Raw genomic sequence first — 57,671 nt, 5'->3', positions numbered from 1 at the left:
ATACTTTAATAACAACTCTGTCTCCAAGTGGTTTAATGTTCATTTATAACCCTCCTTAAACTTTTATTATTCAAAATCAATATGTATCCTTCATTATTAGCACTCACCTAAGATGAGTGCTAATCACAATATAATAATAAATAATGGTTTTACACTTCGCAAATATTTAAATTAGCATTTTTTTGGATTTATTGCTTATTTTCTTATATTAATTCAATTTATCTCTCTATTGCATTGTTTTTCTTTATATATGCTCCAATTCTTTCAAATCTATAAACTAAATAAAAAATATAATTATAAAAAACTTCCTTGATATTTAAAAACATGTAATTAAAGCCTTTCATATTATAGCCAAAAGTTTCTATTAAATTCATGTTTTGGAGAAAAATATTATGAAACGTCACTTATAAACCTTTCATATTAATAAATAAGATCCCTAGTATTGTGTGTTAGTTTTGAATCTCACTCTTTGTCACCTGCTATCGCTCTTTCCAAAAGCTACAATTTAATACTTTTTCAGCTCTTCTCAATATATTAAGTACCTTTGAATAAGACATGCCCATTTCACCGGCAGCTTTATTTAGATAATCTGACTTGTCTACAAGTATTAAAAGCCTATATGATCCTTGTCCGAATACTTTGTCATCTTTATCATTTTTATCTATAGTTGTATTCGGATTTCATGTATCCAACCTCACCATCACATATTTTTCTCTATGGTTCATTATTTCTACGTCACCATATATACTTATGAATATTTTGTCGAGAAATACCACCCATTTCTTTTGTATAAAACTCTGCCATAATCTTTCCATCCTCTAGAAGTAGAATTCTGTCATAGTAGTTCAGTGCATAATTAGGGTCGCGAAGAGTTATAAGGTCTGCATTTCTCTCTTTATTTATCAACTCTTTTATTTCTCATTTTAGTTGTACATTCATCCATGGATACAGTCATATTAGCAATAAGCAATAAAACTAGAAATCTTACGGAAATTTCTTAAAATCATGCCACCCCCCTTTTTAATCGTTATATCTTAATTAGTATAAAGCTTCAGTAACATACCGTGGTCTGTGCAATATTATGCGATTATGGGAAACTAGTACTTACAGCATTTTCTAATTATAGTATATATCACCTTTTGGGAAAATAAACTTTTCTTAATAGTAAAAATTGTTTATTACTTTGTTGAAGTTGATAATATTTTTCTGTATAATGTACATATTAATCATAACTTGGAATAAGGAGGGAGTATTATGTCATTAAAGGAAGCTTTGGCAAAGTCAAAGAAAGAAAAGAAAAGAGCTAAAGCGATTGATACAGCTAAAAAGGTAGGAGTAGGCTTGGGTATAGGTGCTGCTGTAGGTGCAGCGGCAGGCATTCTTTTTGCACCTAAATCCGGAGAAGAAACAAGAAAAGATATTGCAGATACAGCCAAGAAAACTGCTCAGAGCGTTAAAGATAATGCCAGCGAAGTAGGAGAAAAGATATCTAAAATTGTTGAAGAAGGAAAAGAAAGAATCGCTAGCATAAAGAAAAATAGAGAAGAGGTAAAAGAAGAGGTTGCAGCAGAAGAAGACATATGCTGCGATGATGAAGAGTGCTGTGACTGCTGCAGCGGTACCAAAGAGGAGGCCTAGATATGATTTCCTATAAAGACCTGGGTCTTTTAATACTCTTTATAATCGCAGTAGGCTTAGGTGTTTACCTTTTCATTGTACTTAATCATTTATCCGCCATATTAAAAAAGGTGAAAGAACTATTAGACAGACATGGTTCCAATATAGACAAAGCAATGGACAAGCTCCCTTCCATTGCTGCCAATATAGATGAAGCGGCAGTAAATGTGAAACAGGGAGTGGAAAAAGCTGCTGCCACAGTGGATTCGGTAGGAGATACAATATCAGAAACCGTAGTAGCTGTGAGTTCCGGTACTCAAGAAGCAGTAGAATATGTTAAGATAATATGCGAAATAATAAAGGTTCTAGTAAACACCTTTTCAAAAAAATAATACCCAATTTGAGGGTATTATTTTTTTCTTAAATTTTAAGATACTTCTCCATATAATTTATAGCTTCCGAAAGATATTCCTTATGAATCTTTTCTATTTCACCTCTGTCGCTAGCTTTCGCAAGTTCAGGATCTATAGGCATTCTTCCTAAAACCTCTATCCCAAGACCTGCGGCTATATCATCTATATGACTGTCTCCAAACACTCTGATTTCTTCATCGCAATGAGGACATTTTACATAGCTCATGTTTTCTATTATGCCTAAAACAGGCACTCTCATGGTTTTTGCCATATTATACGCCTTTCGAACTATCATATGTACCAGATCCTGAGGAGTTGTAACCACCACTATTCCATCCAAAGGTATGGATTGAAATACAGTTAGTACTACATCACTGGTTCCCGGAGGCATATCAATGAATAGATAATCTACATCTCCCCAAACAACATCATTCCAAAATTGCTTCACTACACTGGAAACAATAGGTCCTCTCCATACCACCGGCGTATCTTCTTCATCCAAAAGAAGATTAATTGACATTATCTTTATATCATTTTTGGTCTTCTCAGGCAAAATACCTTCTTGAGATGCCACCGCCCTATTGCTTATGCCAAACATTTTTGGAATTGAAGGACCTGTTATATCCGCATCTAAGATGCCTACATTGTAACCTCTCCTCATTGTAAGCACTGCCAATGTTGATGTAACTAGTGACTTGCCTACGCCACCTTTTCCGCTTACTATTCCAATTACTTTTTTGGTGAAGTTTTTCGCTTTTACTTCTACGTTAGAATCATTTTCTCCTGCAGCTGCTTCACAGCCTTCTGAACAAAAACCCCTTTTGTCACAGCCCATAGCTTGGCACTTACTCTCATATTGATCCATAAAAGTCATCTCCTAATCTTATTTAATTTATAGCTTATTATTTGAGACTTCTATCAATTTTATTGCGTTGCCTATGGTATTTCTGTTGCAAGTAGTGAGGATATTCCTTCCTGTTCTGGCAAACGGCACATGGCATGCGGTTTTTAGGGTATTCCTCTAAAGTCTTTGTGAGGAACACGGATTAACACGGAGGGGTTTTGAAAACACTAAAAGACACTAAACTTTTACTAAAATACACTAAAGTATAATATAAATTTTTTAGGCTGTAATACAAAGCAGAAAAAATCTTGTCCCTAAAGTAATACCATATCTCTCAGCACCTATGACAAAACAGAACGGTATAGGAATACCTAAAGCTATGCGAGTATACAGTAAAATCTAAGGGACATATAAGAAAGCATTTTTATTAACTTTGCCAGTGACTTTTTGCGAAATCTAAAATAGAGAATTCGTAAGCGCAGCATGGAGGCTGCGATAAGCGCAAATTGGCGAAGCGTAGGGCAAGGATGCCGTTTTGCGCCGTTAGAATTCTCTTTTCGATGAGCGTTAGAGTCACTCAAAGTTAATACCCTATACGATATTATATATCCCTTAGATTGGTTTATGTCGCTACAGTAACTACAATTCACTTTTTGTATATTCTAGTGTTCTCAAAAATAACCCTCAGTGCTAATCCGTGGCAATTCGTGTTCCTAAAAAAAGACCTCAAAGGAATCCCCTAAAACTCATAGTTCAACTACATAAACATCATGATAACAATGGGCAAAAATATACCCGGAAGCATGTTGCCTACCCTTACTTTTTTAATATCCAAAATGGATAAGGCCAGTCCAACAAGCAGAACTCCCCCTACTGCAGTCATTTCGCTGACCACTGCATCACTTAGATAGGGAGCCACTGCCGATGCTGCCAAAGTCAAACCGCCCTGATATATTAAGATAGGCACGGCAGATAAGGCTACTCCAAATCCCATGGCAGCAGCGAAAATAATTGCAGAGATAGAGTCCATAACAGTCTTTGCATATAATACCTCATGGTTTGCCGATAATCCGCTCTGTAAAGATCCCATAATAGCCATAGATCCTACGCAAAAAAGCAAACTTGCCGTTACAAAACCTTCAGAGAATCTTCCTCCTGCTCCCTTAAATCTGGATTGTAGGGAATTACCCATATTTTCCAATCTTTTTTCTATATCAATCAATTCACCTATAATGGTACCCAGCACTAAGCTAAAAATAAGCACCATCATTTCATTTGATTCCGTAAAGAAATCGATTCCCAAGGCCAATGTAAACAGTCCCAAAGCGTACATGATGGTATCTCCGAATCTCTTGGGCAATCCTTTTTTCATAAATGTACCTATTATTCCGCATATAAATACTCCTAACGCGTTTGCAATGGCTCCTGCTAATATCATAGTTATTCCCCCTTGCCAGTCCCTATCTTCATCTCTCTAGCGTAATAGAACAAATACTCTTGAGCAAAGCCTGCTAAATCGCCGAACTTTTCCCTGGCAAATTCATGTATTCTCTTCATGGGCACCTCTTCATGGAGGTAAAAATGCTCTGTGACCCTCTTTATCCAGACATCCACAGGATATGACCCATACTTTTCCATAGAAAAGAGCATGATACAATCTGCCACCTTTACCCCTACACCTGGAACCTTCAACAGCTCCTTACGGGCATCATCCATATCTAGAGTTTTTATATGATCCAGATCTATGACTCCCTCTAAAACCATCTTTATGGCTTGGTGAATATATTTGCATCTAAAGCCTGCTCTGCATTTTTCTATGTCTGAGAGTTCAGCTTCCGCCAACTCTTCAGGTGTAGGAAATGCATAGTATGTCTCTCCATTATAATTTATGGGTTGTCCATACATCTGTGATAAAAGCCCTATACTTCTTGCTATCATAGGTATTCTGTTGTTTGCAGATATAATATATGAAATAAGCATCTCCCATGGCTGTTGCTTCAATATTCTTATGCCTTCACCGTACTTTATTGCTGTTTTAAGAACCGGATCCTCAGAAAGCCTTTTCTTAATCTCTCCATAATCCCTTCCCATGTCGAAATAATCAAACCATATATCCTGAAAATCCTGAATATTGGTGTTCAGCAATTGAACCCTTTTATTTTCTTCATCAGACTTAACATTTATTACCTTTCCAAATGCAACTCCAGTATAGCTTCCATCCGCCTCCTGCTTCCATCTGAAACACTGACCACATTCAAATATATGCTTTGCATTGAAATCGTTGACATTCTCTAATATCAACCCATTATCTATTTCCTTAACATCTATATTGTTCATTTTCATGCCTCTCACCCTCATTTCTTAGGTTTCTCCAATATATATACCTTTATCCAAAAGCACTAGACCTACCGTCCGTATATTTACAGCTAAAACATTCAAACCTGTGGTATATTCCAGTTTTTCCGCCACCACTTTTTGAATATCCCTCATCATCAAATCCAGCCTTTTCATAAGGTTCAAAGATACATCTATGTCTATTATGACTCCTTCAGTTTTGCTGTCTATCCTCACCTTATCGACCTTATGGACACCTTCATATTTCACAGCAGTAATTTCTATCAGCTGAATCAATGCATTTTTTGATATTTCATATTTGCCAAGATAACTAAACGTAGGCCTTATTATGGTCTTCTCAGTCACATCTCCTGTTTTCTCTTTCTTTCTGAATATTTTCAGAGAATCAATAAAATAACCAGAGAAATCTTTCTTTACCTCCACTGTAGGCACAGGTATAACATGCTTGCCTTCATTCCTTCTTGACTTTATTGCAATATTTATTTCTGATTCTGTTGATACTTCATTTATATAGATCACCTCACAGGGTAAAGGTATATCCAGAGACTTTGAAATCTGTTCCACCATCTTGTTGGACGTTCCTAAAATTAATATCTTCTCAGGAGCTAATTCTTTTATTGCAGCCTTAACTGCTTCCCTATGTTTATCTTCCTTGAACAATGCTCTTCGAACAGCGGCCAACTTGGTTTTCTCCTTCTTGGCTGAACTGCCAGTAATGATTCTGGTGCCACAAATCAAAAGTCCATCATCAATTATATACTCGATATCTCTGTCCTTGGCCACCATGAAAGCCTTATAGCTTTTTCCAGTACCGCTATGTCCTATGAGGGCATATACTTTCATCAGATATTGCTCCTTTCAAAAAAATGAGGACATCATAATGCCCTCATTTTTAAGTTAACTATTATTTTATCATATATATTGAATTTTTAAATATGCTAATTATTGATTTTCTGGAAATAATTTTGTCAATACTGTTATTAACATGTAAAATACGGCCATAACAATAAGGATACCTGACATGCCATTAGCCATTACCTTTAAACTTTCATAGAATACTGATAAATTCATGATACAACCTCCTCTATTTTACCAATGCCAATATAAGACCGCCGGCTATTATTGAACCTATCTGTCCTGCAACATTGGCACTTACTGCATGCATCAGTATGAAGTTTGACGGATCTGCCTTTTGAGCTTCCTTTTGTATTACCCTAGCAGACATTGGGAAGGCTGATATACCTGCCGCTCCAACCATAGGATTTATCTTATTCTTGCTGAACAAATTCAGGAACTTGGCAAATAAAACTCCTCCTGCAGTATCAAATATAAAAGCTACCAATCCCATGCCAATTATCTTTAATGTATCTAATTTTAAAAATCCTTCTGCTGTCATTGTTGAGCCAATAGTTATTCCCAATAGTATTGTAACCAAATTGGCCAATTCATTCTGTGCTGATTTTGAAAGTCTTTCAGTTACCCCGCATTCTCTAAGAAGATTGCCAAACATCAGGAAACCTACTAAAGCCGCACTTGTGGGGGCAATTATACCTGCTACCAAAGTAACAGCTATAGGGAATATAATTTTAACCTTCTTTGATATGCTGTTTTCCTCATAGGGCATCCTTATCTTTCTTTCTGATTCTGTAGTCAATGCCCTTATTACAGGAGGTTGGATTATAGGCACCAGAGACATATATGAATAAGCTGCTACAGATATCGGAGCCAACAGATTCATTGCAAACCTATTTGCTACATAAATTGATGTGGGACCGTCGGCAGCGCCTATTATTCCTATGGAAGCCGCTTCTTTCAAATTATATCCAAATAAGGCAGCCATGCTCATGGTAAAGAATATACCGAACTGAGCAGCTCCTCCAAAAAGTAGCATTTTAGGATTTTTAAGCAAGGGTCCAAAATCTATCATTGCGCCTACTCCTATGAAAATCAACAATGGGAATAATTCCGTTATTATTCCTGCATTAAAAAGTATTGTAAGGGGACCGTGTTCTCCAATGGCACCTGAAAATGGAATATTGGCCAATATGGCACCAAATCCAATGGGCAAAAGCAGCATTGGTTCATATTCTTTTTCTATTGCTAGATAGATCAGAAAAAAAGCTACTACGAACATAAAAATGTTCCCTAAGCTCAATGCCTTAAAACCGGTAAGTAAGTCAGTCATTTAATACATCTCCTTTTGCATTAGTATTTATAAAAATTTTGTAACTCTTGTTTTATTTTTTGAATGAAATCCTTCATAATTATATAAATCTGCAAGACATCCTTCTTGACAATATTATCATATTTTTTACTAAAAAGACACTTCGATTTAACTGTTTTTTTCTCTGAAAATCCTTATTTTTATCATTTGCTTCATTTTCTCCTACTTTTCGCATCTTATACCTCCATAGATTTCACTAGTGCATAGTGTAGAGAAATCTTTCTTGAAACCCATTGCAGAAAGTCAATGTTAATGTAGAATTATACTTTCCTAAAATATGCTTGACTTTAATTAGCTGGTCTATGGCTTATAAAAAATAAAACTCTTAACAAAGCGCCTATTCTTTGTTAAGAGTTTGTCAAACTTTTTCTTAAAAAAACTAAAATTTTTTTGATTTTAATACTTCTTCTTTTTCTTTCAATAAATATGATATGGTAAATAAACTTTCACTTAAGTGAACATTTTCAACTATTATATCATCAGATACATTTATATCAGAAGGAGCAAAATTCCAAATAGCTCTGACTCCGCCTCTCACTAAGGATTCAGCAACCTTTTGGCATTGGCTCTTTGGAGTACATATAATACCTATATCAATATTATTCTCTCTTACAAAGTCCTCCAATTCTTCTACGTCATGAACCCTTATGTCGTTTATTTTAAGCCCAATAAGCTTTGGATTCACATCAAACAATGCCTGAGGCACAAAGCCGCTTTTCTCGAAGAAACTATAATTGGCAATGGCCTGACCCAAGTTACCCATTCCTACGATAACAGTCTTGTATATCTTGTTAAGCCCTAAGATATTACTTATGTTTTGATAAAGATCATCTACATTATAGCCATAGCCTTGCTGGCCAAATCCTCCAAAACAGTTCAAATCCTGTCTTATCTGAGATGCGGTAAAACCTGTTATTCTACTTAGTTCCTGAGAAGATACTCTTTTTACATCATTCTTTTTAAGTTCCCCCAGATATCTATAATATTTAGGCAATCTTCTTACTACTGCCATAGATATGCTGCTAAATCTCTCCACGCTATCAACTCCTATTAAAAAGGTATGCGATATAAAGTCATATAATAAACAATACTCAATATCAATTTATATTGTTAATATTTTATTATATGTTTTTTCAAAAGTCAATTATTAGCAAATATTTAATTTGTAGTCAAAGTATTTTAAAATTCTGAAATTCATATATATTCTTTCCATACAACTCTATGATATTTATATAAATTAAGATTTCTGGTAGAATTAAAAGAGATAATGGAACAGCCTTACAGGAGGTAAAGATGATTATTTTATCAGCAAAAGAAATACAAAAATCCTATGGAATAGACATGATCATAAAAGATGCTTCCTTCACATTGCAAGAGAAGGATAAAGTAGGTGTGGTAGGTGTAAACGGAGCCGGAAAGTCCACTTTATTCAAAATAATAGCAGGAATAGAAGAAAAAGATAAAGGTGATTTATATATAGGAAAGAGCATCTCCATAGGGTATATGTCTCAATTCTTGGACTTTGAATCAGATACAACCCTATGGCAGGAGATGTTGAAGGTTTTCTCAGATATTAGAGAAATTGAAAATAGAATGAAACAGCTGGAGAAAGAAATCAGCAGTATAAATCCAGGTACAGAAAATGAAAGACTGGATTCCCTTATGAAAGCCTACTCTTCTCTACAGCAGCAGTATGAAAACAACGAAGGCTTTGCCTATGAAAGCAAAATAAGAGGCGTTTTGAAAGGACTTGGCTTCTCCCCAGAAGATTATGACAAGAGAATAGCCTTATTCAGCGGAGGTCAAAAAACCAGAGTAGCTTTAGGAAAGGTTCTGCTAGAGAAAAGAGATATTCTGCTATTAGATGAGCCTACAAACTACCTTGATATAGAAGCTGTAGAATGGTTGGAAGGTTTTCTCAAAGACTATAAAGGCGCTTTGATGATCATATCCCACGACAGATATTTATTAGACAATGTTACCAACAGAACCTTTGAAGTAGAAAATGGCAAGCTGACAGAATATGAAGGCAATTACACATATTATGTTGCAAAAAAACAAGAACTTAGGGAGCAATTGCAGAAGGAATACGAAAATCAGCAAAAGGAAATAGCCCGACAGGAGGCTATAATAGCCAGATACAGACAATATAACAGGGAAAAAAGCATAAGACAAGCGGAGAGCAGAGAAAAGCTATTGGAAAAAATGGAGAAGATAGATAAACCTGAGACACTGCCACAAAAAGCACATTTCAAATTCGAACCTCAATTTAGAAGCGGTAACGATGTGCTTAAGCTAGAAAATCTATCCAAAGCTTTTAGCAGACCTTTATTCAACAATTTGTCTTTGGAAATCAAGCGTGGAGACAAAATAGCATTGTTAGGCCCCAACGGAATAGGAAAAACCACTCTATTGAAGATAATAGCAGGGAAGATAAGACCTGATGAAGGGACTGTAAGGTTTGGTACATCTGTATTCACCGCATATTATGATCAAGAACAAGAAAGCTTAAATCACAACAAAATGATAATAGATGAAGTTTGGGATGTTTACCCCGGATTGAATGAAACAGCCATAAGAAACGCTCTAGCAGCATTTCTATTCAAGGGTGAAGATGTTTTTAAGGAAATATCCGTACTAAGCGGAGGAGAAAAAAGCAGAATTGCACTTTTAAAACTGATGCTTTCAAAGGCTAATTTTCTTCTACTTGATGAACCTACAAATCACCTGGATATGGAATCCAAAGGTGTATTGGAAGAAGCATTATCAGGTTATACCGGCACAGTGCTCTTCGTATCTCATGACAGATATTTCATCAATAAAGTAGCTAACAAGGTAGTAGAACTCTCTGCCCAGGGCGCTATAGTCTATAATGGAGGATACTCCTATTATTTAATGAAGAGAAACTTATTCAAAGATAATGACAATAAGTCAAAAGAAAATGATGGAAAAATTTCAGATATAAAAAACGACTGGTTAAAGCAAAAAGAAGAGAAAGCCAAAGAACGAAAGCAACAAAAGAGAATTGAAGCCATAGAAAAGGAAATCGGGGAAGCAGAATCCAGAATTGCAGAAATCGACCAGCTTCTGACTCAACCGGATATTTATTCAGATCATGTTAAGTGTAATGAACTCAGCAAAGAAAAAGAAGAGCTTACCAAAAAAATAGATGATTTATTTGAAGAATGGGCCGATTTACAGTAACGGCCCTTTTATCTGCTATCTTTCTCAAGGTTTTTTCTTGAGTTATCCACATGTTCCATTATTCTCTTTTCTGCCAAAACCCCGTCCTTCTGCTTAAGGGCTTCCAATATATCCTTATGCTCTGCTAAAGCAGCCTGTAGACGACCGTGTACCTTTAAGGAAGCATACCTGGCCCATTGAAGATAAACCTGAAAATTGCTCAATATATTTTTTAGATATTTGCAGTTGGCTGATTTGAATATTATTTCATGAAATTGGGTGTTAAGCTTTGCTACTTGATCCACATCTTGCCTTTGTGTATAAAACTCCATGAGATTATATATGTTCTCCAACTCCTTTAGGTCTTCTGAGGTCATTCTGTCTGCCGCCCACAAAGCAGCTAAACCTTCTATCCTTTGCCTTATGGCATAAATTTGCTTTATATCTTCGTTAGTAATACCTAATACAAATACACCTCTGTTTGGGATACTCTCCACTAAACCATCCAGCTCCAGTTGGCGCAATACTTCTCTTATAGGTGTTCGGCTGACTCCGAATTCCTTTGCCAGCTTCATTTCCACCAGACTTTGACCCCTTATATATTTTCCATCAAGTATATCCTGTCTTATTTTTTCATATATCTGGTTTCTTGTGAAGTACTCCATTAGATCACCTATTACATATTATCGATTATTGCCTTTGTCATATCTTTGGTAGAATAATTACCTCCTAAATCTTTAGTCACATATTTCCCTTCCTTTATTGTACGACACACGCTGTTATATATTCTCTCTGCCGTTGCTTTTTCTCCTATATGTCTAAGAAGCATCACAGCACAGAGTATGGCTGCTGTGGGATTGGCAATGCCTTGACCTGCAATATCCGGCGCCGTTCCATGGGTAGGCTCGAAAACAGCTGCCTCAACTCCTATGTTAACTCCCGGTACAATGCCAAGACCTCCTACCAAACCCGCGCCCATCTCCGACAGCAAATCGCCATAGAGATTAGGTACTACCAATATATCGTATTTTTCCGGATTCATAACCATATCCATAAAAAGGCTATCTACTATTACCTCTTCATACTCTATGTCTGGGTATTTGCTTGCCACATTTCTTACGCTTGATAAGAAAAGTCCATCACTGAGCTTCATAACATTAGCTTTATGAGCACAAGTAACTTTTCTTCTTTTTTCCTTTACTGCATAGCTAAATGCCATGGAGGCTATTCTCTCGGATGCTTCCCTGGTTATGATTTTTATGGACTCGGCAGCATCCTTTCCTATCATATGCTCAATACCCATATAGAGATCCTCTGTATTCTCTCTGAATATCACCATGTCTATATCTTTAAACTTGCTGTTTACACCTTCAATGCTCTTGATGGGTCTTATATTGGCATATAGATTCAACCTTTGTCTAAGACTAATATTGGCGCTTCTGAAGCCCTTTGCTATTTCTGTTGTACTGGGACCTTTCAAGGCTATTCTATTTGTCTCTATGGAATTTATGGTATCTTCAGGCAAAGGATTGTTGTATTTTGCCATAGCTGACTGTCCTACCAGTTTCTCATCCCATTTAATATCAACACCTGCTGCCTCTATAACTGAAGTTGCTGCCATTATGACTTCTGGACCTATTCCATCACCGGGTATTAATGTTGCCTTATACATAAAACGACCTCCCACACTTTTGTATTTTTGTATACAATTATACAAATCAGAGAAACATATGTCAATAATCAATATTAATATTTATGCAATTTGCATCAAAAAATGCAATAAAAAATAAAAAGGCTGCAATTCCTTCATCATAATTATTAAAGGGTTACAGCTTTTTATCCCATATTCAGAATATAAATATTTATGTAATTATATGTATATTTATACTACATTCTGCTTCTAAATATTTATAATGCTTTCCTGTGAGATCTCTTCCTTTGCTATCAAACATGATGGCAGGTAATATAACCACATCATAATTCTTCTCTTTTTCTGCCAGCTTCCGCTTTACATCTTCCAATACCAACAAACCACTACATCCAATGTTTCCACCGAAATAATTATTTTCTATCACTTCAATATCAACATTTTCATTTTTTAAACATTCCTTTGTTATGTTATACCCAAATTTAGATACCCCAACCATTATCCTTTTTCCTGAATTTTTAGCTATTACACCCTTTATAGTTTCAACCCTGTCCTTATCAATATCATAGCTAAAAATGAAACCACTTCTTTCACCTGATTTTTTGGATAAAGTCATATTTTCAATAGTTCCACAAGCTGCGTATTCTATAGCAGGATTTTCTGAAGATAATATGCTGTAGTATGCATCTGCTCTTGAAAACACAGATTTTCCCCCAACTTTGATGATTATTTCTCCGCCTTTGAAACCGGCCCTATGGGCTGGAGAACCAAGAATAATTCCTTCTACTTCAGGTGTAAGATTCTTCAATATGGTTGGTTCAAATAGCAATGGAGTTTTAATTTTATATTTCATTTTATCTACTATATCCTTGAGCCTATCATAGATGTCATCCGGCGGATTGGGTATCTTGCTATATCTGGTATAACCAGGCATGAAGATCCTAATAGTCTCAGCTCCCCACTGAGATAAAAACCTTATAGTATCTTCTATATCCTTCTCTCCCACCAGATGTGGCATGGCAACAATGCTGCCGTTAAAAGACAGCCCATGTGACACTATGTTCTTGACAGCCTCAACAGCTTCCATAAGGCTTCTGCCTTTATATAACTTCTCACGCCCTTTCTTGGAACAACTGTTGAGGGATATGTTGAGCTCTATATCACCAATGGATTTTAGTACTTTTAATGCTTCCTCGTCTAAATAGATTCCACTGGTAGTTATTTGTATAGGAGCAGTTTTATACTTTTCTCTCAACAGCTTCAGTATTTCGATGAAATTCTCATGTATGAATGGTTCTCCTTCACATAACCTGGTAGCAGATTCACCTATGATTATCTTCTTGTCGCCATCCAAAAAATCCATAGCTAACTTAGCCTCATCCATCGTGAGATCCGATACAAAAAATGCTTCTACTTCGGGCGGGTTTTGATGATGACTGCAAAACACACAGGAAGTAGCGCAACGACTAGTTAAAGCCAGTATGTTATATCGCATGGCAGCTTCATATATCATATGTATTGGAGCCTTTTGCATATACTGACCTCCTTTCGGTAGTTTGTCTGGTTACGGATTATGAGTTGCAAGTAGTCACGTTATTCCTTTTTTGTTCTGCTGCATGCTACGGATTACATACTGCAAGCCTTTGGGTATACCTTTTGGGTCTTTGTGAAGAACATGGATTTACCACGTCGGTAACCACGGATTATCATGTAGGGATTTTAAACCCACTAAAAGACACTAAAACTCTACTAAAATACACTAAAGGGTAATATAATTTTGCAACCTGTAATACAAAACAAAAAAATCTTTTACCCAAAAAATACCCGAGATCTCGTAGCATGTAGAATGTAACAGGACGGCAAATGAATACCACATACTACGCAGTTCATTAAGACATAGTAAAATCTAAGGGATATATAAGAGAACATTTTTATTAACTTTGCTAGTGCCTCTTTGCGAAATCTAAAATAGAGAGTTCGTAAGTGCGACACGGATGTCCCACTAGGCGCAACCGACGAAACATATGGCACGGATACCCGTTTTGCGCCGTTAGAACTCTCTTATAGATGAGATTAGAGTCACCAAGTTAATAACTCATGCGATATTATATATCCCTTAGATTGGCTATATACCGCTACAGTAACTTTTAGTGGTTTTAATTAAAGATCTCAGAGGTCCAGCCACACGCAGCACGTGACTCGTAGCAAAACGGAATAGGAATTCCCTAGACCACGCAACCAATTTTAAAGCGTCAAATTCGGTACCGCATTCAGGTTCATTTCAGATACCTCTCCCCTAAGCAGCTTGTAGTAGCCCGCACAACCTATCATAGCTGCATTATCGGTGCATAGTATGGGATCCGGATAGAGCACCTTGATACCTTTCTTTGCTCCTTTTTTGCTAAGCTCTTCCCTCAATTTGCTGTTGGCCGCCACTCCCCCTGCCAATACTGCATAGGGTGAGTTTTTTACCTCTGCTGCTGCAATAAGCTTATCAGACAATACATCTACCACTGCCTGTTGGAAACTGGCCGCCACATCGGACACATTAGTCTTCATACCTTTCATAGACAAGCTGTTAAGATAATTCAGTACGGCAGATTTCAAACCACTGAAGCTGAAATCAAAACTTCCTTCTTCCAAATAGGCTCTTGGGAAATCTATGGCTTGAGCATTTCCTTCCTTTGCAATCTTATCAACCAGTGGTCCTCCAGGATATCCTAGGCCCAATGCTCTGGCTATCTTGTCAAAGGCTTCTCCTGCTGCATCATCCCTGGTCATTCCCATGATATCGTACTTGCCATAATCCACAACGTTTACTATATGGCTATGTCCTCCCGAAGCCACAAGACACACAAAAGAAGGTTCCAGTTCTTTATGTTGTATAAAATTCGCATAAATATGCCCTTCTATATGATTAACTCCAATGAGAGGCAACTTTTTCGCATAAGCCAAGGCCTTTGCAGTAGTCAATCCGATTAACAATGCTCCAACTAGACCAGGACCATAAGTAACAGCAACTCCATCTACGTCATCAAGTTTTAATTTGGCCTCAGATAAGGCTGTATCTATTACACCGCTGATATTCTCTATGTGCTTCCTTGATGCCACCTCCGGCACCACACCACCAAATTTCTTATGCACACTTATTTGGCTCGATATGATATTTGACAGCACATCTCTTCCGTTTCTCACCAACGCTGCTGAAGTTTCGTCGCATGAACTCTCGATAGCTAATATGATAGTATCTTTTTTCAACTTTTCATCTCTCCCATATTCATGGCAATTGCAGTTTAATTCGGAGATGTTGACAGCAAATTATGCTTGCGTAGCAGTTATATCTTCGAACATTAATATTTACAAAAGGCAGGATATTATCCTGCCCCGCTGCAACTTTATTTACTATTCTCCAAAATGCTTAATACTCTCTCTATATCAACCTTGCTTGCTTCATTCTCTTCTATTATCTGATTAAAGCCATTTTTTATGTTATCATAATTATTAAACTCATGATAGAACAGCTTTTCACCATTCTGCCCAAGGACCTCAGCTATGAATATTTCATTAACTTCGCTAAGACGAATAATACAACCATCTATTTCAAACTCACGAAGCAGCAACTTTATTCCCCCTATAATACAAAAAATAGTGCAACAACATTAATATATTATATCACAGTATTTTGAACATATAAAGTAAAATTTAATTATTTTTATCATATAACTCTGGCTTTAGGCTTGCCAAACCTTGTATCCAGCACAACTCCCAAACCCACAGAAGCCGCAAATAAATACACAAGCCAACCTACAACAGGTACAAAAGGTAATACAGATATCAGTATTGATCCAACCAAAAGATAAATATAAGGGGCTCCTCTGCCTTCCAGGCTGCCTGTTATTCTTCTCCCTAGAGTAATCTTCAGGGCTGTCATTCCTATAAAAGCTGTTATTAAGAAACCAGCTATAAAGAATGGTATTAAGAAGAGACCAATTATTGTTATGGCTAATACCACAATGGCAGGTATAAACAGAAGGTAGGCAGCAATACCTATACCAAATCTTCTCCAAATTTTAAAGGAAGTACTCTGGCTCATATAACTCATTCTATCAGGCATGATAACCAATAATACTGCAGACAATCCATAAAATATCACGAGACTGATAATTGAAGATACAGCCATTAAAGGTAGGATGTCCGCTCTTCCCACATTAAAAGGTCCTTCAACACTGGCTATCTCCCCTTCAATAATAGAGCCTGGAGACCTTTTTACCTTACCCATTACTGCAGCAGCACTGCCTTTTACAATACCCTGATCTCCAACGGATATATCACCAAATACAGCAACCACATTGCCATCAACGCTCCCTTTTATCACAACATCTCCAAAAATCACCGCCACATCACCATCAACTCTTCCATCTATGACAACATCTCCGAAAAATACATTAATAGAATCATCTATGGTTTCATCTTCCTTGACTCTTAAATCTTCTCCTATGGCAAACGTTCCTGAATTTCCATCATTTGCAGAAAAAGCTGCTGTAATCAGAATTGTCACAATCAACATGGCTATTAAAATATATTTCCTTTTCAATGTGGATTCCTCCTATTCCCGTTGGAGATTTATGATTCTTATAAGGCCCAAATTCAGGACCATAACTACACCTGAAATGAAAATCATTATGTTCATATAATCCTGTAAGAGAATTTTTCTTAATGTAAGCAAATTATTTATAGTAATTGGCAGGTAAACTAATATACCTATAAAATATCTGTCAATAATACCCAAGACAAAAGCTCCATAACCAAGCAGTATTTGCCCAATACCTGCATCCCGCATAAAGGGCAGTATAACAAAGATGATCATATAATATGCAAAGGCAAACATGCCAGCGGCTCCTATGAGCATATTAACCATACTGCTTGCCTCTCTCTCTCTGTTTATCCTATTCATAATTTTTTCTTCCAAATCACAAGGCGGAGAAATCTCAGGCATTTCGTTTATGCATTTTATCATTTCTGTCATCATCTGAAATTCTTCATGGCAACTTTCACATGAAAGTATATGTTTATTCAAAAGCTTCAGTTCAACTTCGCTTATGTCACCGTCAATATACTTCATTATCAAGTTGCTTACTTCACTGCATTCCATAGCCCTTCACCTTCCTTGTCCATATCTTTCAATAAATCTTTCAGCATTTGTCTGGCTCTGTAAAGCCTATTTTTTACTATAGTCAGTGATTCTCCGGTTACCTCCATTATTTCCGAATAGGATAGGCCTCTGTTATGAAAAAGTACAATAAGCTCTTTATATTTTGGAGGCAAGCTGTCCACAGCCTTTTTAACCATCTGCTGCTTCTCATGCCTTACATACTCTTCTTCTGGAGTGAAGCCTTCATCCTTCAGGTCATATTGAGTTTCTATAGGAACTGTTTCTCCTTTTCTCTTTCTTAACAAATCAAGACAATAATTAGTAGTAATCTTAATTGCCCAGGTAGAGAATTTGTATTGGGGATCATATCTTCTAAGGTATCTATACATCTTGATGAAAACTTCCTGAGATGCATCTTCTGCCTCTTCATAACTGCCTAGCATCCTGTAGGATGTATTGAATACAATTCCCTTGTATCTGGATACCAACTCCTCAAAAGCGGAATCATCTCCTTCCAGGCACTTATTTATTATTTCCATATCTGCCCCATACAAAATAACTCCCACCTTTATAATCGCTTCTGAAATATATACGGATTTATCAGGCATATGTCTGATAATTTGAGCTATAAACTAAGATTAGGGTATTCCTCTTAGGTCTTTGTTGAGAAATACGTATTAGCACAACAGGTTCTTTTTTTGAAAGCACCATAAGACACATAAATGCACTAAAATACACTAATTATGTCCTTTGATGGAACTTAGTGCCTTAAAGTGGTTAAATATTATACCTTCCGTGCTAATCTGTGATAACCGCCGTGTAAATCCGTGTTCTTTAAAAAAACCCTAAAGAAATACCCTAATACTGGCGAGCATAGGCTAGTGACTAGCGACTGACCATAAAGAATGCCCTATAGCTCTAACCACATTATTAATGCATCTTCGCCGGTATCTTGGTAATATCCTTTTCTGACTCCTGCTTCCTTGAAACCATATTTCTTATACAAATTTATGGCAGGCCAATTGGACGTTCTGACTTCCAAAGTCATTCTTTTTAAGTCATTTTCTCTTGCCAGACTTATCAAATCTTTCACTAATGCATCACCGATTTTCTTGCTGCGATGGTCGGGATGTACGGCAATATTGGTTATGTGTCCTTCATCCAATATGATCCACATTCCTCCATAGCCTACAACTTCCCCGTTGATTTTTGCCACCAAATACCTTGCCATATTGTTGTATATCTCAGCTTCAAAGGATTCCAATGACCAGGGAGTTGTGAAGCTCTTGCACTCTATATCATGTACTGCTTTTACATCTTCTTTTTTCATAGGCAATATTTCAACTTTTTCCTTTTTATCATATTCTACCTCTGCCTGAGACTTCCTTATATAATATAACTCCAACTCATTATAGTTTATAGTTTTTCCTTCCTTATACAGTTCTTCTGCCAAAACAGCCACAGAAGAAGCTCTAGGATATAATGTGGCAGGAGATGCTTCAACAACATTAGGCAGAACGTCCTTCATCTTCTGTCCAAAAATAGGAACTCCATCTCCCAAAACCACTATTTTTTCCTCGTATTCCATCAATCTGTTTATTAGTTTATCTATATCTATGGCCCTGTAGTCTTCAAGCTTAAGTAATTTATTATCCTCTATCTTGTACAATGATGAATAAACCATTTTTCTCTGGGCATCCAGCATTGGGCATATGAGTCCATTGTAGGGAAATAGGTTAAATGCCAATGCTTCCAAAGTAGGCACCGCAATCAAAGGTTTATTCAAAGCCTGCCCCAGACCTTTCACCGCTGCTGCTCCAAGCCTCAGTCCTGTGAAGGAACCGGGCCCTATTGAACACGCAAAAGCATCTATCTGACTTATGTCCATTCCGCTGTTTTCCAATGCTATGTTTATAATATTCATCATTTTCTCTGAATGCTTCCTGCCGTCATTTATGGTAAATTCACATAACAGCCTTCCATCCTCCATGATGGCAGAAGAAGCAGCTGCAGTAGAAGTGTCAATTGCTAATATCCTCATCCTTCTTCATCTCCTTTAATAACCTCTCATATTCCAAACCCGAAGCTTCCATTATTATTTCCCTTTCTTCTGGATTTTCCGTCTTCCTTATGGTTATCCAAAGCCTGTCGCCGGGTATTACATCATCCACATTATCTGCCCATTCCAAGATGGTTGCTCCATCGCCATAGAAATATTCATCACAACCTAATTCATACATTTCATCAGAGCTTCCCAACCTATAGACATCGAAATGATACAAAGGAATCCTTCCGGAAGTATATTCATTTATAATAGTATATGTGGGGCTTACAACATGCTCAGAAATCCCCAAGCCCCTTCCTATACCCTGCGTAAAAGCTGTCTTACCGGCTCCCAAATCTCCAGTAAGGCAAATTATGCTTCCTGGAAAAAGTAGCTTTCCTAATCTTTCTCCTATTCTATATGTATCTTCCACACTTTTTGAAAACAATTTTAACATAACAACCTCCAGAACAATACAAATACCGGAGCAAAACAATTTGCTCCGGATATCAGATTCATTTAAAAATATTATATTTCATTTTTTGTTAAAAGTATACCTATCTTGCTCTTTTATCTGCCACTTCATTATAAATATCTGCATGCAATATTGGAGACAGGCTCTTGTACAATAACAATGTGATGACAGATAAAATAACACCTTTTATGAGGTTAAAGGGCAATATGGCTGTCAGTATAAGAGGTATATTCTCTGTAGATACAGGACTGTTGGTGAAAACAGGTATAAGTATGAAGAAGTTAAATACGCACATAGCCAGCGCCATAACAATGGTACCTGTAATCAATCCAACTACTGCAGTCTTTTTACTCTTGTTTCTCATGTATATATATCCTGCAGCCAACACATAAGATGAACCTGTAAGGAAATTACCTACCTCCCCTATTCCTCCCGTTGAAGAACGTACGAAAAGATGTATTATGTTTTTTATAAGCTCAATGGCTACTCCAACCCAAGGTCCAAGAGCAAAGGCTCCTATTATGGCAGGTAAATCTCCCAGGTCAATCTTTAAAAAAGAAGGAAATAGTGGTAATGGAAATTCAATTAAGTACAAAAGGAATGCAAATGCAGACAAAATACCAATTTTTGTTGTTAATTGCAGTTTAGAGTTTCTCATTTCTAACCTCCACCATATATGAATATTTTTGAAAAGAAAAGTCCCTGATTATATCAGGGACTTATTTTTAAAATTGCTCATAAAAATAAATCTTCTTCCATCCAGACTTTAACTGTCGGCTCCGGAATCTAACCGGATCTGCCTTTCGGCTCGCGGGCTATACCGCCGGTAGGGAATTGCACCCGTCCCTGAAGATTATAATCAGTCTTTAATTTTCAAGTATATTATATATTAACATTAACAACTTTGCAATACAATTTTTTTACAAAATTGGTGACCTTCAACGGATGTCTCCTCTCCATTGAGTAATTCTTCAATTCTCTCTTTTTCTGTCATTACTCTGTTAAGCTTTTTTGAATAAGCCATGCATTTTCCGTTTACAATCCTTGTCTCCAAAACACCCTTGGCACTTGGATTGCCTCTTAAATGAGGAGCATCTATAATTCCTCTTCTAATAATATCTTCCAAAACTTTTGGGTCACTCCATGGATCTTCACTTTCTTCATATAGATTCTTAATTGTATCCAATAAATATTTTGCTTCTTCCATGAGTTCATGCTTTCTTTCTTGGACTTCCATATCTTTAGTCATATCAACCATACCATCCAGCGTTGAACGAATAACTCCTCTTACAATTTTTGTGCTTTCTATAACTTCTTCAGCTTTAGCAGCATGATCTGCCTCACAATATCCTACTATATGGACAATATGAGGCTTCAAGCTCATAGCCAAGTATGTGGATGCAGCAAGTTGCCCCTTTGCAACATCCAGATCTGAGCTTAAGCTTGCCAATCCAGCCCTAACTTGCCTGTAAGTCTTGAAATTATCATCTTCCAATGATTCAATTAGCTCAACTTTAGCCAACATCTTTGCCAAATCCATTTTATGATGCAATGCAGCAGGCACATTAAACATATATTGGGCAATATAATCCCTTACCCCCATCTTTTTCGCATTGTATGCAGCTAAAAAGGCCATAACAACACCTATGGTATCATGAGCATCTCTCAGGCTCCAATGATGAGCCTCATTGACTTCCACAGGTATATTCCATTCAGCATGCTTTTTCATAAGCATCTGACCTTCTGCTATGGATTCGCCTACAGGCCTTGTACCTCTACCATCAAGTACATTGTACCAGCATAAAGGTACAGCACACCATGCATTATGGATAGTGTCTTTTAGCATCTCTGCGAATCTGAATACATCCGCTGTTCCGCTATAGCATCTGAGAAGAGGATAATTTCCTCTTCTTGAAGCTTTATATAGCTCAATAAAGTCCTCTACTTTTCTTAATGGTACCCCCCCTGCTCCATCCAAATCCTTATTCATCTTATCTTGTGAGAAAAAGAACTGTTGTGTGTTTTGATCAGGTCCGATGGATATTACATCCAAAACCTTAGCTTCCGCTATCTTTTTGATTCCCTCAATGGTATCCTCCAAAGAAGGGAGTCCAAAGTGGTGTCTTAACACAGGGTAAGGATATTTGCTATTTATTCTTTCAACAATATTGTCAGGATAGTATAATTTTACTTCCTTCAGTTGTCTGCCTCTGATATAGTTTATCACGTCATCCACATCTTCCGTTCCATCAAATATTGTAGAGAAGAATGAAAATCTTCTGGCGACATCTGCAACTGGCTTTGTACCTCCAAAAATCCACTCTATATTATCTAGCTTCTTAGATTTGATATGTTCTTCCAATTCTTTGAGCAATGGCTCAACATTTTTGGGAGTAAGCCTGTATCCTATAGCAACCACGTCAGGCTTTATTTCCAATACTTTTTCTACAAGCCTATCTATACTTACTGCCGCACCAAGAAAATATGTTTCATGACCTTCTCTCTCCACAAGGCGGAAAAAGTTCACTATACCGCCTACGTGAACGCAATTTCCTATTGCAGCTCCCAAATACTTTTTCATTAAGCCACTACCTCCTTTGTTATCTGTCCATTTACTACATAGTCCATTATTTCTTCTGCATCCAGTCCTTCGAGTCCCATATCTTCAACTTTTCTGCCAATTTTGTGGTAATCTTTACCATGTATGATAGACGCCATATGAATTATTGAGTTTATGGTGGTAGTTTCTATACCTAAATATCTTCCCATATCCGCAATGGGTACCAGGCTATGTGGAACGTCTTCAAATATATATCTTGTGTTCAAAGTATCCGGTGCCTTTATGCCCATATAACCTTTCACTTTTTGTATTGCCTGACATACTGTTTTCCCATAAGCGTTATAAGTATAACCTAACCATTCCATTAAAGATACAGGCTTGGCGCCAAGAGCTTCTGCTACCTTCATTCTCTCGCAGTCTGCTTCCATCATTATCTTTGCCACTGATGGAGTTATGCCTTCAATATAATGTAGAAAGCCTCCATTTGTGCCTTCAATCCTTCCACAATTTAAAACGGTAGGAATAGGATGAAGTATAGCTCCAACATTATTGAAACTGGTATCCAATACACTATAGGTTTGGACAAATTCAGGTATAACATGATAAATTATATCAATAAATTCTCTTGTTCTTACAGCAGGCAATGCAGCTATCTTAACACAATTCTTCTTGCTATGTATAGCTACTTTGCCTTCCTCAACTATCCTGCAGGCAAACAACAAAGTCTGTGCTTCAACGATGCATGGATTCTTTTCGGGATAATTACACTTGATTATGTTGAAAAATTCCAATGCTCCTCCCGTTCTGCCCGGATTTAAGACAATATATTGATCATCTGAAATATACGGAGCAATAAAGCTGGCAATATGTCTATGAGCATTGGCAGGTACCGTAACCATTATGATGTGAGCACCCTTTATGGCTTTCTCTATGTCATCTGTAACCAGGTTAATATATCCTCTTCCTGATATGGAACCTTCCATATCAATAAAACCTTGTTCAGAAATCTTTTCTACCTTTTCTATTGTGCGATTATATAAATTAACATTATGTCCCAAATAAGCTAAGTAGGCTGCTAAAGCTTGACCTCCATGTCCGCCTCCTATGACAGCAAAATTCATAACTCTCTTTTGCATATAACGACCTCCTTTAACTATTTACTCTTCTAACTTTCCCTATTCTTTTTATAGCCTCTTCCAAAATTTTTATAATCAGTTCATCATATGAAATACCAGCCGCTTCAGCCATCTTTGTTAAATCGCTATATACCGGCTTTAAGCCTGGCAAACTATTTATTTCTAAAATATAGGGCACATCATCTCTCACTCTTACATCTACTCTGGCCAAATCCCTGCAACCTAATGCATCAAAGGCTTTAGAAGCCATTGCTTTTATTTGCTCTTCTAATTTATTGCTTATAGGCGCAGGACAATAATAGTTAGTTTTATGTCCAAAATTTGCTTTAACTTCAAAACTATAGAACTTACCATATTCCTCAGGAATATCCTTAAAATCAATCTCCAATATAGGCAAGACTGTTTTATCTTTTCCATTGCCGATAATACCTACAGTAAACTCTCTTCCTTCTATAAACTCCTCTGCTAAAATCGGCGGTTGATATTGCTTCAAAAGTTTAGAAACTTTCTTACGCACGGCTTCCTCTTCATAAACTACGCTATCTCCATGTATCCCAAAACCAGAACCTTCACAGGCAGGTTTTATTATAAGGGGAAACTTTAATTCAGGATTAAGTTTTTCATTTTCATCATGGAATATCTGGAAGTTTGGCGTAAGCACATCATGATATTTAAAGATCTGCTTTGCTACTGTCTTATCTAAAGCCATGGCATGAGCAAGGATACCGGAACCTACATAGGGTATGCCCAGCATTTCCAATATGGCGGGAATCTGAGATTGTCTACTCTCTCCTCTAACTCCTGTGCTGAGATTAAAAACTATGTCTATATTGCTATTTTTTAAATTCTCTATTATCTTTACATCAGCCACAATATTAACTACTTCATATTTCTTTGAAAGAACTTCATATATTTTATTTGCAGTTATTCTTTTCTGCTCATCGGCAGAACGCGATTCATCAGTACTCATTTCAATCTTAGGCTCATCTAGAACTAAACCAATTTTATAACTCACTAAAACCCCTCCTATAAACCTATTATTTTAATTTTGGTAAATGTTGTTACTTTACATAAAAATAACAAAAACAACGTAAAGTAGACTTCCTATCTGATAGACACGAAGTTACATAAAATATTATCTTCTCTGTAAAATGATTGTTGACTTTGTATTAATAAGTATCAGGAATGAAAAATTTGTCTTATTAAACTTGATAAGATATATGATTTTCTATGGAAGTCAAAATTAATTGTGCAATAATATGATGGCTTACAAATGAATATAATGGAAGGAGCCAATATTTAATCACTTTTTTCTTTATATTAGTTATCTTGTAGAGTGATAACATCAGCTATATGACTTTGACTATCTTTGACTTTTCTTTATATTATAATTAGTTTTCATAAAATTTCAAGTATTTTTTGTTTCATCCTGCTAATTTTGTGATAATATCACAGAAATGCAAAATGCCAAAGGTCAGTTTTCTGACCTTTGGCATATATAATAAATGACTATATTTACTATACCCTATAAGGTGACATTATAAATTATTCAAACTTTTTAGTTATATGAAAAAGTTCATAAACGTAGTTATTACAGCTGCATTGAAGAAATCTATAAACAAACTTCCTACCAGAGGAAGTATGAAGAATGCAACCGGTGCAGGACCGTATTTTTCTGCCATGGTTTCCATGTTGGCAATGGCATTTGGTGTGGCACCCATACCAAAACCGCAATGTCCACTGGTGATAACAGCAGCCTCATAATCTCTTCCCATTACATTGAATGTTATGAAATAAGCAAATATTGCCATCAAAACTGTCTGAGCCAGAAGCATTATCACCAAAGGTCCTGCCAAATCGGCCAATTCCCATAACTTCAAAGTCATCAATGCCATTGACAAGAATATGGATAAGCATGTGTTTCCTATAATATCTATCTCTTCCATACGAACATTTACAAAATCCGTCATATCTGATATGTTTCTCATTATTGCAGCTGCAAACATTGCACCTATATATGAAGGGAATGTCATGCCTGTTTTTTGCAGTATAGCAGAAATTATTGTACCAATACCCATGGCAAGGATTATCTGAACTGTAGCGGACATGAAGTTTTCTGGTATCAGTTTTTTTGCTTCTTCCTGGTTATTAACGGACATGGATTTGCCTGCATTTTTGATCTGGTTTGTTAAGGAGTGTTTCTCAATCAATTTTTTTGCAATTGGTCCGCCTATCATGCTTCCCATAATGAGACCAAAAGTCGCTGAAGCCATTGCCACTGTTGATGCTCCTATAGCTCCTGCTTCTTCAAACAATGGCGCAAAGGCACCGGATGTTCCATGACCTCCTGTCATTGGCACAGAACCAGTGGCAAGTCCAATCAATGGGTTTAAACCAAATACCTTGGCCAAACTTACCCCTAAAACATTCTGAAGAATTACTAATACTGTGGCAATTACTAAGAATATAAATACTTTTATGCCACCTTTTTTCAGAACTTTAAAGCTTGCCGTAAATCCTACTGTTGTGAAGAAAGCGGTCATAAACACATTTTTCAAAGTATCATCCATCTCAAATGTCAAAACCCCGGTTTGTCTCAGTACCAAAGCCAGTATGGCAAAAATCAGTCCTCCAACAACCGGTACAGGAATACAATACTTTTCCAAAAATCCTATTTTCTTCTTGAGGCCTTGACCCACCAATAAAACCACCACTGCCAAAGCTATGGTTTGAATCATGTCAAGTTTTAATACCATTATAATACCTCCAATATCTTATATTATTACATTATTGATTATATGGAGGTATTACACTATACTACAAAGTTCTATAAGATGTGACAAAAAAGATTTTTATTATTCACTCATTGGGATAATATTGCATGATGGGCTTCAATTGTCTAAATATTTAGTTTGCTTATTACTCCTTCAACGAATTTTTTTATATTTATCTTTCCTCTTTCTTCTTTGGGATTTTCCAAATATCGCATTTCCTGCTTAACCTGTTTGAAATCAAACAGTATGGTGCTGTATTCCACAAACTTGCTACTGTAAAAATCATCATATCCTAAAGCTGCAATATTTTGTAGGGCTTTTAGTATAATCCTTCTTATGCGCTGCTCTATTGCCTTTGCCCCAACAGAATCATCTTTTATACCAAGTTCTTCAGCAATCATGCGATATAAATCCTAAAGCTGATACTGCTGGTTTCCATATTGCTTTTTGAATTCTATAACTTTTTTTATGAGGCTTGTTAAATCCTTCACTCCTGACTCGCTGATTATGCCTATATCAGCAAAGATTCTGTTTATCTCATCATTTACGCTGGGTTTATCCTTGATTACAACAGCACTGCCACCTAATCCCACTACAGCGCTTTTTATCAACTCAACAGACTTTTCCAACTCAATACTGTGGCAAACCCCTTTGATAACATTTACAGCTTCCACTAAATTTATGGGCTTCCCAATAAAAAATACTATACCATTTTCATATGCCTTGGAAATCATGCGCTCATCTTCAACCTGGGATATCATAATAAATTTGCCCTTATAACCCTCATCCTTGGCTTTTTGGATTATCTCTATGCCATCTTTCACAGGCAAAAGCAAATCAATCAGCACCACATCAGGATTATAAAATAGTATTTCCCTCTCTGCATCCAAGCCACTATCCAACTCAGCCACAACTCTCCCCAGATCATTTTTTAAAATAATATGAGCAAGCATCTTCCTTATATTAATATCATCATCTATTATGAGAAAAGTGTTTTGCATAAAACATCACCCTAACAATGAATTTTTTGGCAAAACTACAGTAAATAATGTGCCCTGACCAGGTTTTGAGTCTACCACAATACTTCCACCTAGTTCCTCTACAATATTCTTAACATGAGAAAGTCCTATACCTGTAGAAGCCTTGCCTGTATCAGGGTAGTATTTTGTAGTAAAACCAGGATTGAATATATATGGAAGTATTTCTTCTTCTATTCCAATGCCATTGTCCTCCACATGGAAATATATATTGTCTTTATCGCTGATTTCCAAAACTTTTACTTTTCCCTTTGAACCACAGGCATCCAATGCGTTAACAATAAGATTATTTAAGATTGTAAACAGACTATAATATTTGCTTAACGAAAATTTATCTTTAAAATCAAACTCTATATGTATATTATTTATAAGTCCCTTTGAATCTAAGTATCTATTAGTATTCTCTTCTATTATGTCTTTAATGTCTATTATAGTCATTAAGTCATTGGTTTCAAATTTTTTAAGGAAACTTTCAAATCCTCCCAATACTCTATTGTAATCCTTTTTAATCTCATGAACTTCCCGTGCTATATCTAAAGTGTCTTCCTGCAATTCCTTATCTTCTTTATATTTTTCATATAATTTATAACTTTTACTCATGACTTTTTCTATGTCAGCCATGGATTTCTTGAGATAAAACATTTCAGCCTGAATATCGGAAACTAAAAGATTAAGCTGGCTGTATCTCTTTTGATGCTCTCTCTTTTGTATAAAAAGTTCTTGATTCTTGTACATAATGTATATTATATATGCTGTTATGCTTCTAGCCAAGCCTACCAGTATGATTATCTGCACCATATTGAAACTTAAAAGCCTATCTCGGATCAAAGCTTCAATAATATTGCTTAGAGAGTCTACAATTGAAAGAAGCAATATACCCACTAGAATTTTATCTTTATACTTCTTAATTGATAGTAACACTGCCAATGTTCCATATAACATATAATATATGGCTGAAGGAAAGTTTTCCAAGTATATATATTGTAGGGTGCCTTTCTTCAAAACTATATCAATTAAACTTCTGATAAAAAAAACTGATATGCCGGATAGGAAAGCCATCATGAACTCGGATAAATCATCTAGGATTAAAATTATTAAATTTAAAACAATTATTCCTGCTGAAAATCTGAAACTGCTACTAAAAGGATAAAAATATATTTCTCCAAATAGGGTAACACATATAACAGGTAGCAAATAACTCTTTAACCTCTTCATAATGCTCTTCACCTCCCTGCAAACCGGCCACATAACATATTCTGTTTTCTATATTCCACAGTCTTTTCGAAAGCTTCCTTTAAATATCTTATAATATTATTCACTAAAATTGCAAAACAAAAGGCTGTACAGAAAATACTTCTGAAACAGCCTTTTGCATTAATCTATCTTCTATATACTACTTGGCCGTTTATCAGCACAACTTCTGTCTTGGACGTTGCATTGAAGGGATGCCCATCAAATATTACTATATCTGCATCCTTACCTACTTCAATGCTGCCTACCCTGTCATCTATTTTCAGTATTTCTGCAGGATAAAGAGTTATGGCTTTTAATGCTTCCATTTCATCCAAGCCTTCCTTAGCTACAAGACCGGCACAGATGGGCAGATGTTGTATGGGTATTACAGGATGATCCGTCATAATGCAGAATTTTACTCCTGCATTCCAAAGAGCAACAGGAGACTCATAGGTTTTGTTCTTCAATTCCGGCTTGGACCTTTCTGTGAAATGAGGACCACTGATGACGGGTTTTCCCTCTTTTGCCAGCTCATCTGCTATAAGGTGCCCCTCTGTGCAGTGATCTAATGTTATATCCACATCAAACTCGTTAGCAATCCTTATGGCCGTGAAAACATCATCTGCTCTGTGGGCATGGGCTTTAAGAGGTATTTCCCTATTTATAACCTTCAGCAAAGCTTCCATCTTCATGTCAAAATCCGGCTTCTTATCAGGGTCTTCCTTCGCTTTATCCAACTTTTCCTTATAAGCTTTGGCTTTCATGAGCTGCTCCCTTAATATGGCCGCTGTAGCCATTCTTGTAGTAGGCATCTGCTTTCTCTCGTTATATACTCTCTTTGGATTTTCGCCAAAGGCCACTTTCATAGCCGCAGGATCTCTGACAATCATATCATCGATTCTTTTTCCATAGGTTTTGATGATGGTAAAGGTGCCTCCAATTACATTGGCGCTACCGGGACCGGTACATACTGTCGTAATGCCACCTTCTCTAGCTTCTTCAAAGGTTCTATCCATAGGATTTATACCATCTATGGCTCTCAGATGAGGTGTTACGGGATCTGTCATCTCGTTGCCATCAGCACCTTCAAATCCTATGGAATCTTCCCACATGCCTAGATGGCAGTGGGCATCGATCATGCCCGGCATAACTATTTTGCCTTCGGCATCTATTACCATGGCATCTGCCGGCACCTCAACTTCCTCTCCTACAGCAATTATCTTGCCTTTATCAACTAACACGCTTCCTCTTTCATAGTTCTTATCAGCCATTGTAAGTACTGTACCGTTTTTTATAAGTATCATGTTTTAACCCCCTATATGTTTTTTTATTTTATGTTATAAGTCTACAACTTCACCGTACATTATTGGATTATGTTATTTATAATTTATCATACTGATTTTATATTTTCTATAAAAACATTAACTAAGATTTTTGAATAATTAAAGACTGCTGCATTACCCAGCAGCCCTTAATGGCCCTATAAACCTAATCAATGATATGATGATGTGCAGCCATATTTGTATTACATACTAGTTTTGCTGTAAAATGCAGAAATAATTTGTTTTATATTCATTTTGGGTACAATAAATGAAAGCAACATAAAGAATAGTATAAGTCCGCAATAATCTTTAAAAGAGTCTATTACACTTGCTCCTCCAGGTATCCTGAACTCATATTTACCCACAATATTGCTTTCACCTACCCATATCCCTGTATCCTCTTGAAGATTAGCGTCTCCTTTAGTAATGAAACTGCCATCTTGTCTTATATCAACAATCCTATGAGTAACAAGAATATTACCTGGTATTCTGAATGTTATAATGTCACCCACCCTCAGGCTGTCTATATCCGGTTCTTTTGCAATTATAATATCACCAACATCAATAGCAGGGATCATACTGCCTGTAATCACCTTCATTATCTTATATGGACCTATGCTTGATATATACTCTGGATTTGATCTATTAATGTATGAAGAAATATTAAGGATAAGCATGGATATAATAAATGCTGACAAAATAAATCCCACAAGTATGCTTGTGCACTTTCTAACCATTTTTCCCTCCATACTAATTAATGTACTACATTAATTAGTATGGACAGGATTTGTAAAATATAACTAAACATAAAAAACTTATATAAAAAACAACCCATCCTCCTGCCATTTCCAATACTTTAGGTAGATGGGTTGTCAATAGTATTTAAGGATTCTTAACAACGTAATAGTTATGAATAACCTTCTATATAATTCCTTTCATACTGAGGCTTATTCGGCTTCTATCCATATCTACATCCAATACCTTAACCTTTACTATATCTCCTACTTGAACCACATCCATAGGATGCTTCACGAAATTATCCGACAACCCAGATATGTGTACCAGACCATCCTGATGAACTCCAATGTCCACAAATGCTCCGAAGTCCGCGACATTTCTAACTGTACCCGTAAGTATCATACCCGTTTTCAGATCTTTCATCTCCAACACATCTGTATGGAATATGGGCTTTGGCATTTCATCTCTAGGGTCTCTGCCAGGTTTTTGAAGTTCCTTTATTATATCTTTAAGCGTTGGTACTCCTACTCCTATCTCTTGGGACAGTTTTTCCATATCCATCAACTTAATCATGTTCAAAGCCTCTGCTATGGCTTTTGTTTCTTTGTTATTGCAACCTAATTTTACTAATAGTTTTTCTGCAGCATCATAGGATTCTGGATGCACTGCCGTATTGTCCAATATGTTGTCTGATTCTGGTATTCGCAAAAATCCTGCACATTGCTCAAATACTTTTTCTCCAAGCTTTTTTACCTTCAAAAGTTCTTTTCTGTTTTTGAACTTTCCGTTTTCTTCTCTGTAGGCAACTATATTCTTAGCTACTGCCGAGTTTATGCCTGACACATATTGGAGCAAGGATGGCGTGGCAGTATTGAGATCAACTCCTACAGAGTTTACACAATCTTCTACAACAGCATTTAGAGCTTCGGATAGTTTTTTCTGGGATACATCGTGCTGATATTGTCCTACACCTATTGATTTTGGATCTATCTTTACCAATTCCGCTAAAGGATCCTGAAGCCTTCTGCCAATGGATATGGCTCCTCTTAGCGATACATTCACATCGGGATATTCTTTTGCCGCCAGCTCTGATGCAGAGTATACTGAAGCCCCTGCTTCATTGACTACAATATAATGAAGTGGCCTATCCATTTCCTTAATTATTTCTGCACATAATCTTTCCGATTCTCTTGAAGCTGTACCGTTTCCAAGGGATATTATTTCTACATTATACTTCTCTATAAGTTTCTTCAACTCTTCCTTAGATTCTTCTATCTTGTTCTGTGGAGGTGTGGCATATACGGTGGTAGTATCCAAAAGTTTCCCTGTATCGTCCAGAATTGCAATTTTACAGCCGGTTCTGTAGGCAGGGTCAAATCCCATAACATTCTTCCCTTTAATAGGAGGTTGTAGGAGCAAGCTCTTTAAATTGGCAGCAAAAACCTTGATTGCTTGGTCTTCTGCTTTTTCTGTCAACTCATTTCTTATTTCTCTTTCTATGGATGGAGCTATAAGCCTTTCATAGGAGTCCTTTATGGTATCTTTCAGTATATTATCATAGAGTGAATTATTCACTAATATGTTTGCTTCCAGTTTAGCTATAATTCTGTCCACAGGTGCGTCAATCTTGACAGAAAGCATCTTTTCCTTTTCTCCTCTGTTTATTGCCAACACTCTATGGGAAGGTATCTTCTTTACAGGTTCAGCAAAATCATAATACATCTGGTATTCAGATTTTTCATCTGTCAAGCCTTTAGTACCTATGATACCAAAGTTGAAAGTAAGTTCCCTTATGAACTTTCTGTAATCAGCATTATCAGAAATATCCTCTGCTATTATGTCCATGGCACCCTTCACAGCATCTTCCCAGGTTTCCACTCCCAGTTCCGCATTTATATAATCGGAAGCTATTTCTTCCAGACTTCTGTCGCTTTCTTTTTGTTCATATATAAGCATTGCCAAAGGTTCCAAACCTTTTTCCTTTGCTATAGAAGCCCTGGTCCTCTTTTTTGGTCTATAGGGTCTGTATAAATCTTCAACTTCCTGTAGCACTTTCGCAGCTTCTATCTTTGCTTTCAGCTCATCTGTAAGCTTGCCTTGCTCATCTATTAGCTTTATGACCTCTGCTTTTCTGTTTTCCAAGTTTCTAAGATATTGAAGCCTTTCTCCAAATTCTCTCAATTGGATGTCTGATAGCTCTCCTGTTTGTTCCTTTCTGTATCTTGCTATAAAAGGTATGGTATTACCAGCATCTATAAGATCTATAGTATTTTTTACCTGCCATGGCTTTATATTTAACTCCTGGCTCAGGGCGGTTACTATATCCAATATATCACTCCTTTTTGCTTTGGGGGATTCCTTTAGGATCTTTTTAGAACACTAAAACACACTAAAGAATCCACTAAAATACACCAAATGGTCTTTTTTAAATAATAACATTTTGCTGACTATTAATTAGTCATATTTATTAAAGAATTACAGAAATTTTATATTCCAGTTGCAAATATTTCTAAGATGGCTTTTAAAACCTATTAATACTAAGTATTATTTATAGTGTTTTTTCAAGCTTTAAGTCTATTAGTAGTTTAATACCAGCTTGAAATCCGGTATGATTTCTCCTATTCTGTCTCCTTTGTTGTTCTTTATATCAACCTTATGGAATGGTTTTAGTTCTTGCAATTCATCATTGGTTATCAGTTCAAGCTGTCTTAGTGTTTCAAGCACTACTGAAGGCAATACTTTTACATTTCCGTCTTCCATCTTAATGGCTATGCCCATATCCTTTCTTATGGCTCCAACACAGTATACTCCGTCTGATCCCATTTTAGCCACCAATCTGCCTTTTGTTACTTTCATCAGTTCAGTATCGAAAGCTCCTGTACCTGCGATCATTTCAGGATAACCGGTCATAGTCATTGCAACCTTTCTTATGGCTCCAACATACTTTTCTTCCACATGAGATGGGTTTGCCAGTTTCATATAGGCTTTGGCCATATTTATTAAGGGCATGCCATGGACAGGAGCTCCGCATCCATCTATACCTATTGTTACTTTTTCCCTATCCATTTCAGTAAAATATGCAACAACATCCAATATCCTTTGTTGTACAGGGTTGTTTATATCCAAATAAGTCCTTGCATCAAATCCTTCTTTTGCAGCCAAAGCCAGCATGCCTGCCTGCTTACCTGAGCAGCAGTGAAATACATTCTTCTTCTCAATACCTTTTTTCACATAGCCCATAGTAACTTTGGAATTTATCGAATAGGTGGGTTCACATTGAAGATACCTCTCATCCAATCCAATCTTATATAGTATTGATAGCACTGCCAAAACATGAAAATCCTCAGCATAATGAGACCCACAGATTACCGCAAGTTCTCTCTCTGTCAGTCCAAAATAGTCTATTGCTCCGCTTTCCACAACTGCACATGCCTGAAAAGGCTTAGCGGCAGAACGCATGTATGCAACCTTATCAGGCTCTCCCAGAAATGCAATCTTTTCTCCTTCACCATTTACGACAACAATATCTCCTCTATGAACATTCTCAACCAACGGGTCCCTTATTTCTTTTACTAGCACTTCTGACATGACTTCATCTCTCCTGCTATTTTTAATCCATTAATAATATACATTTCTTTCAAAATTTTTTCAATCATTGGTTGTAAGTTATAGGTTGCTAGTATTAGGGTAATACTCCGTAGTCTTTTGTAAACCAGGACAGTTGCTATTCTTTGTTGCTATCTTCTGAAATTTGTGCTAAAATATGCTCATATTGTATACACATGTATTTTATTAGCGTACAGAAAGGTGATGAAGATGACTGCTGATAGAATGTTAATAGTTCACTCCAACGTACTCCCTGATGTGTTCGAGAAAGTTATTAATGCCAAAAGGCTATTGAAAAAGGGAGAAGCTACGACAATTCAACAGGCTTGCGAAATGGTGTCCTTGAGCCGCAGCACTTTTTATAAATATAAGGATACGGTGTTTGATTACACCACTCAGGAAAGAGGCAGGATAGTCAACCTGTTCATGTTATTGCGCCATGAACCAGGAGTTCTTTCTGATATCATCAATGTCATAGCAGAGTTGAGAGGCAATATCCTTACCATAAACCAGAATATACCTGTAATGGATGTTGCATCCTTAACAATAACAATTGATACAAAGTACATGGATGTGGCTCCGGATCAACTGGTAAAGCTTTTGTCTGAGAAAAAGGGATGTAATAAAGTAGAAATAATTGCTATGGAATAGGAGTGCTTGAATTGTATAAAGGTTTAATAGAAAGATATAAAGATTATTTAAAAGATATTTACTGCCAAAATATAATAACTCTCAATGAAGGAAACACGCCTTTTATCAAGTCTAATGGTTTAAAGGATATTATAGGCAATTGTAATCTTTATTTCAAATATGAAGGCCTGAATCCAACAGGTTCCTTTAAGGATAGGGGCATGACTGCTGCTATAACCAAGGCTGTCGCCGATGGTTCAAAAAATGTAATCTGTGCTTCTACAGGCAACACTTCAGCATCAGCGGCGGCTTATTCAGCTAGAGCAGGAATAAGATGTATAGTGTTGATTCCCGAAGGAAAAGTAGCCATGGGAAAACTTTCCCAAGCCATAGTATATGGAGCGGATATTGTACAGGTAAAGGGAAATTTTGACCAGGCTCTTAATCTGGTGAAGGAGGCTGCTAAACGGTTACCCGTAACCATAGTAAACTCCATTAACCCCTACAGACTGGAAGGGCAGAAAACTGCAGCATTTGAAATATGTGATGATTTGGGCAAGGCACCAGACTATCAATTTATGCCTGTTGGAAATGCAGGTAACATATCTGCTTATTGGAAGGGTTACAAAGAGTATAAGGCAAATATTGTGATAGATAATCTTCCCAAGATGATGGGTGTTCAAGCTGCAGGAGCTGCACCCATTGTAGAAGGAAGAATTATAGAAAATCCGGAAACCATTGCTACTGCCATCAGAATAGGCAATCCTGCTTCTTGGGATAAAGCCAACACTGCACTTCAGGAATCCCAAGGTACTATAGACAAAGTCACCGACGATGAGATTATGGAAGCCTATAGGCTTTTATCCTCCCGAGAGGGAATATTTGCAGAACCAGCCTCTTGTGCAAGCTTGGCAGGCCTTATAAAATACGCTAAAAACCACGATCTTTCCGGCAAAACAGTGGTCTGCATATTGACAGGCAATGGTCTCAAAGATCCGGATACCGCCATGAAAAGAAATATAATCCTGAAAAACATATCTGCTGATATAAATGATTTAATGGATGTTCTTTCATAAAGGCGGTGATGTTATGATAGAAGTAGCTGTTAAAGCCACCACCGCCAATCTGGGACCTGGTTTTGACTGTCTCGGATTGGCTCTTGACATTGAAAATCGTGTGAAATTTTCTGAGTCACATAGAAATTTTCCCGATAAAAACAACATGATATATTCAGCTGTAAAAAGAATTTTTGATATAACAGGCAAACCCATGCCCTTAATCGATATTCATCAGCAAATAGGCATTCCTGTTTGCAGAGGTCTAGGCAGCAGCGCAGCTTGTATAGCTGTAGGCTGTATAGCTGGAAATATCATGTCTGGAGCCAACATGTCAATAGATGAACTGATTAAAATTGGAACCGAAATGGAAGGTCATCCGGATAATATTGTTCCAGCCTTCTTAGGAGGTTTTACGGTTTCCTTCATGGCTGAAGAAAAAGTTGTGTATTTCCGCCAGAAAGCTTATGAGGGGTTCAAATATGCTGTAATGTACCCTGAATATACATTGCCTACTGCTCAGGCAAGAGAAGTCCTTCCTAAGGAAATAGCCTTCAAAGACGGAGTGTTCAATATTGGAAGGGCATCATTGCTAACTGCCGCCATGATAACAGGAGATGTTGAACTGCTGAAGTATGCTTGTAGGGACAAGCTCCATCAGCCTTATAGGAAAAGCCTTGTGCCGGAATTTGATAATATAGTTGACAAAGCCCAATCCCTGGGAGCATTGGCCAGTTTCCTGAGCGGAGCAGGGCCTACCATCATTGCCATATTGTCAAAAGATGAAAAAGATTTTGAAGTGACCATGAAGAACCATTTGAAGATTATGAAAGGAAATTGGACGTTGAAGATTGTAGAAGCCTCTAATGAAGGGGTAAGAGTATTGTAGGAACAGTCTTACAGCTGTCCCTACAATCTAAATCTACTTACTGTTTTTTGCAATTCTTCTGCCATTTCATTGAGTCGGGCAGCAGATTCATTTATCTGTTGAAAAGCAGATGCCTGTTCTTCTGTTCCTGCCAGAATGTTCTGGGTTCCTTCAGATGTAGCCATGGATACCTGTCTTACCTTTTCCAACGAAACATTTATCTTATCCATTTCATCCTTCAACTGGTGAACAGCTTCTGACACTTGGATGAATTTCTCTGATACAATTTTTATCATAGTGATGATTTTATCAAAGGCTCCATTGGTTTTTTCTATAGCTTCCACACTATGTTCCACATCTTTTAATCCTTCATGCATAGCATTCACTGTATCCATGGTTTCATTTTGGATTTCCTCTATGACTTTTTCTATATCCATGGAGGCTTCCTTGGTTTGGTCTGCGAGCTTTCGTACCTCGTCAGCTACAACAGTAAATCCTTTTCCAGCTTCTCCTGCCCTTGCTGCTTCTATGGCCGCATTAAGAGCCAACATATTAGTTCTTTCTGCTATTTCACGTATAATCTTTACAATACTGCTTACTTGTGAAGACTTAGTACCCAATCTTTCAACCAAAGCAGCAGAGTTTTCCACATTGGATTTGATAACATCCATTCTCTCATTTACTATCTTAATATTGTCCGATCCTTCCTGAGCTTTTTCCGCCGCTTCTCTAGCATAATCAGCAACTTCTTTGGAGCTAATAGAGACACTATCCACGGATAAAGCTACTTCATTGGCAATTCTGTTTGTCTCTTCGAGAGAAGACAACTGAGTTGAAGCTCCTTCTGCCACATTGGCTACTATAGCGGATATTTCCTCAATGGAGGCTGCACTGATATTGGCTCCGTCACTTAGTTCTCTGGAAAATAAATTAACTTCCTCTACTGCTTTATTTACTTCTGCCAATATCTCCGCCAGCGAATCCGCCATTGCATTGAAAGCTCTTTGGAGCTTTCCTATCTCATCATTTGATTTAACAATTATTCTGTTTGAAAGTACTCCTCTTTGATATTCTCCCGCCACCTTTGCCATTGCCAGAAGGGGTTTGGTTATCATCGCAGCCAGTAAATAGCTGGCTATAGCTGCTATTATGAAAAAGCCTATGGCTATAGCAGCATATTTTGCTTTCTCCTTTTGTATAGGCTTAATTATTTCCCACATTTCTATCTCACTAATAATACCCCAGCCCGTAGTAGGTATAATATCATAAGTGCCAATTACTTCTTTTCCCTTACTGTTTATATATTCTTTTGTCCCCTTTTCTCCTTTTACAACGTTAACAGCACCTTCTATCATGTTGGTCACTGCATTATACTTGTTGAGAACCATCTCTTTATAGTTTGGATGTGCTAGAACAACGCCATTCTTGTCCACAATGTATGTATAACCTGTCTCACCTGTTTTTATATTCTGGCATATGGATTGAATATAATCAAACCCTATCTGAGTGCTTAGAACCCCTGCCGGTCTCAATGACTGATCCAAAACAGGAACGGATATGGTGAACACTGGAAGGCGTAATCTTTCATCCACAAAGGAATTAGAAATATATTTGTTTCCCTTCATGGCCTCTTTATACCATAATTCCCCACTAATATCAGTACCATTCAAAGATGTCTCTGTGGAGAACAGTATTATACCGTTTCCATCAGCTAATGTAGCTCTCTTGATGCTATTATCAGAAGAAACCAATTTTCTTATTACTCTCTCTCTTTCATAACCTTCAAGAAATAATACATCTGCTGTTTGAGGAACAATCTCGATTACTTTGGCTATCTGATTGATATAGCTTTCAAACTTGTCGAGATAATTTTTGTTCACCGATTCATTGAGGGCTTGTACACTTGTTGTCAAATTTTCCGTGGAATCTTTCAGCGAAATAGAAAGCTGAACAAATAAAGGTACTATGGTAAGAATTATGACCATAATACAGATCCTAAATTTCAATTTAAAATGTTTCAAATGTTTCTCCCCCAATCCATATCATATAGGAATTTAATACACAAATTATATTAATTTTATAAAAAATATATTACATACCTATATTTTAGCAAATTTTTTAAAAAATACATAGAAAAAACAGACTTATGTCTGTTTTTTCCACTTTAAATATGCATTTATGAAATTATCCAGTTCTCCATCCATTACTGCATATACATTACCTGTCTCTTCTCCGGTTCTATGATCCTTAACCATGCTGTAGGGGTGAAAAACATAGGAGCGAATCTGGCTACCCCAGGCTATTTCTCTATACTCTCCTTTAAGATCCTCTATTTTTTCCTTCTGCTCCTGTTCTTTAAGTTCTAAAAGCTTTGCATAGAGCATCTTCATTGCCATTTCCTTGTTGCTATGCTGAGATCTTTCATTCTGGCATTGGACTATTACCCCCGTTGGTATATGGGTAATTCTAACTGCTGAATCAGTTTTGTTTACATGTTGTCCTCCTGCTCCTCCTGATCTATATGTGTCAATCTTTAAATCATCAGGATTTATATCTATTTCAACATTGTTATCCAATTCAGGCATTACATCCACTGAGGCGAAGGAAGTATGACGCTTCCCAGCTGTATCAAAGGGTGAAATTCTAACCAACCGGTGCACACCTTTCTCTGACTTTAGATAGCCATAGGCATTTTCCCCTTCAATAAGGAGAGTTGCACTTTTAATACCTGCTTCAGTATCCTTCAACATATCCAGAACCGTTATATTGTAGCTCTTGCTCTCAGCCCACCTTGTAAACATTCTAAGGAGCATTTCCGCCCAATCCTGAGCTTCTGTTCCTCCTGCTCCTGCATGTATTGACAAAATGGCATTATTTTTATCATATTCTCCTGTCAGCAAGGTTTCTACAGTGAATTTATCAATGTCCCTCTTAAGCTTCCTTAGCTCTTCTTTTATATCATCTAATAAAGAAGCATCTTCCTCTTCTTCGCAAAGATCCATAAGTACAACCAGGTCATCATAAGCTTTTTTAAGATTATCTATTCTATCAATTTTTTCTTCAAGCCTTTTTGATTCTTGAAGCACCTTAGCAGCATTCTCTGAGTCATCCCAAAAATCCTGCTGCTCCATCTTTGCATGGATCTCTTCCAATCTCTCCTTCAATCTCTCCGGGTCAAAGAGACACCTCTATATCGTGAATCGCCGCCTCCAAATCTGGCAGCTCAAGTCTATACTGATCAAGTTCAATCATATCTTTACCTCCTTTATGAAATTCAAACCACTAAAAGACACTAAAACCACAAAAAAACACTAAATGATATGTTAAATAAGTAAGTAATATAATCTTATAATTCGAAGATTTGCTGCTATAATATCGTCTTTTGTAGTTCTCTAATAAACAGAAACAATCAATTGCTAACAATGAATTACTAATACATAATATAACCCTTTAGTGCATTTTAGTGAACTCTTTTGTGTCCTTTAGTGGTTTTTAATAAGCCCTATAGGAATACCCTGATCCTGAGCTCTTAGTTCTCATTCTTCCCGCAACATTTTTTATATTTCTTACCACTGCCGCAAGGGCATGGATCATTTCTTCCTATCTTTTCTTCCTTCACTATTGGCTTGTTTCCACCGCTTTTTTCCTGGTTGGTGGAAACTTCTTCCGCTACCTGCTGCCTTTGTGGAATTTTGTTGACACTTACATTAAATATATATTTTATTGTTTCTTGTTTAATATTGCTTATCAACTCATTAAACATGTCATAGCCTTCAATCTGATAAGCCTGAACAGGATCTTGGTGCCCAAAGGCCCTTAGACTTATGCCGTCTCTTAACTGATCCATTGCATCCAAATGATCCATCCACTTGGAATCCACAACCCTGAGAAGTATTACTCTTTCCAGCTCTCTCATATTTTCTGAACCTATCTCTGCCTCTTTAGCTTCATAGATCTTAAGAGATTTATCCAAAATAGCTTCCTTAAGTTCTTCCTTATCTAAACCGCTTATATCATCAGTTTTCAAAGCTCCTTTTGGCAGGAAAGCATTCTGGAGAAATTCCAGTAGTCCAGCAATATCCCATTCCTCCGGATACTGGCTTCCAACGGTGAAATTATCAACAGCATCGGATATTACATCCTTCAGCATGTCTATTATTGAGGCTTTTAAATCCTCCTCCATGAGAACTTGCTTTCTTTGAGCATATATTACTTCTCTTTGCTTATTCATTACATTGTCATACTGAAGCACATGCTTTCTAATGTCAAAGTTCCTTGACTCTACTCTCTTCTGGGCATTTTCTATGGCTTTAGTAAGAAGGTTATGCTCAATAGGCATATCCTCTTCCATTCCCATGGTTTCCATAAGGCCCATGATCTTTTCTGATCCAAAAAGTTTCATAAGATCATCTTCAAGAGATATATAGAATCTGCTGCTTCCTGGATCTCCTTGTCTTCCGGCACGGCCTCTCAACTGATTGTCGATACGCCTTGACTCATGCCTTTCTGTACCTATTATATGAAGGCCTCCTAGCTCTTTAACACCTTCGCCTAATACAATATCGGTACCCCTACCTGCCATGTTAGTCGATATTGTCACTGCATTCTTCTGGCCGGCTTTTGCAATTATCTCTGCTTCCTTCTCATGGTACTTGGCGTTGAGCACCTCATGAGGTATTCCTCTTTTTTTAAGCATACTGCTTAGAAGTTCGGACTTTTCAATGGAAATGGTACCTACCAATACAGGTCTGCCTTGCGCGTGAAGCTCTGCAATTTCATTTACCACAGCATTAAACTTGCCCTTCTCAGTTTTATATACCACATCCGGATAATCTATTCTTATCATAGGCTTATTTGTAGGTATCTCCACCACATCCAGGTTATATATGGCTCTGAACTCATCTTCCTCTGTCTTAGCTGTACCAGTCATACCAGCCAGTTTATTATACATCCTGAAATAATTTTGGAAGGTTATAGTAGCCAATGTCTGGCTTTCTCTCTCTATCTTGACTCCTTCCTTTGCCTCAATGGCCTGATGAAGTCCATCGCTATAACGCCTTCCATACATAAGCCTTCCGGTAAATTCATCAACAATAATTACTTCTCCGTCCTTTACCACATAATCAATATCTCTTTTCATCAACGCCCTTGCCTTTAGAGCTTGATTTATATGGTGCTGTATCTCCATGTTCTCAGGATCTGCCAGATTTTCTATGCCAAAGAATCTTTCTGCCTTAGCTATACCTTCTTCTGTAAGCATTACTGTCCTAGCTTTTGGATCTACAGTGTAATCTCCTCTGTTTTTAATGGCCTCTTCGTCTTCTTCTTGCCCGTCAAAGTACTTGGCCAACATTTCAGCTTTGCTTTCATCTTTAGTATCTGCTCCTCTTTTCAACGTTTTTACAAAGTTATCTGCTAGATAATAAAGATGAGTGGATTTTTCTCCTACACCGGATATAATCAAAGGTGTTCTTGCTTCATCTATAAGTATGCTATCCACTTCGTCCACTATGGCATAATTCAATTCTCTCTGCACCATCTGGTCTTTATAGATGACCATGTTGTCCCTCAAATAGTCGAATCCAAACTCATTGTTGGTTCCATAAGTAATATCTGAATTATAGGCAGCCTGTCTCTGGGCGTGATCCAAGCCATGGACAATTAGCCCTACAGATAAGCCTAAGAAATTGTAAACCTTACCCATCCATTGACTGTCTCGAGTTGCCAAATAATCGTTTACCGTTACAACATGAACTCCTTTGCCTTCCAAGGCATTAAGATATACAGGCAAAGTAGCCACCAAAGTCTTACCTTCACCGGTCTTCATCTCTGCAATCCTTCCCTGGTGAAGTACAATGCCACCAATGAGCTGAACCCTGAAATGCCTCATACCCAAGACTCTTCTGGAAGCTTCCCTTACCACAGCAAAGGCTTCAACCAGCAGATCATCCAATGTTTCACCATTGGCAAGCCTGGATTTGAATTCATCTGTCTTTGCTCTCAGCTCCGCATCGCTAAGAGCCTCCATCTGAGGTTCTAATGCTTCTATTGCGTCTACTATCTTTTCAAGCTTCTTTATTTCTCTATCATTCTGATTACCAAATATCTTTGTTAAAAATGACATGTATCATCACTCCTCAAATCATCGGACATTGACTCGACTAACACTCAGTGTAAGATTAAGCCTTCACCGAATGTTAGTCGAGTCAATGCTGGACTTAATAATCCTTTGTTTTTCACTGCCTATAACAGCAGAGAAATATATCAACTTAGTCCAGTATCCACTTAATTTTATCATAATAGAATTATTATAACAATAAAGTTATTTGGTATTCCACAAAACACACTAACGGTTCTATTATGATATGTTTCCATTGGAAGCATTCTGATATACTTCCTCCTAATCCTTCCTCCTGCAGAACATATTGCTTTCTTTGCCAGCTCCAATGCCGGATCTATATAATGCCACAGAAACCAAATCTAACCTACGCCCTTCTCCTGATAACTCGACCTTGACGTTCTCCAGTATTCTTTCCATCCATTACAGCTATTTTCTCCCTCTAACAAAAACATAATTAACGCCTTTGTTTGGAAGGATAGGCTGGGAATAGGTACATTGCTGGTCTGTTGTATCTGGGTCAAAAATCACTAAAACTGCATCTTTGTCCTGTGCAATAAAACCCTTCCCCTCAAGTCCATACCATAAGGCAGGAAGTCCGGTCTTCTTATGTATTGCTTTCTCAAGGGTAAGAAGCCCTTTTCCCCTTACACACTGTCCTAATATCTTTTGGAAGGTGCCTATGGCCCTTGGATGAGTCATGGCCATAACTCCAGGAATATAAAGCGAATCTGTACCAAACATACAGATAGAGTCAGTTACAAGAAAATCTACATCCTCCTTGGACATGGAAAAGCATATGACACCAACCGCCAACTGGTTGTCATATAATAACTTTATATAGGCATCAAAGGGTGCATTATGCTTTGCTCCAGCTGCTCAACGAAACTATGGTCCTTTAGATTTTTCAAAAAAGTCGAAACATCCATTTCTACGTAGCTCGGAGGCAATGTTACACCAATAGTAGTGGAACTGGCAGTATATGGGTAGACATCATGGCAAGCACCAGCCGCTTCAGCAATGTCCAATGCCTCCTGAACACTTTCTATAAGATGGTTGCCCTCATTACGTATATGTGAAGTGTATATAGGATTGTACCTGAATATTGCCTTGCAAATGTATGAAAGCTCCTCCTTTGTTGTGAAGCAGCCTGGAGCATACAGCAGCCCCGTCGAAAGTCCAAGCTCACCTGCCTCCATGGCTTCTCTTCCTAAAGCTCTCATGGCATCAAGCTCTTTTTTATCCGCTGGTTTTGGGTCCAGACCTAATGTGGCAATTTAAGAGAACCATGAGCTGCAAACAATGCCATGTTTATTCCTAAATGAAAACTATCCAGGGTATCCATTAGTGCTGCAACCCCTAAAAGAGAGTCAGCATTTGGATAAATAGGTGCCCAAGATGCTTATAATAGTTTTTATACTCTTCCAAATACTCACCTCTGACAGGTGCAGGAGAAATCCCGCATTGACCAACGATTTCGGTTGTAATACCCAGCAGAAGCTTTACACTGCACAAGGGATCAACAAAAGCAAATAAATCAGTGTGGCCATGTACGTCTATAAAGACTGGACATACTACCTTTCCACTTGCATCTATGGTTTCAGCCGCCTCCTCCTTAGGGTTCATTATAATTTTCCCTGAACGTATACCTATATCACCATATGATGCAGGAGAACCGGTACCATCAATTATTTGTCCGTTTTTTATCAGATAATCTAACATATACTAACACCTATCCTTATACCCTGTTTTTCTTGTATATAAACCTTGAGCAGATGATACCCGCAGAAATCATTATCGGAAGCACAATGGCACTGTTAATTATTTTAATCTTATGTAAAACTCCACCAAGTACCAAGAGGACAATGGCCATCTTAAATCACTTAGAAATCATGCCAATCTCTAGTGCTCCAAACATGGCAGTAACTATGTCTTCAAAAGCATGCGCTAAAAAAGAGTTTGATAAAAACTTGCCCAAGGAAACTATAGCCCCTATTTCAATAATAACAATGCTTACCATGGTTCAAACCACCATTACTATGTTGGAAATGAAGTCTGATTCGTCAATGTAGTTGGCAAGGTTAAGAACCACAGGCTTCATATAAGAAATGGAAACAGGTATCTTAGGCTTGTAAAATTTCCTGTGAGAACCATAATAAACATAGCTGATGAGCCTATCATAGGAGTAATACTTAATTTTCCTTGAAACAACTGCATAGGACCTGTCTAATATTAAAATCAGGCTGGCCTAAAAAATTAACATAAGGCAGCCTGATTTGCTATACCTATTTTTATAATGAGAATTCTTTTAAATTATTTATTTTACCTTTTGAATTTTATTAGCAGGTTTACCTAACATGAGATGTTGCATATAAATAAATACTCCTACTGCCATGAATATGTCTCCTATGCTGTACACCTTTGGTCTTGGATAAAACTTAGGCATAGACAGCACATCTGCTAAAAATTTAAGCTTAGTGCTTTCTACTAGAGGAGTATGAGTAATTATCTTCCCATTTATTATAGCATTTGCGTTATCAATCAATCCTAAATACTTAAGTTCCTCAATTGAAACCGGCATTTGCCCTCCATTTGCCATTATCACCACAAAATTTAGAAAAACTCCTACAGTTATAATCCAGAATGGATACTTATCCCAATTCATAAATAGTCCAATAAACAATAAAATATATGATAACAAATGTATAAAGGATATACCATGAATAATAAAATCTACACCTTTGGAAGCAAGATACACTGCTGAGAATTCAACTACGAAGGAAGCTCCTATAAAGTACCATCCTCTAATTTCTCCAGAGGATATATTGGAGAACTTTCCACCCCTTACCTTGCCTACCAGCAGTCCACTTCCCATGCTTTCAACCAGCACACTTTTCTACCTCCCCTTCGTACCCCATCATCCTAATGAATTCATTGGCTACTATAGGATTAAACAAAGTTCCTGATTCTTTCTTTATTATATCTATAGCCTCATCTTCAGTCATAGCCTTTCTGTAAGGCCTATCGGAAGTCAATGCATCATATACATCAGCCACACATAATATACAAGCCTCAAGAGGAATTTCACCTTCCTTTTTCCCTTCTGGATAGCCTGTACCATCAAAATGCTCATGGTGACTCATTACTATATCTGCTAATTCCTTTAGAAAATCTATTTCTTTTATGATTTTGGAGCCTATGGCAGGATGAATCTTGATTTTTTCATATTCATCAATTGTAAGCTTACCAGGCTTATTCAGGATATGTTCGTCCACTCCGATTTTGCCAATATCATGAAGCATACCGGCAAGTCTTAAATTCTCCAAAGTCTTGTGAGGCAGTTTCATCTTCTTTCCTAAATTATATGCTAACTCGCTTACTCTCTGAGAATGACCTTGAGTATATGGATCCTTAGCCTCTACTGCCTGGCATAGTGCCTTTACCGTATCCAAGTACATACTTCTCATATCAACATAAAGCTTAAATGAATACCTGGCAAGAAGCAAAGGGCCAAAGAATAGAAGAACTCCCAATATGCCATAGTTTACATAAGCTAATGCCATAATTATGCTCAAAGGTGCTATGGCAAAATAGTCTCTCATAACCCATGCTATGTTTGTATATAGTAATTTAAACAGATTATCACCTGATAGAATGGTCATAAGTATAGACATGATAATTGCATTTACAACTATGTACACAACTATGCTGCCAATCAATGGCAAAACATTTATTAATTCCAATTGACCGGGTATACCACCTAAAGTTTCATAGCAAATGCCTGCTAACGCTGTTGAAAGTGTAATATTAGCTCCATTAAATAATGTCTTATATACAGGAGTATTGAATATATGATGAAGTTTACCATCTTTATTTATAACTCTAAGTATTATACCAAGAGTTGATATCCAAATAGCTTGAGGCATCCCAATTATCAATAATACAGTTAAATTAATTGCAAATCCTACAGAAATCCCTCCTCTTCGATCAGGAGTAGGTATTGCTAACGATTCTGCAATAATTGATAGGATAAGAAAAAAAATCAACTCATTTATATTTATAGTTTTGCTCCAATTAAATGTATACATTATTGTAATTACACCCAATAGAGCAATAACCATAATATATAGCCTTAATTTTTTAGGCATATTAACACTCCTTTTTATTGACCGGCATTTTTATAGCTTACCACCAAGATAAATTTGCTCCTCCTGCTAATACAAGAGAAAGAATAGTCATAAGTATAGCAACTATCTTTTTCATGGTTTGCCCCCCTTTACTAAGATCTCTGTCCTTCCGCTAATAAGACAGGCAAACTCGCTCCGCTAGATAAAATGCCGGTCAAACTTTAAACCATCTTGCTTATCAACCGATTCAATGCATTCAGCACTGACTTTGCAACTGCTTCATTTTCATCGGTTTTTATCATACTGCAGCCAATAAGGAGACTTTCATTATTTTTATATGTATAACCAACCATGCAGACGAAAATATCTCTGCCGGCAACTCTTGTTCTTTCTATGCCTTCAAGATAAAATATGCCATTTGTGTTTACAAAGGATTCAACAGCCATAATAGTAGCCTCAGCAACAGCTTTAAATTTATTTGAAACAGACTTAACCTTAATGCTGTTCCCTTCATAGTTTTTCCCATCGCTTTCCAGAATCACAGTAGCTTTAAGACTGTTGTCCATATTCATCATAACTATGCTGCCTATCTTAAGACGATTATCCTTTATCTCATTCTCCTCAATTTGGGCAATGCTTATTACCTTATAATCCACTTCCACATTGAACCTTGCACTGACAGCTGATTGAATGTCTCTAACCAACTGCTTTACATTTCTCCCAGATGTGCACAATACATGTATATCCTGAACTTCATTTTTCTCCCCCAATATAACCTTGCAAGATAACACGTCAGGTATTCGGCAAATTAGGGATTTCATTTCTTCTTCTAACACTAATCTATTATCGTCCACAATACTCACCTCTATAGACATCATAGTAACATATATATTCGACCAAAAGTTGTCAATTCCTCTAATAAAATTAAAAATTGAATACCTCTGCCTACTTATATATATGCTTGTATTGCAAATAATATAATATTAAAATAGAGGCTTCCATAGAAGCCTCCATATTAAAATTCAGGTTCAATCAAACCATAGTCTCCATCTTTTCTCTTGTAAACAACATTAACTTCCTCACTATCAGCATTGAAAAACATAAAGAAATTATGTCCAAGGAGTTCCATTTGAAGCACTGCTTCTTCTACTGGCATGGGTTTCATAGCAAATCTCTTTGTTTTAACTATTCTGGGTTCTTCGTCATCATCTTCTTCACTAAAGGAGAAGTTCTCAAATCTTACACTTCCGTCCTTGATCTTTCTTTCAAGTCTTGTCTTATACTTAGCAATCTGTTTCTCAAGCTTCTCTACAACGTTGTCAATGGATGTGTACATATCCTCGGTAGCTTCTTCACCCCTTAATATTATACCATTAAAGGGAATAGTAACTTCAATGATATGTCTATTCTTCTCTACTGTCAAAGTTGCGTTTACTTCTGTATCAGGGTTGAAATACTTCTCGAACTTGCTTAACTTCTTTTCTACCCTCTCCCTCAAGGCGTTGGTTACTTCAATGTTCTTTCCACTGACTCTTATGCGCATACAAACATCTCCTTTCGCAACTATTATGCTACCGTTTATATATAATTTATTCTACATCAGGTTAAATAATCCTTCTAAACTTTATCCATTATTTAGTTATATTTATGTCAATGATGTGTGTCAGCTATCCACTGGAATAGTATGCTAAATTTACTATTGATATTGATTAAGATGCTTGAAAAGTCCAAGTAGTGTCATACAACCAATTTCCCCAAAATTTGTCACATACCGTCTTTTTTTGATGAATACTTATTAGATTACATAAATTTTTAAGGAATCATTCATTATCAAGCTCTCTTTTTATATTAAGCAAAATTATGAAACAAATATACTTAGACACAATGTTATGCACAAATAAAAAGCAAAAAGCTGTGGATAATGTGCATAACTCTGTTGATAACTTGCATTTACAGGATTAATTCCATCATTCAATTGTTGATTACTTGTGAAGTAATAATAGTCAGTAAATTCATCAAATTATGTATTGTATATTTAAAAAAAATATATGCATATTTTTTTTCCAAAAACAGTAAAATAAAGGAATTGCTTGTATGAAATAAAGCGGATTAAGAAAGGCTTTTATGGAAAATATAAATTAAAAATTTATACTTTACTAGCATAATAAAAAAAGCCACATAAAGTGGCTTTTTCTTATCTTCTTGCATCAAAGCATTCTTTGCAATATACTGGTCTATCATTTGTAGGTTTGAAAGGTACTTGAGTCTCTTTACCGCATTCTGCACATACTGCATCATACATAACTCTTTCTCTTCTTGCACCACCATTCATGCTTGCCTTTCTTGCAGATCTGCAATCTTTGCATCTTGCAGGTTCGTTCTGGAAACCCTTTTCTGCATAAAACTCCTGTTCACCGGCTGTGAATACGAACTCCTGTCCGCAATCCTTGCATACTAATGTTTTGTCCTGAAACATAAAATCCCTCTTTTCTTAAATACTTTAGGTAGTGACGGTCTCCAGAACTTTTTTTGGGATTTATGTTTCCAGAAAAAGGTTCCTGACCTGACCACGTATACCCTTCCTAGCAGTTTCCACAGCTGACCTGGTCTTTGCCCCCACACTCGCCGTCTGGAAGTTTCGCTCAAGCTATTAAGCCCCTCACTACAGCTCCTCTCAGGTATAACCTGGACGGACTTACTCCTAAGCCGCACCATGCTCACAAAGCTTTGCTTTGCTTACGTGGATCGTTTTGCCTGCGACTGGCATCGATTTTCAACCACAGACCTGGGAAATACTACTTAATATATTATATACTTAATTATTAGAATATACAAGATTTTTATGTGATTTTATTATATTTTTGTACAAATTCTATTTTTTGCTATCTATATATATCCCGCTTATATTTATGTTTGGCTTATCATAGGCTTTCAGGAATTTCTGACCTGAATTCACCATTTTAATATCTTTTTTAATATCATCTATTAGATTCTGAACCTTAATTTTATTCTGTTCTTCCAGCTCCATTATACTCCTTGCCAAGTCCATTATATCGGTGATGAGATCTTTAATATTCTTAAACTCAGGATAATCAGCAACACTAATACTCTCAAAAGATTCTATCTGTAATTCCTCTTTGAGTAATTTCGCTGCCTCTTCAAAGTCCTCATCGATTTTCTTTATCTTATCAATTTCCACCTGCTTTTTATCTATAAATCCATGCAAGTTCTCTCCCTCGTTATTTTCAATATCATTTTTCTGACCAAGGGTTAACTCATATATTTCCTCTAAAGCAGCTTTCTTTTCCTCCAGCAGGCTTTGGATTTTAATAATCATGTCTTTTGATTTTTCTCCCATTATATCACCTCAAAAAAACAAGGCATGTATATCATGCCCTTATTTATTTACAGTTTGACTTCCTTTGGCTAGCTTCATAGCCTGAGCCCAAGTGTCTCTCAAGTCCTTTGCAAAGTCTAATACTTCTTTTAATATTTCTTTATCCTTTTTGATATTTGCATCTATTAAGCGTCGATTCATATATTCATATATGGAATATAGATTTTTTGAAACATCATAGTCCATATTCAGAGTGCACATAAACTCCTCTATAATATTCTGAGCTTTAATAATATTGCTATGAGCGCCTTGCAAATTCTTTTCCTCGATAGCCAGTATACCAAGATTCAAGAATTTAACTAATCCATTATAAAGCATGAGGGTCAACTCTTGAGGCGTAGAAGTATTAACTACATTCTGCTGATACTGTTGATAAGGATTTGCTGTAACCATTATTGTGCTTCCCCCGTTTCATAACTTAGTCTTATCTGTTAAAGTTTTGTGTAAACCACGAAGATTGTGCACTCATTCTGCTAAGTGCTGTTTCCATGTAGGCAAATTTTATATATAGCGATTCTTGCTTCTCATAAAGTTTATTTATCAATTCCTGTATATAATCCTGTTTTTCATTTATCTGCTTTGTAAGTGTATTCTGATATTCTGTAACATCTCCGACCAATCCGGCTTTTTCCAATAGAAGTCCTTTTTGTCCGCTTTCACTTCTTGTGGTTCTTATGTAATCCTGAAGAACATCAAAGAGTCTTTCTACTACGCCGCTTTCTTTATATCTTTTATCTCTCAATTCACTGCTGTTATCAGGACTATAAGAAATTTCTGATGTTTTCGTAAATATCTCTACAACCTTGTCCAGATTATCTTCTATGGCTTTTTTAAGTTTATCCTCATCTATAAAAAGCTTAGCCCCGTTTCTCCAGCTACCTGTAGATATGCCTATTGAAAATAAGCCTCCGGCTTCGGTTAGATCATTCATAGCGCTTCTCATTCTTTCAAGAACACCATGTAAAAGGCTGTCATTTCTCAATAGACCTGTTTTTGCCTTCTCTTCCCACTTTTTGATTTCATCTTCCGTCATTGCTTCTCTCTGCTCATCGGTAAGAGGCAGATAATAGTCTCCCTTGTCTGTTCCTCCGCTTCTTGGTCTCTTTTCGGTTACTTTTGTAGTAATTTTTTCTACTATCTCATTGTATTTATCAATAAAACTCTTTATTTTTTCATATATGGCATCTGTGTCCTGAGTCAGAGTGATCTTTGCTTCTCCTACACCTGTCAATGTATATGTGACACCATCTATGGTAAATGTGTTGCTGTTTTTTTCTGTTATGACTTCCTGTCCATTTGAATCTTTCTTGCCATCAAGCTTAAACTTAGCATTCTTACCGTATTTAACTTCATCAACATCAAAACCTAATCCATAAAACAAATTCTTTGCATTGCTGTTGCTGATGACATCGATCTTCTCATCTGCTCCTGTAGCCTTGGATTCTACAATAAACTTGTCCAAAAATGAGCTATAGCTAATTCTGACTCCTGCATCGCTATTATTGATAGCAGAGATCAAATCATTTAAAGTCTTATCTGCTGAAATTTTTATTTCTTCACCATTAATCTCCAATGAGAGTTTATTATCTTCCAAATTTAAGCCCAAACTATTAGCTACTTCACTGATTTTACTGTCCATGCTAAGCCCATTAAGACCTAGTTCGCCAACTCTGGATTCCATTTTTGCCTTTTCAGCCAATTGCTCTACTTTAATTGTATGTTCCATCATTGCAACCTTACCATTGCTTTTGGCTGTTGCCACATTCTCATCGGTGGTCTTTACCTTATAAGCATAGTATGTGCTGGAAGATCTCATATATGTGGCAGGCTTTAAAACATCAAAGAATTCATCCTTGAAGCTTCTCAACATATTAATAATGGATCTGTAATCATCTCTTTTCCATTCCAATAACTGCTTTTCCTGCTTGACCTTGTCGACTTTTGCCTGCTGTACTCTTATCATCTGCTGTACAATAGCATCTGTATCCAAGCCAGAGGCCATTCCTGTAAATCTCAATTTGGTATTGAGTATATTAGAAATACTACTTGCCACTGCCATTATCTCCTTTCATCAACAAATATTCCCGCTATTTCCCACATCTTTGCAACCATATCAAGAATTTTTTCCGGTGGGATTTCTCTTATAACCTCCTGGGTTTCCTTATTAATTACTTTCACCATGATCTCTTTGGTTCCTTCATGTATGGAATATTCAAAGCTGCATGTAGCTCCTGTGATAGCCTTATTGGCCTTTTCTATCATTTCTATCCATAAGGATTCATCGATAGAAAGCTCATACTTGGTTTTTTGGCTCAATTCCTGGTAATCATAACTGTCTTTTTGCTTATTATTTGTAGTCTGTATATTCTGTACATTACTTTTAGCCTCATTGTTTATACTTGCAGCTGTCTGTATTGTTTGAATGTTATTTACAGACTCAACTCTCATAACCATATCCCTCCGTGGAAAATGTTTTATAAAATCCTTTCAATTTATATATCGTAATAAAAAAGATTTTTCTTTAGAGTTATTTAAACATTTCCCAGATATACATAATTTAGATATTTTGATGCCACTCCTCTGGCTTTTTGCATCACATCAATATCCGTAGGGGGACGATGAATTTTATAATTTGGAAAATACCTGGTCAAATGAAGAGGGATATTTTTATCCAAGCTTGACAAAAAAACAGCAATCCTTTCCACTTCTTCCACTGTATCATTTAGCCCATTTACCAATAATGTAGTTATCTCTATGTGGCATTTGTCATAGCATTTTTCTATGGTTTCCAATACATACTTTATATCTCCGCCGCATATTTTATTATAATAATCCTGTCTGAAGGATTTAAGGTCAATATTCATGGCATCAATATAAGGCAGAATCTTTGTCAAAGGCTTCTCCTGAATATATCCATTGGTCACCAGCACCACTTTATACTGTGGACACACTTCCTTTAGCTTTTTGGCAGTATCGCAAACATATTCATACCATATGGATGGCTCATTGTATGTAAAGGCTATGCCTATATTATCATCTATTTGCCTGCATGTTTCTATCAATTCCTCAGGAGAAAAATATCTGCTCTCGGCTCTATAATGGGCTATGGAATAGTTCTGGCAAAATCCGCAGAAAAAGTTGCATCCAAAGCTACCTACAGAAAGAATTTTACTTCCTGGACAAAAGTGATAAAGAGGCTTTTTCTCTATGGGGTCCAATGCTATGGCAGTGATCTCTCCATAGTTTATGGTTTTAAGGTTACCCTCTATGTTGGTTCTCACTGAGCAAAGTCCATATTGTCCCTCTCCTATATTGCAATTATGAGGGCATAAAGAACATCTTATCCTATCTCCATGCTTTTCCCAAAACATGGCATCCTTAATCACAAGCATCACTCCTTGTGCCTGATAACCTCAAACTTCTCAATTGAATAATTCTCATAAGATGATATGCCTGCTTTTTTCAGGGCAATATTAAGCTGTTCTTCCACAGTATCAACACCTTCCAGATCCGGCAGCAGCAATCCTGTCCTTCCTCTCCATCTCACTATAACCCCGTATCTCTTTGGGTCCAACTCTGACTTTGTGGCTTTCTCAGGTTCTGTAAGCACATCCACAGAAAAATCTATTTCCTCCAGTTCATCCTCTCTTACAGGGTTGAATCTGGGATCCTGAGTGCCAGCTTCCACCGCATTTCTGATGATCTCCTCCGCTATACTGTTGGTAACAGGGAATATAGTTCCTATGCATCCTCTAAGCTGCCCTTCCTTCTTTAGGGATACAAAAACTCCTCTTTTTGTTTTTAGCATTTCCTCTGTCACATAATCGGGTACATCCATGTAACTGCCTTGGAGCAAATAATGGGTCAGGCTCTCTCTCGCTAACCTCACATAGGGATCTGCGTTACCTGTTTTTTCTCTGAATCTTTCTTTGCTTTTCTCACATAAAGCATTATACATATCCATATGGGATTTTTCCAAAGAAAAGCTCATAATGCTGTAACCTACTCCAAAAGTGCCCTCATAAGATAAAAGCTTTCCTTTGAAGTCATATCCATTCATAGCACCTAGCATTACATAATATGATCTTAGACCGCATTCAGCGGCTCTCTCAATGACATTGGGATCCATGTTGAAAACTCCAATCACATCACCTTTCTCAAGCAGTGAAATTATTTCCCTGTCGAACATCTCCCCTTCCTGTACATAGCCATAGGGGCCGTCATGTGACAGTTTGTGGGATAAATCTCCACTGGCGATAAAAACTGCATTGTTATCGCTATCTTCCACTGCTTTCCTGATGCACATTCCAAACCTATATAACTGTAGCTTAGGCAGCATACCATAGGTTATATGAACAATCTTGTAATTAGAAATCTTCTTGTTTATGAAATAAAGAGGCACCATAACCCCGTGATCCAACTCGTAATCAATACCATATCTTCTGGCAGACTTTTTGGTTATCTCTGCTGTCAATATGCCTTCTTCCTCAGCCATCGACATGATTTTTTCAGTTAATGGTATATTTATTTCATGCTCAAAAACTACCTGGGAAGCTCCGAATCTGCCTAAATCTCCTTTTATCCTGTCTTCGCAGGACATAGCCACCGCATCGCTAAACACCGGTCCATGGGGTGTTATGAATATTATGGTATCCGCACCCATGGAAGCTATCTCTTCAGCCACCTTGTCAAAGGCATCGGAAGTTGATTTTATCTTTTTCTCTTCTCCCCGTCCTATCTCAGGCACAACAATGGGAGGATGAGGCATGGTATAGAAGGCTTTAATGGTTCCCATAATATCACCTCTAAAATAATTTTCATTAGCTATATTGTACCATATGTTAAAAAATATAAACTATTGCATTAATTTTTAGATATAATATACTTACAAGCTATAAATTTTAGTGTAGAATTAATAATAATGCTTTGCAATGTAATTATTGAAGTATATGAATACCATAAAAAACATCATAATTCCAATACACCAATAGACTATTAGAAAGAATCATAAACAAGGTAGAAGTTATCAAATATAAAAGTTATAGTAAATACAGATTGAAAATAAATTCTATTTGACAATCAATGTCTATATCATAGAATACTAAAACTACATTTAAGACAGATTAGAAATAATAAAGGACTATTCAAAAATAAGAAGGATGTGAAAATATGAAAGTTGCAATTATGCAACCATACTTTTTCCCATATATAGGATACTGGCAATTAATAAATGCCGTTGATAAATTTGTTATATATGACGATGTTAATTATATTAATCGAGGATGGGTTAATAGAAATAATATATTGTTAAATGGTAAAGTTCAGAGAATTAATCTTCAAATGGTCGGCGCTAGTCAAAATAAACTAATTAACCAAATTGAAGTGTCGGATAGTGAACTGTTTAGAAAAAAACTATTAAAAACTATAGAAACAGCTTACAGAAAAGCACCATACTATTTGGAAACCTTCAGCATTATTGAAAACATTGTAAATAACACAGAGAAAAATCTTGCAAAATATCTGGAATATAGTATAAGGAGAGTATGTAAGCATTTACAAATAGATACTGAAATAATTATGTCATCGTGTATTCAAAAAAATAACTCCTTGAAGGGACAAGATAAAATAATTGAAATATGTAAAATATTAAATGCTGATGAGTATTATAATGCAATTGGTGGTCAGGAGTTATACTCACGTGAAGATTTCAACAACATAGGCATTAAATTGAAGTTTTTAAAAACTAACAACATCAACTACACTCAGTATAAAAGTGAGTTTACTCCAAATCTGTCTATTATAGATGTAATGATGTTTAACTCAATTAATGAAATAAGTAAAATTTTAAACGATTATATTTTAGTTTAGTGACCTTACCATAGCCCAGTCAACAACTGCAACAAGGTAAATCCAGCCTTCATCAAACAAGCCACGCGTTTTTTGCTTCATGAGATACCTCGATTCTTAAGAGCATAAGTATTTTTTGTGCTTCCATAAGTTTGGCGAGATTGGTTAAATACTTTTTTGACTTTGTCAACCAACTCCTCGTTTAATTGCTTACGATTGCTGTTTGAATGTTTAAGCTATGTACAATAGACACTCCTTCAAACTTCAAGTACTAGCCACATCTTCTCTTTGTATCCATCAAACCGGGGTAACTTCACTAAAACCCATAATTATAAAAATGGACACAGCGATACCATAGTCGAAATTTGGTAATCGCTTGTTTGTCCATTTTTAACGTGCTGTATTATAAATTAACTGAATAGTCATTGATATTTAACATAATTCACTTTAATCACTTGTATTCTCAATACTATTTAAATATTCAATATTATATAAAAGATCTTCATCATTACTAAACATTTGCAATCCTTTTTCAAGAGTTCTTCTGGCTTCTTTAAGTTTATTTTCCATCATAAAAATGACGGCTTTTATTGAATAAATCTCTGGATCATTTTTAAGAAAATCTTCTATAATATTAAGAATGCTTTTAGCCTTCTCTAAATTGCCTATCTCAATATGTTCTTGAATTTGCCTCTTTGCTTTACCACTTTTTATTATTTCATTTATCCTTTTAGAAGCAGGTACATATTCGCCACATTTTCCATAATAACTCAAAGCTTGTCCAATATCTCCCAATACCTCATATATTACACCAAGATTATAATATGATAAATAACTGCTTGTACCAATTACCTTTTCTGTTTTTCCTATGGATTTTTTAAAATTAACAATGGCTTCTTCAAACTTCCCAATATTCATCTTTATAAGTCCTAACAAGAAATAATAATCTGCCAGATTTTTATAATAGAATTCATACTCCATGACTTTCAATGCATCTTCATATTTTCGCAGATTTAACAAAGAATAACCGTAAGTTATAACCAAATCTTGGGCATACTCCAATTTATAATCAATATCCGATTGCATAGCTTTATCAAACATTTTTATAGCGTCAACGTAGTTTTTTGTCAAATAATGTATCTTACCTAAATTATAGTATAAGTATGGATCATTAGGATTCTCCTTAATCGACTTTTCCAAAAGCTTTTTATTTCTTTCCCATTTATTTTTCCTTCTTACTTCTTCAGCCATATATCCTACGTGATCTA

At 36.6% G+C, this 57,671-nt stretch carries 58 protein-coding genes and 1 riboswitch (2 of these 59 cut by a window edge); of the genes, 7 read left to right on the top strand and 51 right to left on the bottom strand.

All coding sequences use genetic code 11. The annotated features are described in order from the left end of the window. Nucleotides 1-43, bottom strand: partial view of a co-chaperone GroES gene (groES, locus tag BUB48_RS00600; RefSeq protein ID WP_073023437.1) — the start only. 245 nt of this gene lie to the left of the window's left edge; only the first 43 of its 288 coding nucleotides appear in the window; its start codon is at nucleotides 41-43; its stop codon lies off the left edge, out of view. A gap of 1,211 nt (nucleotides 44-1,254) precedes the next feature. On the opposite strand from groES, the gene BUB48_RS00595 reads away from it, so the two are divergent. Together BUB48_RS00595 and BUB48_RS00590 are read left to right on the top strand one after the other, a co-directional pair. After that, the gene (locus BUB48_RS00595) at nucleotides 1,255-1,638 is read left to right on the top strand and encodes a YtxH domain-containing protein (protein ID WP_073023435.1); all 384 of its coding nucleotides are present in this window, start codon (nucleotides 1,255-1,257) and stop codon (nucleotides 1,636-1,638) included. Between the two features lie 2 nt (nucleotides 1,639-1,640). Continuing rightward, nucleotides 1,641-2,009 carry a hypothetical protein gene (locus BUB48_RS00590; RefSeq protein WP_073023433.1) on the top strand — a complete coding sequence of 123 codons (369 nt, stop codon included), beginning with the start codon at nucleotides 1,641-1,643 and terminating at the stop codon, nucleotides 2,007-2,009. A 28-nt stretch (nucleotides 2,010-2,037) separates the two neighbouring features. Here BUB48_RS00590 and BUB48_RS00585 read toward each other — a convergent pair whose 3' ends face one another. From BUB48_RS00585 to BUB48_RS00560, 8 genes are all read right to left on the bottom strand, one after another. Continuing rightward, entirely contained in the window at nucleotides 2,038-2,895 is an 858-nt protein-coding gene (locus BUB48_RS00585) for an Mrp/NBP35 family ATP-binding protein (RefSeq protein WP_073023431.1), read from the bottom strand. A 736-nt stretch (nucleotides 2,896-3,631) separates the two neighbouring features. Further along, nucleotides 3,632-4,312 carry a DUF554 domain-containing protein gene (locus BUB48_RS00580; RefSeq protein ID WP_073023429.1) on the bottom strand — a complete coding sequence of 227 codons (681 nt, stop codon included), beginning with the start codon at nucleotides 4,310-4,312 and terminating at the stop codon, nucleotides 3,632-3,634. A gap of 2 nt (nucleotides 4,313-4,314) precedes the next feature. Beyond that, nucleotides 4,315-5,211 (bottom strand): DNA-3-methyladenine glycosylase family protein, encoded by an 897-nt coding sequence (locus tag BUB48_RS00575; RefSeq protein ID WP_242944132.1) that lies wholly within the window; start codon nucleotides 5,209-5,211, stop codon nucleotides 4,315-4,317. Nucleotides 5,212-5,235: 24 nt separating this feature from the next. Beyond that, nucleotides 5,236-6,072 carry an Asp23/Gls24 family envelope stress response protein gene (locus BUB48_RS00570; protein ID WP_073023427.1) on the bottom strand — a complete coding sequence of 279 codons (837 nt, stop codon included), beginning with the start codon at nucleotides 6,070-6,072 and terminating at the stop codon, nucleotides 5,236-5,238. Nucleotides 6,073-6,171: 99 nt separating this feature from the next. Continuing rightward, entirely contained in the window at nucleotides 6,172-6,300 is a 129-nt protein-coding gene (locus BUB48_RS18755; protein ID WP_278308931.1) for an OadG-related small transporter subunit, read from the bottom strand. 13 nt (nucleotides 6,301-6,313) lie between these two features. Continuing rightward, the gene (locus BUB48_RS00565; RefSeq protein ID WP_073023425.1) at nucleotides 6,314-7,414 is read right to left on the bottom strand and encodes a sodium ion-translocating decarboxylase subunit beta; all 1,101 of its coding nucleotides are present in this window, start codon (nucleotides 7,412-7,414) and stop codon (nucleotides 6,314-6,316) included. A 79-nt stretch (nucleotides 7,415-7,493) separates the two neighbouring features. Beyond that, nucleotides 7,494-7,628, bottom strand: coding sequence for a hypothetical protein (locus tag BUB48_RS18750; protein WP_278308930.1), 135 nt, complete (start codon nucleotides 7,626-7,628; stop codon nucleotides 7,494-7,496). Nucleotides 7,629-7,832: 204 nt separating this feature from the next. Then, the gene (locus BUB48_RS00560) at nucleotides 7,833-8,489 is read right to left on the bottom strand and encodes a redox-sensing transcriptional repressor Rex (protein WP_073023423.1); all 657 of its coding nucleotides are present in this window, start codon (nucleotides 8,487-8,489) and stop codon (nucleotides 7,833-7,835) included. Between the two features lie 257 nt (nucleotides 8,490-8,746). Here BUB48_RS00560 and BUB48_RS00555 point away from each other — a divergent pair, with 257 nt between their 5' ends. Then, the gene (locus BUB48_RS00555; RefSeq protein ID WP_073023422.1) at nucleotides 8,747-10,657 is read left to right on the top strand and encodes an ABC-F family ATP-binding cassette domain-containing protein; all 1,911 of its coding nucleotides are present in this window, start codon (nucleotides 8,747-8,749) and stop codon (nucleotides 10,655-10,657) included. Nucleotides 10,658-10,665: 8 nt separating this feature from the next. On the opposite strand, the gene BUB48_RS00550 is transcribed toward BUB48_RS00555, so the two are convergent. From BUB48_RS00550 to BUB48_RS00450, 22 genes are all read right to left on the bottom strand, one after another. Then, a complete protein-coding gene (locus tag BUB48_RS00550; protein ID WP_073023420.1) occupies nucleotides 10,666-11,301 on the bottom strand; it encodes a GntR family transcriptional regulator in 636 nt (211 codons plus the stop codon). A gap of 11 nt (nucleotides 11,302-11,312) precedes the next feature. Continuing rightward, nucleotides 11,313-12,308 carry an isocitrate/isopropylmalate dehydrogenase family protein gene (locus BUB48_RS00545; RefSeq protein WP_073023418.1) on the bottom strand — a complete coding sequence of 332 codons (996 nt, stop codon included), beginning with the start codon at nucleotides 12,306-12,308 and terminating at the stop codon, nucleotides 11,313-11,315. A gap of 190 nt (nucleotides 12,309-12,498) precedes the next feature. Next, nucleotides 12,499-13,818: a DUF512 domain-containing protein gene (locus BUB48_RS00540; protein ID WP_073023416.1), complete on the bottom strand. Its 1,320-nt coding sequence runs from the start codon at nucleotides 13,816-13,818 to the stop codon at nucleotides 12,499-12,501. A gap of 710 nt (nucleotides 13,819-14,528) precedes the next feature. Next, the gene (tsaD, locus tag BUB48_RS00535) at nucleotides 14,529-15,542 is read right to left on the bottom strand and encodes a tRNA (adenosine(37)-N6)-threonylcarbamoyltransferase complex transferase subunit TsaD (RefSeq protein WP_073023414.1); all 1,014 of its coding nucleotides are present in this window, start codon (nucleotides 15,540-15,542) and stop codon (nucleotides 14,529-14,531) included. Nucleotides 15,543-15,679: 137 nt separating this feature from the next. Next, nucleotides 15,680-15,904, bottom strand: coding sequence for a hypothetical protein (locus tag BUB48_RS00530; protein WP_073023412.1), 225 nt, complete (start codon nucleotides 15,902-15,904; stop codon nucleotides 15,680-15,682). Nucleotides 15,905-15,999: 95 nt separating this feature from the next. Further along, nucleotides 16,000-16,878: a bactofilin family protein gene (locus BUB48_RS00525; RefSeq protein WP_073023410.1), complete on the bottom strand. Its 879-nt coding sequence runs from the start codon at nucleotides 16,876-16,878 to the stop codon at nucleotides 16,000-16,002. Between the two features lie 12 nt (nucleotides 16,879-16,890). Continuing rightward, nucleotides 16,891-17,436: an anti-sigma factor family protein gene (locus BUB48_RS00520; protein ID WP_073023408.1), complete on the bottom strand. Its 546-nt coding sequence runs from the start codon at nucleotides 17,434-17,436 to the stop codon at nucleotides 16,891-16,893. Beyond that, nucleotides 17,418-17,990, bottom strand: coding sequence for an RNA polymerase sigma factor (locus tag BUB48_RS00515; protein WP_139249858.1), 573 nt, complete (start codon nucleotides 17,988-17,990; stop codon nucleotides 17,418-17,420). Before BUB48_RS00515 ends, BUB48_RS00520 begins: the two co-directional genes overlap by 19 nt. Before the next feature lie 356 nt (nucleotides 17,991-18,346). Continuing rightward, on the bottom strand, nucleotides 18,347-19,477 hold the full coding sequence (tsaB, locus tag BUB48_RS00510; RefSeq protein WP_073023406.1) for a tRNA (adenosine(37)-N6)-threonylcarbamoyltransferase complex dimerization subunit type 1 TsaB: 1,131 nt from the start codon (nucleotides 19,475-19,477) through the stop codon (nucleotides 18,347-18,349). Continuing rightward, entirely contained in the window at nucleotides 19,458-19,937 is a 480-nt protein-coding gene (tsaE, locus tag BUB48_RS00505) for a tRNA (adenosine(37)-N6)-threonylcarbamoyltransferase complex ATPase subunit type 1 TsaE (protein ID WP_073023404.1), read from the bottom strand. Before tsaE ends, tsaB begins: the two co-directional genes overlap by 20 nt. 100 nt (nucleotides 19,938-20,037) lie before the next feature. Beyond that, the gene (locus BUB48_RS00500) at nucleotides 20,038-20,613 is read right to left on the bottom strand and encodes an ECF transporter S component (protein WP_073023402.1); all 576 of its coding nucleotides are present in this window, start codon (nucleotides 20,611-20,613) and stop codon (nucleotides 20,038-20,040) included. An 85-nt stretch (nucleotides 20,614-20,698) separates the two neighbouring features. Further along, nucleotides 20,699-20,813: riboswitch (FMN riboswitch) on the bottom strand. Between the two features lie 37 nt (nucleotides 20,814-20,850). Next, nucleotides 20,851-22,536 carry a cobalamin B12-binding domain-containing protein gene (locus tag BUB48_RS00495; RefSeq protein WP_073023400.1) on the bottom strand — a complete coding sequence of 562 codons (1,686 nt, stop codon included), beginning with the start codon at nucleotides 22,534-22,536 and terminating at the stop codon, nucleotides 20,851-20,853. Further along, nucleotides 22,536-23,651, bottom strand: a complete 1,116-nt coding sequence (locus BUB48_RS00490; protein ID WP_073023398.1) for an NAD/NADP-dependent octopine/nopaline dehydrogenase family protein — start codon at nucleotides 23,649-23,651, stop codon at nucleotides 22,536-22,538. Before BUB48_RS00490 ends, BUB48_RS00495 begins: the two co-directional genes overlap by 1 nt. 13 nt (nucleotides 23,652-23,664) lie before the next feature. Next, nucleotides 23,665-24,666 (bottom strand): D-alanine--D-alanine ligase family protein, encoded by a 1,002-nt coding sequence (locus BUB48_RS00485; protein ID WP_207648298.1) that lies wholly within the window; start codon nucleotides 24,664-24,666, stop codon nucleotides 23,665-23,667. A gap of 547 nt (nucleotides 24,667-25,213) precedes the next feature. Next, nucleotides 25,214-26,407 carry a sodium/glutamate symporter gene (gene gltS / locus BUB48_RS00480; RefSeq protein ID WP_073023396.1) on the bottom strand — a complete coding sequence of 398 codons (1,194 nt, stop codon included), beginning with the start codon at nucleotides 26,405-26,407 and terminating at the stop codon, nucleotides 25,214-25,216. Between the two features lie 143 nt (nucleotides 26,408-26,550). Beyond that, the gene (locus tag BUB48_RS18275) at nucleotides 26,551-26,826 is read right to left on the bottom strand and encodes a DNA-binding domain-containing protein (protein ID WP_207648297.1); all 276 of its coding nucleotides are present in this window, start codon (nucleotides 26,824-26,826) and stop codon (nucleotides 26,551-26,553) included. A 12-nt stretch (nucleotides 26,827-26,838) separates the two neighbouring features. After that, the gene (locus tag BUB48_RS00475; protein WP_207648296.1) at nucleotides 26,839-27,426 is read right to left on the bottom strand and encodes a response regulator; all 588 of its coding nucleotides are present in this window, start codon (nucleotides 27,424-27,426) and stop codon (nucleotides 26,839-26,841) included. A 6-nt stretch (nucleotides 27,427-27,432) separates the two neighbouring features. Continuing rightward, nucleotides 27,433-28,677 (bottom strand): sensor histidine kinase, encoded by a 1,245-nt coding sequence (locus tag BUB48_RS00470; RefSeq protein ID WP_175548317.1) that lies wholly within the window; start codon nucleotides 28,675-28,677, stop codon nucleotides 27,433-27,435. 164 nt (nucleotides 28,678-28,841) lie between these two features. Next, nucleotides 28,842-29,999: an amidohydrolase gene (locus BUB48_RS00465; protein ID WP_073023392.1), complete on the bottom strand. Its 1,158-nt coding sequence runs from the start codon at nucleotides 29,997-29,999 to the stop codon at nucleotides 28,842-28,844. A gap of 221 nt (nucleotides 30,000-30,220) precedes the next feature. Further along, nucleotides 30,221-30,754, bottom strand: coding sequence for a signal peptidase I (locus tag BUB48_RS00460; RefSeq protein ID WP_073023390.1), 534 nt, complete (start codon nucleotides 30,752-30,754; stop codon nucleotides 30,221-30,223). Between the two features lie 184 nt (nucleotides 30,755-30,938). Beyond that, the gene (locus tag BUB48_RS00455; protein ID WP_073023388.1) at nucleotides 30,939-33,083 is read right to left on the bottom strand and encodes a Tex family protein; all 2,145 of its coding nucleotides are present in this window, start codon (nucleotides 33,081-33,083) and stop codon (nucleotides 30,939-30,941) included. A gap of 249 nt (nucleotides 33,084-33,332) precedes the next feature. Beyond that, nucleotides 33,333-34,343 carry an asparaginase gene (locus BUB48_RS00450; RefSeq protein ID WP_073023386.1) on the bottom strand — a complete coding sequence of 337 codons (1,011 nt, stop codon included), beginning with the start codon at nucleotides 34,341-34,343 and terminating at the stop codon, nucleotides 33,333-33,335. A 228-nt stretch (nucleotides 34,344-34,571) separates the two neighbouring features. Between BUB48_RS00450 and BUB48_RS00445 the strand changes: the two genes are divergently transcribed. From BUB48_RS00445 to thrB, 3 genes are read left to right on the top strand one after another with little or no spacing between them, the layout of a single operon-like run. Then, entirely contained in the window at nucleotides 34,572-35,012 is a 441-nt protein-coding gene (locus tag BUB48_RS00445; RefSeq protein WP_073023384.1) for an ACT domain-containing protein, read from the top strand. A gap of 11 nt (nucleotides 35,013-35,023) precedes the next feature. Next, complete coding sequence (gene thrC, locus BUB48_RS00440) at nucleotides 35,024-36,067, top strand: threonine synthase (protein WP_084524281.1); 1,044 nt, start codon at nucleotides 35,024-35,026, stop codon at nucleotides 36,065-36,067. 13 nt (nucleotides 36,068-36,080) lie between these two features. Next, nucleotides 36,081-36,935: a homoserine kinase gene (gene thrB, locus BUB48_RS00435; protein WP_073023382.1), complete on the top strand. Its 855-nt coding sequence runs from the start codon at nucleotides 36,081-36,083 to the stop codon at nucleotides 36,933-36,935. Between the two features lie 20 nt (nucleotides 36,936-36,955). Here thrB and BUB48_RS00430 read toward each other — a convergent pair whose 3' ends face one another. The 19 genes from BUB48_RS00430 to amrA all read right to left on the bottom strand — a co-directional run bounded on the left by BUB48_RS00430 (nucleotide 36,956) and on the right by amrA (nucleotide 55,351). Beyond that, nucleotides 36,956-38,935 carry a methyl-accepting chemotaxis protein gene (locus BUB48_RS00430; protein WP_073023381.1) on the bottom strand — a complete coding sequence of 660 codons (1,980 nt, stop codon included), beginning with the start codon at nucleotides 38,933-38,935 and terminating at the stop codon, nucleotides 36,956-36,958. Between the two features lie 123 nt (nucleotides 38,936-39,058). Next, a protein-coding gene (gene prfB / locus BUB48_RS00425) for a peptide chain release factor 2 (protein ID WP_139249851.1) occupies nucleotides 39,059-40,166 on the bottom strand; the annotation gives its coding sequence in 2 pieces (ribosomal slippage) (nucleotides 39,059-40,090 and nucleotides 40,092-40,166; 1,107 coding nt in all). A 277-nt stretch (nucleotides 40,167-40,443) separates the two neighbouring features. Then, nucleotides 40,444-43,038, bottom strand: coding sequence for a preprotein translocase subunit SecA (secA, locus tag BUB48_RS00420; RefSeq protein ID WP_073023378.1), 2,595 nt, complete (start codon nucleotides 43,036-43,038; stop codon nucleotides 40,444-40,446). Nucleotides 43,039-43,314: 276 nt separating this feature from the next. Further along, nucleotides 43,315-43,452 carry a hypothetical protein gene (locus tag BUB48_RS17905; protein WP_175548316.1) on the bottom strand — a complete coding sequence of 46 codons (138 nt, stop codon included), beginning with the start codon at nucleotides 43,450-43,452 and terminating at the stop codon, nucleotides 43,315-43,317. A gap of 9 nt (nucleotides 43,453-43,461) precedes the next feature. Beyond that, the gene (locus BUB48_RS00415; protein ID WP_139249848.1) at nucleotides 43,462-43,821 is read right to left on the bottom strand and encodes an amidohydrolase family protein; all 360 of its coding nucleotides are present in this window, start codon (nucleotides 43,819-43,821) and stop codon (nucleotides 43,462-43,464) included. 47 nt (nucleotides 43,822-43,868) lie between these two features. Further along, nucleotides 43,869-44,255 (bottom strand): amidohydrolase family protein, encoded by a 387-nt coding sequence (locus BUB48_RS00410; protein ID WP_073023376.1) that lies wholly within the window; start codon nucleotides 44,253-44,255, stop codon nucleotides 43,869-43,871. Nucleotides 44,256-44,391: 136 nt separating this feature from the next. Next, on the bottom strand, nucleotides 44,392-44,754 hold the full coding sequence (locus tag BUB48_RS00405; protein ID WP_073023375.1) for a hypothetical protein: 363 nt from the start codon (nucleotides 44,752-44,754) through the stop codon (nucleotides 44,392-44,394). A 157-nt stretch (nucleotides 44,755-44,911) separates the two neighbouring features. After that, nucleotides 44,912-45,052, bottom strand: coding sequence for a hypothetical protein (locus BUB48_RS17900; RefSeq protein ID WP_175548315.1), 141 nt, complete (start codon nucleotides 45,050-45,052; stop codon nucleotides 44,912-44,914). A gap of 297 nt (nucleotides 45,053-45,349) precedes the next feature. Beyond that, a complete protein-coding gene (locus BUB48_RS00400) occupies nucleotides 45,350-45,922 on the bottom strand; it encodes a DUF5317 domain-containing protein (protein WP_073023374.1) in 573 nt (190 codons plus the stop codon). Next, complete coding sequence (locus BUB48_RS00395; RefSeq protein WP_073023372.1) at nucleotides 45,912-47,180, bottom strand: HD-GYP domain-containing protein; 1,269 nt, start codon at nucleotides 47,178-47,180, stop codon at nucleotides 45,912-45,914. Before BUB48_RS00395 ends, BUB48_RS00400 begins: the two co-directional genes overlap by 11 nt. A 200-nt stretch (nucleotides 47,181-47,380) precedes the next feature. Further along, on the bottom strand, nucleotides 47,381-48,013 hold the full coding sequence (locus tag BUB48_RS00390) for a hypothetical protein (protein ID WP_073023370.1): 633 nt from the start codon (nucleotides 48,011-48,013) through the stop codon (nucleotides 47,381-47,383). Nucleotides 48,014-48,174: 161 nt separating this feature from the next. Next, nucleotides 48,175-48,702: a ribosome hibernation-promoting factor, HPF/YfiA family gene (hpf, locus tag BUB48_RS00385; protein WP_073023368.1), complete on the bottom strand. Its 528-nt coding sequence runs from the start codon at nucleotides 48,700-48,702 to the stop codon at nucleotides 48,175-48,177. Nucleotides 48,703-49,353: 651 nt separating this feature from the next. Beyond that, nucleotides 49,354-49,635, bottom strand: a complete 282-nt coding sequence (locus BUB48_RS00380) for a zinc-ribbon domain containing protein (RefSeq protein WP_073023366.1) — start codon at nucleotides 49,633-49,635, stop codon at nucleotides 49,354-49,356. A 396-nt stretch (nucleotides 49,636-50,031) separates the two neighbouring features. Beyond that, the gene (gene flgN, locus BUB48_RS00375; protein ID WP_073023364.1) at nucleotides 50,032-50,517 is read right to left on the bottom strand and encodes a flagellar export chaperone FlgN; all 486 of its coding nucleotides are present in this window, start codon (nucleotides 50,515-50,517) and stop codon (nucleotides 50,032-50,034) included. Between the two features lie 39 nt (nucleotides 50,518-50,556). Further along, complete coding sequence (fliS, locus tag BUB48_RS00370) at nucleotides 50,557-50,949, bottom strand: flagellar export chaperone FliS (RefSeq protein WP_073023362.1); 393 nt, start codon at nucleotides 50,947-50,949, stop codon at nucleotides 50,557-50,559. A gap of 31 nt (nucleotides 50,950-50,980) precedes the next feature. Further along, nucleotides 50,981-52,609 carry a flagellar filament capping protein FliD gene (fliD, locus tag BUB48_RS00365; protein ID WP_175548314.1) on the bottom strand — a complete coding sequence of 543 codons (1,629 nt, stop codon included), beginning with the start codon at nucleotides 52,607-52,609 and terminating at the stop codon, nucleotides 50,981-50,983. Nucleotides 52,610-52,614: 5 nt separating this feature from the next. Then, nucleotides 52,615-53,004 (bottom strand): flagellar protein FlaG, encoded by a 390-nt coding sequence (locus tag BUB48_RS00360; RefSeq protein ID WP_073023358.1) that lies wholly within the window; start codon nucleotides 53,002-53,004, stop codon nucleotides 52,615-52,617. Nucleotides 53,005-53,087: 83 nt separating this feature from the next. Next, nucleotides 53,088-53,948: an AmmeMemoRadiSam system radical SAM enzyme gene (gene amrS, locus BUB48_RS00355; RefSeq protein ID WP_073023356.1), complete on the bottom strand. Its 861-nt coding sequence runs from the start codon at nucleotides 53,946-53,948 to the stop codon at nucleotides 53,088-53,090. Then, the gene (gene amrA, locus BUB48_RS00350; protein ID WP_073023354.1) at nucleotides 53,948-55,351 is read right to left on the bottom strand and encodes an AmmeMemoRadiSam system protein A; all 1,404 of its coding nucleotides are present in this window, start codon (nucleotides 55,349-55,351) and stop codon (nucleotides 53,948-53,950) included. The genes amrS and amrA overlap by 1 nt, the downstream gene beginning before the upstream one ends. A gap of 374 nt (nucleotides 55,352-55,725) precedes the next feature. Here amrA and BUB48_RS00345 point away from each other — a divergent pair, with 374 nt between their 5' ends. Then, on the top strand, nucleotides 55,726-56,424 hold the full coding sequence (locus tag BUB48_RS00345) for a WbqC family protein (RefSeq protein ID WP_073023352.1): 699 nt from the start codon (nucleotides 55,726-55,728) through the stop codon (nucleotides 56,422-56,424). Nucleotides 56,425-56,850: 426 nt separating this feature from the next. On the opposite strand, the gene BUB48_RS00340 is transcribed toward BUB48_RS00345, so the two are convergent. After that, on the bottom strand, nucleotides 56,851-57,671 hold the 3' portion of the coding sequence (locus tag BUB48_RS00340) for a tetratricopeptide repeat-containing glycosyltransferase family 2 protein (RefSeq protein ID WP_073023350.1). It continues 499 nt past the right edge of the window; the window shows 821 of its 1,320 coding nt (coding positions 500-1,320); the start codon falls outside the window, past its right edge; its stop codon occupies nucleotides 56,851-56,853.

This window comes from Lutispora thermophila DSM 19022 (genome assembly GCF_900142105.1).
In the GTDB taxonomy this organism is placed as follows: domain Bacteria; phylum Bacillota; class Clostridia; order Lutisporales; family Lutisporaceae; genus Lutispora; species Lutispora thermophila.
The sequence above is the reverse complement of the archived record's forward strand: the minus strand, read 5'-3'. Positions and strand labels throughout refer to the sequence as shown.

What these genes read in the sequence shown, in the direction of transcription:
- amrS (WP_073023356.1), bottom strand. Translation starts at nt 53,948, where the DNA reads ATGCTTGTGATTAAGGATGCCATGTTTTGGGAAAAGCATGGAGATAGG.
- BUB48_RS00540 (WP_073023416.1), bottom strand. Translation starts at nt 13,818, where the DNA reads ATGCAAAAGGCTCCAATACATATGATATATGAAGCTGCCATGCGATAT.
- BUB48_RS18755 (WP_278308931.1), bottom strand. Translation starts at nt 6,300, where the DNA reads ATGAATTTATCAGTATTCTATGAAAGTTTAAAGGTAATGGCTAATGGC.
- fliS (WP_073023362.1), bottom strand. Translation starts at nt 50,949, where the DNA reads ATGGTTACAGCAAATCCTTATCAACAGTATCAGCAGAATGTAGTTAAT.
- hpf (WP_073023368.1), bottom strand. Translation starts at nt 48,702, where the DNA reads ATGCGCATAAGAGTCAGTGGAAAGAACATTGAAGTAACCAACGCCTTG.
- thrB (WP_073023382.1), top strand. Translation starts at nt 36,081, where the DNA reads ATGATAGAAGTAGCTGTTAAAGCCACCACCGCCAATCTGGGACCTGGT.
- BUB48_RS00545 (WP_073023418.1), bottom strand. Translation starts at nt 12,308, where the DNA reads ATGTATAAGGCAACATTAATACCCGGTGATGGAATAGGTCCAGAAGTC.
- BUB48_RS17905 (WP_175548316.1), bottom strand. Translation starts at nt 43,452, where the DNA reads ATGGAAAGAATACTGGAGAACGTCAAGGTCGAGTTATCAGGAGAAGGG.
- BUB48_RS00475 (WP_207648296.1), bottom strand. Translation starts at nt 27,426, where the DNA reads ATGCAAAACACTTTTCTCATAATAGATGATGATATTAATATAAGGAAG.
- tsaE (WP_073023404.1), bottom strand. Translation starts at nt 19,937, where the DNA reads ATGTTAAAATTGTTTTCAAAAAGTGTGGAAGATACATATAGAATAGGA.
- BUB48_RS00445 (WP_073023384.1), top strand. Translation starts at nt 34,572, where the DNA reads ATGACTGCTGATAGAATGTTAATAGTTCACTCCAACGTACTCCCTGAT.
- BUB48_RS17900 (WP_175548315.1), bottom strand. Translation starts at nt 45,052, where the DNA reads ATGGTAAGCATTGTTATTATTGAAATAGGGGCTATAGTTTCCTTGGGC.
- BUB48_RS00395 (WP_073023372.1), bottom strand. Translation starts at nt 47,180, where the DNA reads ATGCCTAAAAAATTAAGGCTATATATTATGGTTATTGCTCTATTGGGT.
- BUB48_RS18750 (WP_278308930.1), bottom strand. Translation starts at nt 7,628, where the DNA reads ATGCGAAAAGTAGGAGAAAATGAAGCAAATGATAAAAATAAGGATTTT.
- BUB48_RS00405 (WP_073023375.1), bottom strand. Translation starts at nt 44,754, where the DNA reads ATGTTAGATTATCTGATAAAAAACGGACAAATAATTGATGGTACCGGT.
- BUB48_RS00490 (WP_073023398.1), bottom strand. Translation starts at nt 23,651, where the DNA reads ATGCAAAAGAGAGTTATGAATTTTGCTGTCATAGGAGGCGGACATGGA.
- secA (WP_073023378.1), bottom strand. Translation starts at nt 43,038, where the DNA reads ATGTCATTTTTAACAAAGATATTTGGTAATCAGAATGATAGAGAAATA.
- BUB48_RS00450 (WP_073023386.1), bottom strand. Translation starts at nt 34,343, where the DNA reads ATGTCAGAAGTGCTAGTAAAAGAAATAAGGGACCCGTTGGTTGAGAAT.
- BUB48_RS00555 (WP_073023422.1), top strand. Translation starts at nt 8,747, where the DNA reads ATGATTATTTTATCAGCAAAAGAAATACAAAAATCCTATGGAATAGAC.
- BUB48_RS00575 (WP_242944132.1), bottom strand. Translation starts at nt 5,211, where the DNA reads ATGAACAATATAGATGTTAAGGAAATAGATAATGGGTTGATATTAGAG.
- amrA (WP_073023354.1), bottom strand. Translation starts at nt 55,351, where the DNA reads ATGGGAACCATTAAAGCCTTCTATACCATGCCTCATCCTCCCATTGTT.
- BUB48_RS00360 (WP_073023358.1), bottom strand. Translation starts at nt 53,004, where the DNA reads ATGAGAGTTGAGTCTGTAAATAACATTCAAACAATACAGACAGCTGCA.
- BUB48_RS00460 (WP_073023390.1), bottom strand. Translation starts at nt 30,754, where the DNA reads ATGGTTAGAAAGTGCACAAGCATACTTGTGGGATTTATTTTGTCAGCA.
- BUB48_RS00520 (WP_073023408.1), bottom strand. Translation starts at nt 17,436, where the DNA reads ATGGAATGCAGTGAAGTAAGCAACTTGATAATGAAGTATATTGACGGT.
- BUB48_RS00550 (WP_073023420.1), bottom strand. Translation starts at nt 11,301, where the DNA reads ATGGAGTACTTCACAAGAAACCAGATATATGAAAAAATAAGACAGGAT.
- BUB48_RS18275 (WP_207648297.1), bottom strand. Translation starts at nt 26,826, where the DNA reads ATGATTGCTGAAGAACTTGGTATAAAAGATGATTCTGTTGGGGCAAAG.
- BUB48_RS00565 (WP_073023425.1), bottom strand. Translation starts at nt 7,414, where the DNA reads ATGACTGACTTACTTACCGGTTTTAAGGCATTGAGCTTAGGGAACATT.
- tsaB (WP_073023406.1), bottom strand. Translation starts at nt 19,477, where the DNA reads ATGAGGATATTAGCAATTGACACTTCTACTGCAGCTGCTTCTTCTGCC.
- BUB48_RS00380 (WP_073023366.1), bottom strand. Translation starts at nt 49,635, where the DNA reads ATGTTTCAGGACAAAACATTAGTATGCAAGGATTGCGGACAGGAGTTC.
- BUB48_RS00410 (WP_073023376.1), bottom strand. Translation starts at nt 44,255, where the DNA reads ATGAGAGCTTTAGGAAGAGAAGCCATGGAGGCAGGTGAGCTTGGACTT.
- BUB48_RS00500 (WP_073023402.1), bottom strand. Translation starts at nt 20,613, where the DNA reads ATGAGAAACTCTAAACTGCAATTAACAACAAAAATTGGTATTTTGTCT.
- BUB48_RS00470 (WP_175548317.1), bottom strand. Translation starts at nt 28,677, where the DNA reads ATGAAGAGGTTAAAGAGTTATTTGCTACCTGTTATATGTGTTACCCTA.
- BUB48_RS00590 (WP_073023433.1), top strand. Translation starts at nt 1,641, where the DNA reads ATGATTTCCTATAAAGACCTGGGTCTTTTAATACTCTTTATAATCGCA.
- BUB48_RS00495 (WP_073023400.1), bottom strand. Translation starts at nt 22,536, where the DNA reads ATGAAAAAGTATTTGGGAGCTGCAATAGGAAATTGCGTTCACGTAGGC.
- BUB48_RS00570 (WP_073023427.1), bottom strand. Translation starts at nt 6,072, where the DNA reads ATGAAAGTATATGCCCTCATAGGACATAGCGGTACTGGAAAAAGCTAT.
- gltS (WP_073023396.1), bottom strand. Translation starts at nt 26,407, where the DNA reads ATGGTATTAAAACTTGACATGATTCAAACCATAGCTTTGGCAGTGGTG.
- flgN (WP_073023364.1), bottom strand. Translation starts at nt 50,517, where the DNA reads ATGGGAGAAAAATCAAAAGACATGATTATTAAAATCCAAAGCCTGCTG.
- BUB48_RS00345 (WP_073023352.1), top strand. Translation starts at nt 55,726, where the DNA reads ATGAAAGTTGCAATTATGCAACCATACTTTTTCCCATATATAGGATAC.
- BUB48_RS00585 (WP_073023431.1), bottom strand. Translation starts at nt 2,895, where the DNA reads ATGGATCAATATGAGAGTAAGTGCCAAGCTATGGGCTGTGACAAAAGG.
- BUB48_RS00415 (WP_139249848.1), bottom strand. Translation starts at nt 43,821, where the DNA reads ATGTCCAAGGAGGATGTAGATTTTCTTGTAACTGACTCTATCTGTATG.
- BUB48_RS00595 (WP_073023435.1), top strand. Translation starts at nt 1,255, where the DNA reads ATGTCATTAAAGGAAGCTTTGGCAAAGTCAAAGAAAGAAAAGAAAAGA.
- BUB48_RS00465 (WP_073023392.1), bottom strand. Translation starts at nt 29,999, where the DNA reads ATGATACTTATAAAAAACGGTACAGTACTTACAATGGCTGATAAGAAC.
- BUB48_RS00580 (WP_073023429.1), bottom strand. Translation starts at nt 4,312, where the DNA reads ATGATATTAGCAGGAGCCATTGCAAACGCGTTAGGAGTATTTATATGC.